The sequence below is a fragment of the Prosthecodimorpha hirschii genome (assembly GCF_001305515.1).
Lineage (GTDB): Bacteria > Pseudomonadota > Alphaproteobacteria > Rhizobiales > Ancalomicrobiaceae > Prosthecodimorpha > Prosthecodimorpha hirschii.
The window spans coordinates 2988054-3043027 of sequence record NZ_LJYW01000001.1 but is presented as its reverse complement, the minus strand read 5'-3'; the positions used below and the strand labels follow the sequence as shown (position 1 = coordinate 3043027).

General features: G+C 67.4%; 55 protein-coding genes and 1 tRNA gene (2 of these 56 cut by a window edge). 32 read left to right on the top strand and 24 right to left on the bottom strand.

The genetic code is table 11. The features are described 5' to 3' along the window. Positions 1 to 282, bottom strand: partial view of an inorganic diphosphatase gene (gene ppa / locus ABB55_RS13270; protein ID WP_054359232.1) — the 5' portion only. It extends 270 nt beyond the left edge of the window; only the first 282 of its 552 coding nucleotides appear in the window; the start codon lies at positions 280 to 282; its stop codon lies beyond the left edge, outside the window. 237 nt (positions 283 to 519) lie between these two features. Next, positions 520 to 1032 (bottom strand): GNAT family N-acetyltransferase, encoded by a 513-nt coding sequence (locus ABB55_RS13265; RefSeq protein ID WP_054359231.1) that lies wholly within the window; start codon positions 1030 to 1032, stop codon positions 520 to 522. 131 nt (positions 1033 to 1163) lie between these two features. Between ABB55_RS13265 and ABB55_RS13260 the strand changes: the two genes are divergently transcribed. The 3 genes from ABB55_RS13260 to ABB55_RS29740 all read left to right on the top strand — a co-directional run bounded on the left by ABB55_RS13260 (position 1164) and on the right by ABB55_RS29740 (position 2682). Further along, positions 1164 to 1748, top strand: a complete 585-nt coding sequence (locus ABB55_RS13260) for a hypothetical protein (RefSeq protein WP_054359230.1) — start codon at positions 1164 to 1166, stop codon at positions 1746 to 1748. Between the two features lie 270 nt (positions 1749 to 2018). Beyond that, on the top strand, positions 2019 to 2141 hold the full coding sequence (locus ABB55_RS31125) for a hypothetical protein (RefSeq protein ID WP_264411661.1): 123 nt from the start codon (positions 2019 to 2021) through the stop codon (positions 2139 to 2141). Between the two features lie 187 nt (positions 2142 to 2328). Beyond that, entirely contained in the window at positions 2329 to 2682 is a 354-nt protein-coding gene (locus ABB55_RS29740) for a hypothetical protein (protein WP_152982035.1), read from the top strand. 444 nt (positions 2683 to 3126) lie between these two features. Here ABB55_RS29740 and typA read toward each other — a convergent pair whose 3' ends face one another. Then, on the bottom strand, positions 3127 to 4950 hold the full coding sequence (gene typA / locus ABB55_RS13255) for a translational GTPase TypA (protein WP_054359229.1): 1824 nt from the start codon (positions 4948 to 4950) through the stop codon (positions 3127 to 3129). Between the two features lie 308 nt (positions 4951 to 5258). Between typA and ABB55_RS13250 the strand changes: the two genes are divergently transcribed. Then, positions 5259 to 5789 (top strand): MarR family winged helix-turn-helix transcriptional regulator, encoded by a 531-nt coding sequence (locus tag ABB55_RS13250; RefSeq protein ID WP_054359228.1) that lies wholly within the window; start codon positions 5259 to 5261, stop codon positions 5787 to 5789. Further along, on the top strand, positions 5786 to 7138 hold the full coding sequence (locus tag ABB55_RS13245) for a multidrug effflux MFS transporter (protein ID WP_244472032.1): 1353 nt from the start codon (positions 5786 to 5788) through the stop codon (positions 7136 to 7138). Before ABB55_RS13250 ends, ABB55_RS13245 begins: the two co-directional genes overlap by 4 nt. A gap of 70 nt (positions 7139 to 7208) precedes the next feature. Here the strand turns inward: ABB55_RS13245 and ABB55_RS13240 are convergent, their stop codons facing one another. Together ABB55_RS13240 and ABB55_RS13235 are read right to left on the bottom strand one after the other, a co-directional pair. Continuing rightward, positions 7209 to 8435 carry an argininosuccinate synthase gene (locus ABB55_RS13240; protein ID WP_054359227.1) on the bottom strand — a complete coding sequence of 409 codons (1227 nt, stop codon included), beginning with the start codon at positions 8433 to 8435 and terminating at the stop codon, positions 7209 to 7211. 58 nt (positions 8436 to 8493) lie between these two features. Then, complete coding sequence (locus tag ABB55_RS13235; RefSeq protein WP_054359226.1) at positions 8494 to 9342, bottom strand: phosphatase PAP2 family protein; 849 nt, start codon at positions 9340 to 9342, stop codon at positions 8494 to 8496. A 304-nt stretch (positions 9343 to 9646) separates the two neighbouring features. Here ABB55_RS13235 and ABB55_RS13230 point away from each other — a divergent pair, with 304 nt between their 5' ends. After that, a complete protein-coding gene (locus ABB55_RS13230; RefSeq protein ID WP_054359225.1) occupies positions 9647 to 10291 on the top strand; it encodes a 2-hydroxychromene-2-carboxylate isomerase in 645 nt (214 codons plus the stop codon). Positions 10292 to 10325: 34 nt separating this feature from the next. On the opposite strand, the gene ABB55_RS13225 is transcribed toward ABB55_RS13230, so the two are convergent. Next, entirely contained in the window at positions 10326 to 10991 is a 666-nt protein-coding gene (locus ABB55_RS13225) for a septation protein A (RefSeq protein WP_083463592.1), read from the bottom strand. 243 nt (positions 10992 to 11234) lie between these two features. On the opposite strand from ABB55_RS13225, the gene ABB55_RS13220 reads away from it, so the two are divergent. From ABB55_RS13220 to ABB55_RS13170, 11 genes are all read left to right on the top strand, one after another. Continuing rightward, positions 11235 to 12026, top strand: coding sequence for a hypothetical protein (locus ABB55_RS13220; RefSeq protein WP_054359224.1), 792 nt, complete (start codon positions 11235 to 11237; stop codon positions 12024 to 12026). A 54-nt stretch (positions 12027 to 12080) separates the two neighbouring features. Continuing rightward, on the top strand, positions 12081 to 12902 hold the full coding sequence (locus ABB55_RS13215) for an ABC transporter permease (protein ID WP_054359223.1): 822 nt from the start codon (positions 12081 to 12083) through the stop codon (positions 12900 to 12902). Between the two features lie 258 nt (positions 12903 to 13160). Then, a tRNA-Ala gene (locus tag ABB55_RS13210) sits at positions 13161 to 13236 on the top strand. Between the two features lie 395 nt (positions 13237 to 13631). After that, positions 13632 to 14312 (top strand): GntR family transcriptional regulator, encoded by a 681-nt coding sequence (locus tag ABB55_RS13205; protein WP_054359222.1) that lies wholly within the window; start codon positions 13632 to 13634, stop codon positions 14310 to 14312. A gap of 374 nt (positions 14313 to 14686) precedes the next feature. Next, positions 14687 to 15679 (top strand): ABC transporter substrate-binding protein, encoded by a 993-nt coding sequence (locus ABB55_RS13200; RefSeq protein ID WP_200912025.1) that lies wholly within the window; start codon positions 14687 to 14689, stop codon positions 15677 to 15679. Between the two features lie 164 nt (positions 15680 to 15843). Beyond that, the gene (locus ABB55_RS13195; RefSeq protein WP_200912024.1) at positions 15844 to 16677 is read left to right on the top strand and encodes an ABC transporter permease; all 834 of its coding nucleotides are present in this window, start codon (positions 15844 to 15846) and stop codon (positions 16675 to 16677) included. Between the two features lie 29 nt (positions 16678 to 16706). Then, the gene (locus ABB55_RS13190) at positions 16707 to 17522 is read left to right on the top strand and encodes an ABC transporter ATP-binding protein (RefSeq protein ID WP_152982256.1); all 816 of its coding nucleotides are present in this window, start codon (positions 16707 to 16709) and stop codon (positions 17520 to 17522) included. 42 nt (positions 17523 to 17564) lie between these two features. Then, positions 17565 to 18290, top strand: coding sequence for an ABC transporter permease (locus ABB55_RS13185; RefSeq protein WP_394367260.1), 726 nt, complete (start codon positions 17565 to 17567; stop codon positions 18288 to 18290). A gap of 18 nt (positions 18291 to 18308) precedes the next feature. After that, positions 18309 to 18995, top strand: a complete 687-nt coding sequence (locus ABB55_RS13180) for a fumarylacetoacetate hydrolase family protein (protein WP_054359219.1) — start codon at positions 18309 to 18311, stop codon at positions 18993 to 18995. Positions 18996 to 19253: 258 nt separating this feature from the next. Further along, on the top strand, positions 19254 to 19742 hold the full coding sequence (locus ABB55_RS13175; protein WP_054359218.1) for a peptidase associated/transthyretin-like domain-containing protein: 489 nt from the start codon (positions 19254 to 19256) through the stop codon (positions 19740 to 19742). Between the two features lie 5 nt (positions 19743 to 19747). After that, on the top strand, positions 19748 to 20371 hold the full coding sequence (locus tag ABB55_RS13170) for a ferric reductase-like transmembrane domain-containing protein (RefSeq protein ID WP_054359217.1): 624 nt from the start codon (positions 19748 to 19750) through the stop codon (positions 20369 to 20371). Positions 20372 to 20437: 66 nt separating this feature from the next. Here ABB55_RS13170 and ABB55_RS13165 read toward each other — a convergent pair whose 3' ends face one another. From ABB55_RS13165 to ABB55_RS13155, 3 genes are all read right to left on the bottom strand, one after another. Continuing rightward, the gene (locus ABB55_RS13165) at positions 20438 to 21910 is read right to left on the bottom strand and encodes a protein adenylyltransferase SelO (RefSeq protein ID WP_054359216.1); all 1473 of its coding nucleotides are present in this window, start codon (positions 21908 to 21910) and stop codon (positions 20438 to 20440) included. A 158-nt stretch (positions 21911 to 22068) separates the two neighbouring features. Further along, positions 22069 to 23523, bottom strand: a complete 1455-nt coding sequence (locus ABB55_RS13160) for a methyl-accepting chemotaxis protein (RefSeq protein WP_054359215.1) — start codon at positions 23521 to 23523, stop codon at positions 22069 to 22071. Positions 23524 to 24139: 616 nt separating this feature from the next. Further along, positions 24140 to 25258, bottom strand: coding sequence for an AI-2E family transporter (locus ABB55_RS13155; RefSeq protein WP_160321230.1), 1119 nt, complete (start codon positions 25256 to 25258; stop codon positions 24140 to 24142). A 243-nt stretch (positions 25259 to 25501) separates the two neighbouring features. On the opposite strand from ABB55_RS13155, the gene ABB55_RS13150 reads away from it, so the two are divergent. Both ABB55_RS13150 and ABB55_RS13145 read left to right on the top strand, forming a co-directional pair. Then, on the top strand, positions 25502 to 25906 hold the full coding sequence (locus ABB55_RS13150; RefSeq protein WP_054359213.1) for a DUF883 family protein: 405 nt from the start codon (positions 25502 to 25504) through the stop codon (positions 25904 to 25906). After that, positions 25903 to 26295: a hypothetical protein gene (locus ABB55_RS13145; protein ID WP_054359212.1), complete on the top strand. Its 393-nt coding sequence runs from the start codon at positions 25903 to 25905 to the stop codon at positions 26293 to 26295. Before ABB55_RS13150 ends, ABB55_RS13145 begins: the two co-directional genes overlap by 4 nt. Before the next feature lie 57 nt (positions 26296 to 26352). On the opposite strand, the gene ABB55_RS13140 is transcribed toward ABB55_RS13145, so the two are convergent. From ABB55_RS13140 to ABB55_RS13125, 4 genes are read right to left on the bottom strand one after another with little or no spacing between them, the layout of a single operon-like run. Further along, the gene (locus tag ABB55_RS13140; RefSeq protein ID WP_054359211.1) at positions 26353 to 27657 is read right to left on the bottom strand and encodes an ABC transporter substrate-binding protein; all 1305 of its coding nucleotides are present in this window, start codon (positions 27655 to 27657) and stop codon (positions 26353 to 26355) included. A 35-nt stretch (positions 27658 to 27692) separates the two neighbouring features. Then, positions 27693 to 28529 (bottom strand): carbohydrate ABC transporter permease, encoded by an 837-nt coding sequence (locus tag ABB55_RS13135; RefSeq protein ID WP_054359210.1) that lies wholly within the window; start codon positions 28527 to 28529, stop codon positions 27693 to 27695. 4 nt (positions 28530 to 28533) lie between these two features. Further along, positions 28534 to 29457 carry a carbohydrate ABC transporter permease gene (locus ABB55_RS13130; RefSeq protein WP_054359209.1) on the bottom strand — a complete coding sequence of 308 codons (924 nt, stop codon included), beginning with the start codon at positions 29455 to 29457 and terminating at the stop codon, positions 28534 to 28536. Next, on the bottom strand, positions 29450 to 30619 hold the full coding sequence (locus ABB55_RS13125) for an ABC transporter ATP-binding protein (protein ID WP_054359208.1): 1170 nt from the start codon (positions 30617 to 30619) through the stop codon (positions 29450 to 29452). Before ABB55_RS13125 ends, ABB55_RS13130 begins: the two co-directional genes overlap by 8 nt. A 160-nt stretch (positions 30620 to 30779) precedes the next feature. On the opposite strand from ABB55_RS13125, the gene ABB55_RS13120 reads away from it, so the two are divergent. After that, positions 30780 to 31622: a metallophosphoesterase family protein gene (locus ABB55_RS13120; RefSeq protein WP_054359207.1), complete on the top strand. Its 843-nt coding sequence runs from the start codon at positions 30780 to 30782 to the stop codon at positions 31620 to 31622. A gap of 64 nt (positions 31623 to 31686) precedes the next feature. Here ABB55_RS13120 and ABB55_RS13115 read toward each other — a convergent pair whose 3' ends face one another. Both ABB55_RS13115 and ABB55_RS13110 read right to left on the bottom strand, forming a co-directional pair. Then, positions 31687 to 32223, bottom strand: coding sequence for a 2'-5' RNA ligase family protein (locus ABB55_RS13115; protein WP_054359206.1), 537 nt, complete (start codon positions 32221 to 32223; stop codon positions 31687 to 31689). An 8-nt stretch (positions 32224 to 32231) separates the two neighbouring features. After that, a complete protein-coding gene (locus ABB55_RS13110; RefSeq protein ID WP_160321229.1) occupies positions 32232 to 33254 on the bottom strand; it encodes a LacI family DNA-binding transcriptional regulator in 1023 nt (340 codons plus the stop codon). Between the two features lie 154 nt (positions 33255 to 33408). On the opposite strand from ABB55_RS13110, the gene ABB55_RS13105 reads away from it, so the two are divergent. The 4 genes from ABB55_RS13105 to ABB55_RS13090 are packed head-to-tail and all read left to right on the top strand — an operon-like array spanning position 33409 to position 37404. Next, positions 33409 to 34503 (top strand): ABC transporter ATP-binding protein, encoded by a 1095-nt coding sequence (locus ABB55_RS13105; RefSeq protein WP_054359204.1) that lies wholly within the window; start codon positions 33409 to 33411, stop codon positions 34501 to 34503. Positions 34504 to 34526: 23 nt separating this feature from the next. Beyond that, on the top strand, positions 34527 to 35672 hold the full coding sequence (locus tag ABB55_RS13100; protein ID WP_054359203.1) for an ABC transporter substrate-binding protein: 1146 nt from the start codon (positions 34527 to 34529) through the stop codon (positions 35670 to 35672). Positions 35673 to 35713: 41 nt separating this feature from the next. Next, complete coding sequence (locus ABB55_RS13095) at positions 35714 to 36553, top strand: ABC transporter permease (RefSeq protein WP_054359202.1); 840 nt, start codon at positions 35714 to 35716, stop codon at positions 36551 to 36553. Then, positions 36550 to 37404, top strand: a complete 855-nt coding sequence (locus tag ABB55_RS13090) for an ABC transporter permease (RefSeq protein ID WP_083463587.1) — start codon at positions 36550 to 36552, stop codon at positions 37402 to 37404. Before ABB55_RS13095 ends, ABB55_RS13090 begins: the two co-directional genes overlap by 4 nt. On the opposite strand, the gene ABB55_RS13085 is transcribed toward ABB55_RS13090, so the two are convergent. Then, positions 37385 to 38332: a helix-turn-helix domain-containing protein gene (locus tag ABB55_RS13085; RefSeq protein WP_054359201.1), complete on the bottom strand. Its 948-nt coding sequence runs from the start codon at positions 38330 to 38332 to the stop codon at positions 37385 to 37387. The genes ABB55_RS13090 and ABB55_RS13085 overlap by 20 nt on opposite strands. Before the next feature lie 128 nt (positions 38333 to 38460). Here ABB55_RS13085 and pobA point away from each other — a divergent pair, with 128 nt between their 5' ends. Further along, a complete protein-coding gene (gene pobA / locus ABB55_RS13080) occupies positions 38461 to 39633 on the top strand; it encodes a 4-hydroxybenzoate 3-monooxygenase (protein WP_054359200.1) in 1173 nt (390 codons plus the stop codon). A gap of 305 nt (positions 39634 to 39938) precedes the next feature. On the opposite strand, the gene lepA is transcribed toward pobA, so the two are convergent. Next, positions 39939 to 41741 (bottom strand): translation elongation factor 4, encoded by a 1803-nt coding sequence (gene lepA / locus ABB55_RS13075; protein ID WP_054359199.1) that lies wholly within the window; start codon positions 41739 to 41741, stop codon positions 39939 to 39941. Between the two features lie 167 nt (positions 41742 to 41908). After that, on the bottom strand, positions 41909 to 42292 hold the full coding sequence (irrA, locus tag ABB55_RS13070) for an iron response transcriptional regulator IrrA (protein WP_054362032.1): 384 nt from the start codon (positions 42290 to 42292) through the stop codon (positions 41909 to 41911). A gap of 505 nt (positions 42293 to 42797) precedes the next feature. Here irrA and fabA point away from each other — a divergent pair. From fabA to ABB55_RS13050, 4 genes are all read left to right on the top strand, one after another. Further along, a complete protein-coding gene (gene fabA, locus ABB55_RS13065) occupies positions 42798 to 43304 on the top strand; it encodes a 3-hydroxyacyl-[acyl-carrier-protein] dehydratase FabA (RefSeq protein ID WP_054359198.1) in 507 nt (168 codons plus the stop codon). Positions 43305 to 43427: 123 nt separating this feature from the next. Then, entirely contained in the window at positions 43428 to 44645 is a 1218-nt protein-coding gene (fabB, locus tag ABB55_RS13060) for a beta-ketoacyl-ACP synthase I (protein ID WP_054359197.1), read from the top strand. Between the two features lie 176 nt (positions 44646 to 44821). Continuing rightward, the gene (fabI, locus tag ABB55_RS13055) at positions 44822 to 45673 is read left to right on the top strand and encodes an enoyl-ACP reductase FabI (protein ID WP_054359196.1); all 852 of its coding nucleotides are present in this window, start codon (positions 44822 to 44824) and stop codon (positions 45671 to 45673) included. A gap of 270 nt (positions 45674 to 45943) precedes the next feature. Further along, the gene (locus ABB55_RS13050) at positions 45944 to 46138 is read left to right on the top strand and encodes a hypothetical protein (protein WP_054359195.1); all 195 of its coding nucleotides are present in this window, start codon (positions 45944 to 45946) and stop codon (positions 46136 to 46138) included. Positions 46139 to 46231: 93 nt separating this feature from the next. Here the strand turns inward: ABB55_RS13050 and ABB55_RS13045 are convergent, their stop codons facing one another. Both ABB55_RS13045 and ABB55_RS13040 read right to left on the bottom strand, forming a co-directional pair. Beyond that, positions 46232 to 46603 carry a hypothetical protein gene (locus ABB55_RS13045; protein WP_152982033.1) on the bottom strand — a complete coding sequence of 124 codons (372 nt, stop codon included), beginning with the start codon at positions 46601 to 46603 and terminating at the stop codon, positions 46232 to 46234. Between the two features lie 145 nt (positions 46604 to 46748). After that, positions 46749 to 47189 (bottom strand): MmcB family DNA repair protein, encoded by a 441-nt coding sequence (locus tag ABB55_RS13040; RefSeq protein WP_054362031.1) that lies wholly within the window; start codon positions 47187 to 47189, stop codon positions 46749 to 46751. Positions 47190 to 47343: 154 nt separating this feature from the next. Between ABB55_RS13040 and ABB55_RS13035 the strand changes: the two genes are divergently transcribed. Next, positions 47344 to 48447: an NADH:flavin oxidoreductase/NADH oxidase gene (locus ABB55_RS13035; RefSeq protein ID WP_054359193.1), complete on the top strand. Its 1104-nt coding sequence runs from the start codon at positions 47344 to 47346 to the stop codon at positions 48445 to 48447. Between the two features lie 276 nt (positions 48448 to 48723). Then, positions 48724 to 49029 (top strand): hypothetical protein, encoded by a 306-nt coding sequence (locus ABB55_RS13030; RefSeq protein ID WP_054359192.1) that lies wholly within the window; start codon positions 48724 to 48726, stop codon positions 49027 to 49029. A 269-nt stretch (positions 49030 to 49298) separates the two neighbouring features. Here ABB55_RS13030 and ABB55_RS13025 read toward each other — a convergent pair whose 3' ends face one another. Further along, positions 49299 to 49940 carry a hypothetical protein gene (locus ABB55_RS13025; protein ID WP_054359191.1) on the bottom strand — a complete coding sequence of 214 codons (642 nt, stop codon included), beginning with the start codon at positions 49938 to 49940 and terminating at the stop codon, positions 49299 to 49301. Positions 49941 to 50468: 528 nt separating this feature from the next. Here ABB55_RS13025 and ABB55_RS13020 point away from each other — a divergent pair. Continuing rightward, the gene (locus ABB55_RS13020; protein WP_054359190.1) at positions 50469 to 52082 is read left to right on the top strand and encodes a DUF262 domain-containing protein; all 1614 of its coding nucleotides are present in this window, start codon (positions 50469 to 50471) and stop codon (positions 52080 to 52082) included. A gap of 412 nt (positions 52083 to 52494) precedes the next feature. Here the strand turns inward: ABB55_RS13020 and ABB55_RS13015 are convergent, their stop codons facing one another. The 3 genes from ABB55_RS13015 to ABB55_RS29735 form a co-directional block, all read right to left on the bottom strand. Further along, complete coding sequence (locus ABB55_RS13015) at positions 52495 to 53262, bottom strand: response regulator transcription factor (RefSeq protein WP_083463582.1); 768 nt, start codon at positions 53260 to 53262, stop codon at positions 52495 to 52497. Between the two features lie 321 nt (positions 53263 to 53583). Then, entirely contained in the window at positions 53584 to 53970 is a 387-nt protein-coding gene (locus ABB55_RS13010) for a hypothetical protein (protein ID WP_140940112.1), read from the bottom strand. A gap of 778 nt (positions 53971 to 54748) precedes the next feature. Further along, on the bottom strand, positions 54749 to 54974 hold the 3' portion of the coding sequence (locus ABB55_RS29735; RefSeq protein ID WP_152982032.1) for a helix-turn-helix domain-containing protein. It continues 224 nt past the right edge of the window; only the last 226 of its 450 coding nucleotides appear in the window; its start codon lies off the right edge, out of view — the gene reads right to left on this strand; its stop codon occupies positions 54749 to 54751.

Here is a 54974-nt window from a genome sequence, read left to right as displayed (position 1 = left end):
CAGCACGCCGATCGGGCGGCAGTTGATCACCGCGCCGGGCACGATCTCGCGCGTGTTGCAGACGATCACGTCGATCGGGTCGCCGTCGTCCGACAGGGTGTGGGGGACGAAGCCGTAGTTCCCGGGATAGCGCATCGAGGTGTAGAGGAAGCGATCGACGAACAGGGTGCCGGAGGCCTTGTCCATCTCGTACTTGATGGGCTCGCCGCCGATCGGAACCTCGATGATCACGTTGATGTCGTGCGGCGGGTTCTTGCCGACCGGGATGGCGTCGATACGCATGTCGTCGTCTCCTCGCGGGCGGTCGTCCGCCCGGTTCGCTTGGCGCCGGCCGCATCCGTCGCGGCCGCAGTCGGCCGTTCCTACTGCATTGCAGCATGAAACGAAAGGCGACCTTGGCATGATGATCGGGCCGGCGACCCGTCACGTCATGGCGACATCCGGACGGCCTTCCGCGCGCCCGGTATCATGGGGCCCGCCGCGACCTTCCTGCGCTCTGCCGGGCAGGCGCCGATCCCGTCAGGGGGCCGGCCAGCCGAACACGACGACGGGCAGCGAGCGGTCGCCGATCCGTTCCGAGGTCTCGGCCGCCTGCACGCCGCCGAGGCGCCGGTAGAAGCCCTGCGCCATCTCGTTGTCGCGCAGGACCCGCACCGCGAAGCTCTTGAAACCGTAGCGCTTCAGCTCGTCGCGCGCAGCCTCGAACAGCGGCCGGCCGAAACCGAGGCCTTGATATTCCGGCTTCATGTAGATCTCGTAGACCTCGCCGGCGAAGGGCAGCATGCGCATCCGGCTCGGCCCGATGGTCGCGTAGCCGCAGATGCGGCCGCCGACCTCGATCACCAGGATGGCGGCGCGGCGTTCCACCGCCTTCGCCCACCAGGCCGGCCCGCGGCGCGCGACCATACGTTCCAGGTTGCCGCCCGGAATGATGCCGCCATAGGCGAGGCGCCAGGCCTCGTCGTGAATGCCGGCGATGGCTTCCGCATCTTTCGCGGTCGCCCGCCGGACACCGATCTGTCCAAGTCTCATGGAACGAAGCGTATCCGTGTCCGCGCCGCGGCGGAAGAGGGAACATGTCGGGACCTGGGCCGCGCCTGCATTGTGGCTGGCCGGCCGGACCTTCGCTAGATTGATCGCCTGTCGCCGGAAGAGAGGATCCGATGCCGAAACACCTTGCCGTCGCAATCACGGCTCTCGCCCTCGTCCTGCCGGCCGGCGCGGCCATGGCGGCCGAGAATGCCTTCACGGATCTCGACCTGAAGGGCTGCGCGGTCACCGACAGCGCTCCGCCCGACGGCGACGAGAACGGCAAGCCGGAGCCCTATGCCTGGCGCTGCAAGGGCTACGGCAGCTGGAACGTGTTCATTGCCGAAGGCGACCTGCGGGCCGGCGTGGCCTTCAGCCGCGCGCGCCGGTTCGAGGACGACTACCACTACTTCCCGAAATTCTCGGTGACCGGCCCGAAGGTCGAATGGCGCGGCCCGCGCCGCGGCAACGCGATCGTGCCGGAAGCGGCGATTTTCCGCTACATCTGGAGCGTCGACGGCCGCAAGGGCTCGGTCCTGGCGATCGCCCGCCTCGGCCGCGACGCGACCGACACCTGCGTGTTCGGATATGTCGACGCGGTCGCCAACCCGGACGCCAATGCGCTGGCGGCGCGCGTCGCCGACGAGGAGGCCGTCCGCTGGGTCTGCAACGGCAATTCCCCGAAATGGTACGGAAAGGTCGGCGAGGATTTCCGGTGACCGGCCCTCTGCAGGCCTGATCGCGCGACGCCGGTCCGGCCCCCGCGTCCTGCGAAAGATGCCGATGCCCGGGAACGCTTCAATCGTTTCATTCTTCTCCGCAATGACTGAAACGATTGAAGTAAGCTCTGCGTATCGCGCAGGTCTGACGTCAAGTCGCACCGGTAACGATGCGTTTGCGAAGGCCCTATATTGAATGCGTCATCGACGTGAAGATCGAACGGAAGCGCTGCAGGACCCGAGGGCTCGCCACTCACCATGGAGGCCGTCATGCGTCCCGTCTGGAAGTCGATCCGCCGTACCCTGTCCGAAATCAACGACGTCCTGGCCGATGCCCAGCAGATGCGCCGGGAAGCCCGCCGTCGCTATGGCCATCTGGCCGACGAGACCTGATCGGGTCCGCACCAGCAATCGACAACCTGGAATCCACACGAAAAGGCCGCGGCGTCGATCCGACCCGCGGCCTTCGTGTTTTGAGAGATTGATTCAAGGCCTGATTAAATGTGCAATTTCCTATTGCAAAATATAGTAATGCTATCATAGTACAGGAGTACTCAAGCGATTGCATTTGGAGCTGTTCATGGAAAGGAACAGTCAGATATTGGTTGGTGGATTTGTCCCATCGATGGCAATTGGTTTGCAGCTCATTGGTCAATCTGCCGGCTTTGCAAATCGTTTAGCCGAACAGATTGGGCTAACCCATAATATACTGATTACAATATTTATTTTTAGTTGTTTATTTTCAATGTTGGTATTTATACTAGACAAAGTTGAAATAAAAATTAAGATAATTTTCTTTATATTCAACGTTTTTTCTCTAGCATATTTATCAAATGCCACATTAAATAACAGTGCTTATCAAATAGAAGTGAAGAATACACAAGGAACAACGAAAAGCGGTGTGACCTCTAATCAAGGGGGAACGTCACAGTGAAAAGTTGCTTAAAAAAAATAGCAATGGCCTTTGTGGTTTTTGGGACCGCCGGGTCAGTCGTTGCACAGGAACTTTCTCAAGTGCTTGAATTAACTAGTCCTGGCTGTAGCCAGTCTGAGCGATCTGAAACGCGGAATCAGCTTTGCCTTCCGGTAGGTGCCCAGGTCGGTCCAGTCAGAATACAGGAGTTGAGTCGAGCCGGATCGAGTGCAGCATCATGGAGTTACGATCCAGTCCAATCAAATTGTATTATTGTCAGCTTATCTTCAAGTGGTAGCGGTCAGGATTGCTTGAGCATTTTTGGAAACAAGGTCTGCAATTGTAGGGGGCGAGGGTGGATAAAAATCTCTGTGACTATCTCACCCCGATGACTGCAAAAAAAACCGCGGCTTGACTAAATGCCCGACCGCGGTCATCTTGATAACTTACAAACCTGATGGTTTATCAGCCGGCCTCGCGCAGGCGCTCCATGCGCTTGCGGTCGTTCGGGTCGAGATGGGTCTTGCGCAGGCGGATCGACTTCGGCGTGACCTCGACCAGCTCGTCGTCCTGGATCCAGGCGAGCGAGCGCTCCAGCGTCATCCGGATCGGCGGGGTCAGGCGCACCGCCTCGTCCTTGCCGGCGGCGCGGATGTTGGTCAGCTTCTTGCCCTTGAGCACGTTCACCTCGAGATCGTTCTCGCGGGTATGCTCGCCGACGATCATGCCCTGATAGACCTTCCAGCCGGGCTCGATCATCATCGGGCCGCGATCTTCCAGGTTCCACATCGCATAGGCGACGGCCTCGCCGGCGTCGTTGGAGATCAGCACGCCGTTGCGGCGGCCGGGCAGCTCGCCCTTGAAGGGCGCATAGGCGTGGAACAGGCGGTTCATGATCGCCGTGCCGCGCGTGTCGGTCATCAGTTCCGACTGGTAGCCGATCAGGCCGCGGGTCGGCGCGTAGAACACGAGACGCTGCCGGTTGCCGCCCGAGGGGCGCATCTCGATCATGTCGGCCTTGCGCTCGCTCATCTTCTGAACGACGACGCCGGCATGCTCCTCATCGACGTCGATCAGCACTTCCTCGATCGGCTCGAGCAGTTCGTCGGTTGCCTCGTCGCGCTTCATCACCACGCGCGGGCGGGAGACGGCGAGTTCGAAGCCCTCGCGGCGCATGGTCTCGATCAGCACGGCAAGCTGCAGTTCGCCGCGGCCGGAGACGAAGAACGAGTCCTTGTCCTCGGATTCCTCGATTTTCAGCGCGACGTTGCCCTCGGCTTCCTTGAGCAGGCGATCGCGGATGACGCGGCTGGTGACCTTGTCGCCTTCGGTGCCGGCGAGCGGGCTGTCGTTGACGATGAACGACATGGTCACGGTCGGCGGGTCGATCGGCTGGGCCGGCAGCGGGGTGTCGACCGAGAGATCGCAGAAGGTGTCGGCGACGGTGCCCTTGGTCAGGCCCGCGATGGCGATGATGTCGCCGGCCTCGCCGAGCTCGATCGGCGTGCGCTCGATGCCGCGGAAGGCCAGAATCTTCGAGATGCGGCCCTGCTCCAGCATCTGGCCGTCGCGCGTCAGAACCTTGATCGACTGGTTCGGCTTGATGGTGCCCGACGAGATGCGGCCGGTGATGATGCGGCCGAGGAAGGGATTGGCCTCCAGGATGGTGCCGATCATCCGGAACGGCCCCTCTTCGACGGTCGGCTCGGGGACATGCTGCAGCACCAGGTCGAACAGCGGCGCCATGCCGGTGCCCTGGTCGCCGTCCGGGCTCATGGCCATCCAGCCATTGCGGCCCGAGCCGTAGAGGATCGGGAAGTCGAGCTGTTCGTCGGTCGCGTCGAGCGCGGCGAACAGGTCGAACACCTCGTTGACGACCTCCTGGATGCGGGCGTCCGAGCGATCGACCTTGTTGATCGCCACGATCGGGCGCAGGCCGACCTTCAGCGCCTTGCCGACCACGAACTTGGTCTGCGGCATCGGGCCTTCGGCGGCATCGACCAGCACGATGGCGCCGTCGACCATGTTCAGGATGCGCTCCACCTCGCCACCGAAGTCGGCGTGGCCGGGGGTGTCGACGATGTTGATCCGGGTATCCTTCCAGACGACCGAGGTCGCCTTGGCCAGGATGGTGATGCCGCGCTCCTTTTCGAGCTCGTTGGAATCCATCACGCGCTCGGCCACCCGCTGGTTCTCGCGGTAGGAGCCGGACTGCTTGAGCAGTTCGTCGACCAGCGTGGTCTTGCCGTGGTCGACATGGGCGATGATGGCGATGTTGCGCAGCTTCATGAAAATCCTTCGCCGCGGCACGCCCGCCGTTCCGGGCCTGTACCGCGTTCCTTCGAGGTCGTCGGTCGTTCTGGGAATTTGGCGCTGTGCATAACCTTTTCCATGCTGCGCCGCAAGGCGAACCGCCGCGACAGTGAGGCCCGCGCCGCGTGACGCGGCGATGACGGCCGCGCCGATCGGTCCCGACGCGGCTCCCCGGCCGGGCTGCGGCGTCCTGCATCCCGCGGAGCCGAGCCATGCGGCGGTCCGAGATCGACAGGTCGTCTCCCGTCCATATATTAAGGCCACCTGATCATCTGGAAACCGTCATGATATCCGAAGCCCCGGCCGCCTCGCCGGTCGACCCCTCTCCGCACCCGGCATGCGGCCTTCCCGCGCCGGGTTCGCCCGAGGAATCCATCGCCGTCATCCTGTCCGACGTGACCCGTCTGTTCTGGCGGCGGCTCGAATGCGCCCTGAAGACGGCGGGTTACGATTTCACCGCCGCGGAGGCCCGCACGCTGGTCAGCATCGCCCGCCTGCAGGGCGCCCGCCAGGCGGCCTTGGCCGAGACCATGCGCATCGAGCCGATGACGCTGGTCGGCTTTCTCGACCGTCTGGAATCGCGCGGCCTGATCCGGCGCCTGCCGGACCCGGCCGACCGCCGCGCCAAGCTGATCCGCACGACGCCCGAGGCCGCCCCGACCGTGGCGCGGCTGATCGAAATCGGCGCGGCCGTCAAGGCCGAGGTGACTGCGGGCCTCGCCGACAGCGAGGTCGACGCGCTGCGCGATCTCCTGCGCCGCATCCGCTCCAATCTCGACGGTCTGGGAAACGACCGGGGAGCCTCCGCCGCATGAACATGTCCTTGAAGTCTGTGTCCGCCGCTCCGGCCGATGCCTCGTCGCGCGCTCACGGTCCAGACCCGCTCGCCACCGAGCCGCTCGCCGCCGCCGGCATGGCGGAGGCCGACGCCTCCCTGTCGCCCTCGCTCGACCCGATCCGACCGGATGCCGCCGTCGCGGCGCCGGCCATGTCGGCGAACCGCACCGCGATCCTCGGCGCCATCCTGGTCGCGCTCGGCCCGATCTCGATGGCGCTCTACACGCCGGCCATGCCGACGCTGGTCGTCGCCTTCGGCACCTCGATCGCCACCGTCAAGCTGACCCTGACCGCCTATTTCGCCGGTTTCGCGCTGGCGCAGCTCGTCTGCGGCCCGCTCTCCGACGCCTATGGCCGGCGGCCGGTGACGCTCGCCTTCATGCTGCTCTACCTCGTCGCCTCCGCGCTCGCGCTCTGGGCGCCGACGGTCGATATCCTGCTCGTCGCCCGCCTGCTGCAGGGGATCGGCGCGGCCGCCGGCGTCGCCATCGCGCGGGCCATCGTCCGCGACCTGTTCACCGGCCAGGATGCCGCCCGCATCATGAACACGATCGGCATCATGCTGGCGGTCGGTCCGGCCCTGTCGCCGACCATCGGCGGCATCACGCTCGAACTGTTCGGCTGGCACGCCATCTTCGGCCTGATGGTGCTCTACGGCGCCGTGGTGATCGGACTGGTCGTCTTCGCCATGACGGAGACCAACCGACGGCCCGATCCGGCGCTGGTCCATCCGGTCCGGCTCGTCGCCGCCTATGGCCGGCTGATCGTCGATCCGCGCTTCATCGTGCCGTCGACGGTGCTCGGTGCGGGCATCGGGGCGCTCTACGCGCTCGGCACCATGCTGCCCTTCGTGCTGATCGACCGCGCCGGCCTGACGCCGACCCAGTTCGGCTTCGGCATGATGGCGCAGTCGCTGTCCTTCGCGGCCGGCGGGTTGATCATGCGCAAGCTCCTGGTCCGCTTCGACGCCAACCGGCTGGTCATGCCCGGCATCCTGCTCGGCCTCGCCGCTGCGCTGGTGCTGGCCGTGCTGATGCGCACCGTGCCGCCGACCTTCTTCACCGTGATGCTGCCGATCGGCGTCTACGCCTTCTCGCTCGCCCTGATCATGCCCGGCCCGTCGACCGGCGCGCTGGCGCCTTTCCCCCACATGGCCGGCGCCGCCGCCGCCCTGCTCGGCTTCATGCAGATGGGCGGCGGCCTCCTCGGCAGCCTCGCGGCCGCCCTGTTCGGCGATCCCGTCACCGCCATCGGCACCATCCTGCCCGCCATGATGGCCATCGCACTCGCCGCAGCGTTATTGGCCCCGAAGGCGCGGAAAGCCTGAAACGGAAACGCCGGCCGGAGACCGAAGTCCCGACCGGCGCCCATTTCTGAAATCCCGCGATGCGCCGGAATTACTGCTCGAACTTCATCCGCCGCTTGCCGAGCGTCCGCAGGCGTAGGGCGTTGAGCTTGATGAAGCCGGCGGCGTCGCGGTGGTCGTAGGCGACCTTGCCTTCCTCGAAGGTGACCAGGTCCTGGTCGTAGAGCGAGTAGGGCGACTTGCGGCCGGTGACGATGACGTTGCCCTTGTAGAGCTTCACCCGCACGGTGCCGGAGACCATCTCCTGGCTCTTGTCGATCAGCGCCTGCAGCATCTCGCGCTCGGGGCTGTACCAGAAGCCGTAGTAGACCAGCTCCGCATAGCGCGGCATCAGCTCGTCCTTCAGGTGGCCGGCGCCGCGATCGAGCGTGATCGACTCGATGCCGCGATGGGCCTGCAGCAGGATGGTGCCGCCGGGGGTCTCGTAGACGCCGCGCGACTTCATGCCGACATAGCGGTTCTCGACCAGGTCGAGCCGGCCGATGCCGTTGGCCTTGCCGAGCTCGTTGAGCCGGGTCAGCAGCGCGGCCGGCGACAGGCGCTCGCCGTCGATCGCCACCGGATCGCCCTTCTCGAACTCGATCTCGATCTCGGTCGCCTTGTCGGGCGCGTCCTCGGGCGAGATGGTGCGCATGTGGACATATTCGGGCGGCGTGATCCACGGATCCTCGAGCACCTTGCCCTCCGAGGAGGAGTGCAGCAGGTTCGCGTCGACCGAGAAGGGCGCCTCGCCGCGCTTGTCCTTGGCGATCGGGATCTGGTTCTTCTCGGCGAAGTCGATCAGCGCCTCACGGCTCTTGAAGTCCCATTCGCGCCAGGGCGCGATCACGGTGATGTCGGGCTGCAGCGCATAATAGGTCAGCTCGAAGCGGACCTGGTCGTTGCCCTTGCCGGTCGCGCCGTGGCAGACCGCGTCGGCGCCGACCGCGCGGGCGATCTCGATCTGGCGCTTGGCGATCAGCGGCCGGGCGATCGAGGTGCCGAGCAGATAGAGCCCCTCATACTGCGCATTGGCGCGGAACATCGGGAAGACGAAGTCCCGCACGAATTCCTCGCGCAGGTCGTCGATGAAGATCTCCTTGATGCCGAGCATCTCGGCCTTCTTGCGCGCCGGCTCCAACTCCTCGCCCTGGCCGAGATCGGCCGTGAAGGTCACGACCTCGCAGCCATAGGTGACCTGAAGCCACTTGAGGATGATCGACGTGTCGAGGCCGCCCGAATAGGCGAGCACGACCTTCTTGACGCTACCGGCTGACATGGATCTCTCGCGGTCTAAGACTTGGATCGCAACGGGCTTACAGCCCCGGGCGCGCCTGTCAAGGCAAGGGTGGTTCCCGATCCGTGCGCGCAGGCCCGGATCGATGCTCCGTCGGTGCCGGCCGCCGTCCGCCGAGCCGCGCCAGCCCGGCCTCCAGTCGCGCGACAGTCGCCTCCGGCAGCCGGATCAGGATCAGGTCGCGCAGCAGGAAGACGAGGGTCAGCGTCAGGCACCAGGCGATCAGCACGTCGGACAGATAGTGGCCGCCGAAGGCGATCCGGTTGAGCGAGATCGCCGTCGCCCAGAGCAGGGCCGCGACGGTCGCGACCTTCCGCCAGCGCACCGGCACGACGAGCGCGACCGCCACCCACCAGATCGCGGCGGAGGCCTCCGCGGATGGAAACGAGCAGTCCGCAACGCAGCCGCCGGTCGGCATCCAGGGCAGCCCGAATGGAAAATCGCCGCCGAAGAGGTCGGTCTCGGCCGGCCGCGGCCGATGCCAGTATTGCTTCAGGGTCAGGTTGACGGCGAGCCCGGGTCCGACGGCGAGGCTGGCGGCCAGGAACAGGAGCGCGCGCAGCGGCACGCGCGCCACCCGGTCCGGCGTCAGTGCCTTGGCGATGAGCAGGACGACCAGGCCGACGATGGCGATCCGGGTGACGATCCGTCCGGCCAGCCGCAGGCCGACGAGCCACGGATCGGTCGCCGCCGCGAAGCCGTCCGGGCCATAGAACAGGCCGGTGGCGGCGCGATCGAGCTGCGGCAGGGCCAGGAACACCAGCGAGACCACCAGCGTGGCGGCGAGACAGGCCAGGACCGGCCGGTCGGCGAGCCGGCGGCGGGCGCGGCGGCCGTCCGGGCCGGGGCCGCCCCGGGGGCCGCTCGCGGCGGCGGGATCGTCGGTCATGCAGGTCCTTCCTCGATCGGGTCCAGCCCGGATGAACGCTTCACTCCGCCTTCGGCTCCGATCGGCGCGGCGGTATCGATCGCCGCAGTGCCGATCGAGCCGGCGCCGCGGCCGCTCGGGCGCTCTGCCCGCCGTCGGATTGGGGATGCCGGTCCAGGAAGTGTTCCCCTTCCTTCCTGTCTGGCTCTACAGTTCGAAGCGGGGGCATGGAAACGATTCGTGTCCGTCGGGGTTTCGGTCGCGTCGCTGCCGGGATCATGACGGATCCGGGCGTAAACCGCCGTTGTGCTGGAGAGTGTCGCGCATGGTCGCCACGCCGAAGCCCGTGTCCTCCGTCGAATTCTGGTACGAATTCGCGTCGACCTATTCCTATCTCAGCGCCATGCGGATCGAGGCCGCGGCCGCGGAGGCCGGGGTTGCGATCACCTGGCGCCCTTTCCTGCTCGGCCCGATCTTCGCCGGCCAGGGCTGGAGCACCTCGCCCTTCAATCTCTATCCGGCCAAGGGCCGCTACATGTGGCGCGACATGGAGCGCTCGGCGGCCGCGATGGGGCTGCCGTTCCGGCGCCCGGATCCCTTCCCGCAGAACACCTTGCTGGCCGCGCGTCTGGCGCTGATCGGCGCCCAGGAGGGCTGGGTGGCGCCCTTCTCGCGGGCCGTCTACACGGCGGAATTCGGCGAGGGGCGGGATGTTTCCAAGGCGGAGACCCTGGTTCCTTTGCTCGACGGCCTCGGGCTTGCCGGCCAGCAGCTGGTCGCCCGCGCGCGCGCCGACGAGGCGATCAAGAATCGGCTGAAGATCGTCACCGAGGACGCCCAGCGCCACGGCATCTTCGGCGCACCGAGCTTCGTCACCGCCGACGGGGAATTGTTCTGGGGCAACGACCGGCTCGACGATGCCCTGGCCTGGGCGGCCGGCACGCATGGCGGCGCCGCCGCGCGCCGCTGAACCGCGCCCCGATCCCGCGCCCCTGCCGCGGCCGTCAGGCCGGAGTGTCGCCCTCGTCCTCGACGGTGTGGCGCTGCATCAGCGGCATCTGCGCCATGGCGAACAGGAAGGTCAGTGCCGGCAGCCCGAAGAATTTGAAGTCGACCCAGCGCGCCTGCGACACGTTGCGCCAGACCAGTTCGTTCAGGATCGCCATCGCGAAGAAGAAGAGGCACCAGCGTACCGTCAGCTTGCGCCAGCCCTCCGCATCGAGCCGAATCGCGAATTCGAAGACATGCGAGAGCAGATACTTCCCGAACAGCAGCCCGACCGCGAGCGCGATACCGAACAGACCGTAAATGATGGTCGGCTTCATCTTGAAGAAGGTGTCGTCGTGCAGATAGATCGTCAGCCCGCCGAAGATCATCACGACGGCGCCGGTGACCAGCAGCATCACCGGCAGGTGCCGGGTCAGCGCATAGGCGACCGCCAGCGCGACCGCGGTGGCGATCATGCAGGCGGTGGTGGCGACGAAGATGTCCGAGAAGCGGTAGGCCAGGAAGAAGACCAGCAGCGGCCCGAAATCGATGGCCAGCTTGACCCCGGTCGGCAGCTTCGCCTTGCTGCGGGCTACGCCCGGATGGACCGCATCTGGGCGGGCGGTCGGGGCGGTCACCGGGCCGGCGGCGGGGGACGGATCGGCGGAGGGCGTCGTCGTCATGGCTTCCTGTCCGGTTGACTTCGAGCATCCTACGTAGGCGGCCCGGCGCTGGGCAACCACCCCCGCCGGTGCTTTTGCCGCCGAACCCCCGATCGCCGCCGGCCGCGTCAGGCGGGACGGACGCGATCGCGACCGCCGCTCCGGGGGCCCCCGGCGAACGGCCCCGCGGGACCGCCGCCGCCCGGGGCGCTAGACTGGCCCCGGATCGACCGAATCGCCCGCCGAAGCCGGGCCGGAGCCGCCGTGCTTGCCGAAGTCCTCGTCTATCTGACCACGCCCTGCCCGACCGCGCATCGCCGGCTCGGCCATCTGAAGGCCGCCGTCGATCTGTGGTCGCGGGCCGGTCGCTGCGCGGCCGCCTGGGCGCCCCATTACCGGCAATGCTGGTCCGTGGTCGAGCGCGCCATGGCCGACCTGCCGCGGCGCCGCAAGGTGGTGGTGCTCGGCTCCGGACTCGTCCGCGACGTGCCCGTGGCGAGGCTTGCCGCCGCCTTTGAAACCGTCCTGCTGGTCGATGCCGTCCATCTGAGCATCGTCCGCTTGCGCCTGGTGCGGCATCGCAACGTCGTCCTGGTCACGCGCGATCTCGCCGGCCTCGCGTCCGACGGCCGGCCGTCGGGCGATCCGCTCGCCGAATTCGCCGCCGACCCGGAGGTCGACCTGGTCGTCTCGGCCAATCTCCTGAGCCAGATCCCGCTCGCCTACGAAGACCTTGCCGCGGCGCACACGATCGCTACATTACCACAACCTGACGCGATCGGCCCGGTCCTGGTGGCCGGCCATCTCGCCGGGCTCGCCGGCTTTCGCGGCCGGGTCTGCCTGCTGACCGATACCGAGCAACGGACGGTCGATCGGGCGGGCCGGGTCCTGGAGACGGTCGATCTGATCGGCGGCCATCGCCTGCCGGTTCCGGATGCGTGCTGGACCTGGACGCTGGCGCCGTTCGGCGAAGACGGACCCGAACACGAACTTGTTCACGCGGTCGTCGGCTACGTGGATTTCAATCGCGCGCTCCGGACCTCGGACGCCGCCTGACCGCCCGCCCGGCGGAGGCGTCCCGGGGCGGGCGCTTGGCAGGAACGGCACGGCATGGCTCGAACCAAAAGCACCCGCAATCCCTACGGGTCGCCGCTTGCGATGCGCTTTCGCAACGTGGTCGCCCTGCTCGGCCGCGAAGTGCACCGGTCGAGCGAGGGCCGGCTCGGCTATGCCTCGACCTTCATCGAGCCGCTGGCGCTGATCATCGGCCTGTCCCTCATCCGCTACGAGTTCCACCCGATCCCGCCGCTCGGCAACAGCATGGCGCTGTTCTTCCTTCAGGGCGTCGTCGTCTTCTACGCCTTCAACAAGACGGAAGCCGCGATTTCGGGCGCCATGTCGAAGAACAAGATGGTGCTCAATTTCCCGATCATCACGCCCTTCGACATCTATGTGGCGCAGTTCGTGATGATCGTGACCAACATGATCATTATCTATCATATCTTTTTGTTCAGTCACAATTTCTTCATGAAGACCATCTTCCCCGAGCAGGTTCTCTGGCCGGAGGATATCCTGCGCGTCTACGAGGCGATCTTCATGGCCGGCGTCTACGGCTTCGTGATCGGCGTGCTGAATGCCTCGCTGGAGGTCTACCTGCCCTGGTGGGATCGCTTCTACAGCGTCCTCCGGCGTGCCCAGTTCATCTTCTCCGGCAAGATGTTCGTGGTCGACTACATGCCGCCGACGATGCGCGAAATCATCGCCTGGAACCCGCTGATGCACCCGATCGAATTGGCGCGATCCGGGTTCTACAATTTCTACGAAAGCAAGACGATGGATCTCTCGTATTTCTACGGGACGATGCTCGGCATGGCGGTGATCGCCCTGTCGCTCGAACGCTTCGCCCGCGCCCGCATGACCACCGAATCCTGAGCCGTCAGGCCGAGCCCGGCGCCGGATCCGGGGATAGAGCCGCGGATCCGGCGGCGGGATCGACAGGCGCCGGCGCCGTCCCGGCGCCGCCGGTGCGGCAAGCCGGGCCGGCCTCCGGCGGCGGCCGGCGCCCCCCGCCACCGCTCTGCATTCCGCCCCGGACAATCGCTTGACAGCCCCCCGCCCCACACCCTAAATGGCGCCCATCCCAGCCGGGGGCCTGTTCGCAGGTCCGAGGGGCCTGTCCGCAGGCCAGACGGGGCCGTAGCTCAGATGGGAGAGCGCTGCAATCGCACTGCAGAGGTCAGGGGTTCGATTCCCCTCGGCTCCACCAATTCCGCCGGCTTGGCCGGCACATTTCCGAAGCGCTGAAACGAATGGCATTCGACCATATGCCCGGTTTGACGATCGGGTGAGCGTCGTCGGCTGTCTGTCTGAGACGGCCATGGGGCGGTCCGCGGGCGGCACCGGGCGGCGCGGCATCGAGGCTGGGCGCTTCGTTGGCGTCGACGGCGGCGGGACCGTGTGCGGCACGCAGGACGTCCGCGATGCCGTCCCTCTGACGGCCTGCGGCGCCGGGACTCGGCGTCTGCTCGGCCGCCGCCTGGGATCCTGGCGGGCGATCACAAACTCGATGAAAATTGATTCTGGCTCGGATAATCGTTTTTCTTTCCTGCGTCGTGGTTCGTGCTATGAACCCCCGGTTACCGTCGCTTCTGTCCGGCTGCCATGAACGAACCCATCGTCCGCCTCACCACCTCGTCCACGGTCTATGACCGGATTCGAGACGACATCCTCGCCGGATCGCTCGCGCCGGGTCTGAAATTGCGGATCGAGTTCGTCTGCGAGCGCTACGGGACCGGGGCGAGCCCCGTGCGCGAGGCCTTGAACCGCCTGTCCTCGGAGGGCCTCGTCGAACGCCGCGACCAGCGCGGATTCTACGTCTCCCAGGTCAGCCTCGCCCAATTGGCCGAACTGGTGAAGACGCGATGCTGGCTCGAAGGCATCGCCGTGCGCGAATCGATCCTGCACCGCACCGTCGCCTGGGAGGAGGGCGTGGTGCTGGCGTTTCACCGCCTGTCGCGGACGCCCCGCTCGCTCGACCCGGCCAGCTACAGCTTCAATCCGGATTGGGAGGAGCGGCACCGGGAGTTCCACCACGCCCTGATCGCCAATTGCGGCTCCTCCTGGCTGCTCGGCTTCTGCCGCGACATGCGCGACCAGGCGGACCGCTATCGCCGGCTCGCGGCGGCTCGGGTCTACCCGGCCCGGCAGGGGCCTGACGAGCACCGCGAAATCATGGACGCGGCCATCGACGGCGAGGTCGAGCGCACCGTCGAGCTGCTGCAGCGGCACTATCAGAAGACCCTGACCATCATCGAGACCGACTTCGCCGTCGCCGTCGACTGATACCGACGGTCATGGAATGATCGTCGGCATTCGATACGCGAATTTCGCATGCCCCTGACGCCTATGAGAAATTCGCGTTGCTTCAACGGCCCGAGGCGTCGGCATCCCGCGCCGTTGGTATGAGGCCGCGCACCGCGCGTCTGGCGCCGCCTTCGATCGTCCGTCTGCGATATCCGGCCCGGACCGGCGCCCGTCGTCGCTTCGGTGCGGTCGCTCGCCCACGTCTTTTCGCGACGAAAATTGGCGCACTCCAAAAATATCGATAAAATAGTTTGCGCGACCATATTCAGCGATATACCTTCCGGTCCGAGGCTGCCGCAGAGCCCGGAGAACCGGCGGGGCGCCTTGAGGAAACTGCCGAGGGAGCTGTTCCCATGTCGTTCATGTCCAGATTTATGGGTGCGATCGCAGGCGCCGTCCTGACCGTGACGGTTCCGGCCGCCGTGGCGGAAGCGCAGGCCGCCAAGGTCCAGGTTGCGCTCGGCGATACCGTGTCGGTCGAAACGCTCGCCTACATCGTGGCGCTCGAACGGGCCAAGGAGCGCGGCATCGACTATACGCTGACCTCCTTCGCCAAGGAGGACCTGGCGATCCAGGCCGTCGTCAACGGCCAGGCCGATCTCGGGATCGGCACGCCCTATGCGGTCATTCAGAAATCCAAGGCCCCGCTGAAGGGCATCTTCCAGGTGACGCGTCTGGTGTTCTTCGCGGTCGCCGACAAATCGCTCTACAAGACGTGGAAGGACCTCGACGGCCAGCCCTTCGTGTTCCACGCCCGCGGGACCGGGACCGAGGCGATCGGCAACATCCTGGCCGACCGGAACGGGATCAAGTTCGGCCAACGCTCCTATGTGGCCGGCTCCGAAAACCGCGTCGTCGCCATGCTGAACGGGCAGATCAAGGCGACCATCGTCGACCTCGCCAACAAGAACCTCCTGCTCGCCAAGAGCGCGGACAAGTTCCACGTCCTGCCCGGCCTCGACGAGAAGGCCAGCGACGAGATCCTGTTCGCGCGCACCGAGTGGCTCGCCAAGAACCAGGCCGCGGCCGACACGATCGTCGAGGAATTCGCCAAGGTCTGGCGCGAGATGGCGGCCGATCCGACCATGGTCGAAAAGGAGCGCGTCAAGCGAGGCCTGCTCAAGGATCTGCCGAAGGAACTGCTCGCCGACGTGGACAAGTACTATCGGCAGGCGGTCGACAACGGGGTCTTCGACAAGGCCGGCGGGTCGCCGCAGGCGGTCAAGCTCGACTTCGACTTCTACACCCAGGCCGGGCAGATGGCCGGGCCGGCGGCGGAGCTGAAGGTCGAGGAGTTCTGGGATTTCGGACCGCTCGAGCGCGCCCGCAAGAAGATGGGCGGCTGACCCGCCGGGCGCCGGCGCCGGGCTCCGCGGCGCGGCCTTCGGACCGGCGGCGCCGGTCCGGTGTCCGGCGCCGGATGATGCCCGGGCGGCAGGATGACCCTCAGATCGGCGCCTCCGCGCCGCCCCGCGGCGGGCGGACCAGACCCAGCCAGGGACGTTTCCTCATGATCGGGACCGGCATGAACAGCCTCTCGACGCCGCCTGCGACCGTGGCCCGGGCCGCCCGCTTCCGGCCGCTCGCCGCGCTCGTCCATCCCCTCACGCTCCGGGCGGTGTCCTTCGCCATCGCGCTACTGGCCTGGGAGATCGCCGGCCGCTGGCCGGTCAGCCCGTCCTTTCCACCCTTCTCGGAGACCGCCACGGCTTTCGTGGCCCTGCTGTCCGACGGCAGTCTGCTGCGTGCCTTCGGGGTGACGCTGACGCCGCTCGCCATCGGACTGGCGGTGTCCGGCGCCGTCGGGGTCGGCATCGGCGTGGCGATGGGGCTCGACGAACGGGTCGAGTGGTTCGGCGTGCCGATCTTCATCGTCCTGCAGGCCGCGCCCCTGGCGGCGCTGGTCCCGATCCTGGTGATGGCCTACGGCATCGGCCTGCTGACCAAGGTGTCGATCGTCTGCATCATGGCCATGCCGGTGATCGTGCTGAATTCCTTCAAGGCCGTGCGCCATGCCCCGCGCAGCCTGATCGAGATGGGCACCAGCTTTCTCGGCACGCGGGCGCAGATCATCCGCAAGATCATCCTGCCGGCCGCGACGCCGGTCATCTTCGCCGGACTGCGCCTCGGCGCGGCGGCCGGTTTCGTCGGAGCGGTGCTGGCCGAACTGCTCGTCACCCCCACCGGCATCGGCGACATCATCACCTACAACCAGTCGATCGCGGACTATCCGAAGATGTACGCGGCGATCGCGGCGATCATCATGGTGTCGGTCGGCTTCATCGAAATCCTGGGCTTCGTGGAGCAGCGCTTCCTGCGACCCGAGACGCGGAGGACCGCATGATCACGACGCTCCCGGCCGGCTCCGCCGGTATGCCTCCGAGCGCGCATCCGGGCCGTTTCGGTGACGGCATCCCGGCCGCCGCGGCGCCCGACGGCATCGTCGAGGTGCGCGGCATCTCCAAGACCTATGGTGGCGGCGTCGAAGCGCTCAACAATATCAGCCTGACCTTCCCGGAAGGCGCCTTGACCTCCCTGCTCGGCCCCTCCGGCTGCGGCAAGACCACGCTCCTGAAGATCATCGCGGGTCTCGTCGCCCCGACGGCCGGCGAAATCCTCGTCAAGGGTCGGCGCGTGACGGGGCCCGGGCCGGAGCGCAGCTTCGTGTTCCAGGATTTCGCCTTGATGCCCTGGGCGACCGTGCTGCGCAACGCCGCCTTCGGGCTCGAACTGCGCGGCGTGGCGCGGTCGGAGCGCGAGGCCGTCGCCGAGCGCTATATCGAGGCGGTCGGCCTCAAGGGCTTCGAGCACAAATATCCGCACGAACTGTCGGGCGGCATGCGCCAGCGCGTCGGCCTGGCGCGGGCGCTCGCGGTCAATGCCGACGTGGTCATGATGGACGAGCCCTTCTCGGCCGTCGACGAACAGACGCGCCGCCGCTTCCAGGAGGACCTGCTCCGTCTGGTCGCCCAGGAGCGCAAGACCTTCCTGTTCGTCACCCATTCGATCGAGGAGGCGGTCTATGTCTCCAACCGGATCGTGCTGCTGTCGCGGCGCCCGAGCCGCGTGCAGCGGATCATCGAGATCGACCTGCCGCGCGACGGCGATCCGGATCGCATCCGCCGGCACCCGGACTATCTCGATACGGTCGAGGATATCTGGCAGGGGCTGCGCCACTATGTCGAGTGAGGGCGAGACGTCATGCTGATCGGCGGCTACCGGATTCCTGCCATGGCGTCGCTCGTCGTCTGGGCGATCGTCTGGGAGATCGTCGGCCGGGCCGACCTCACCCTTCTGATCCCGCCCTTGTCGGCGACGCTGGTCCGTCTCGCCGAGATCGCCGGGACGGAGAGCTTCTGGGAGGCCGTCGGCATCACGGCGCGCACCTTTGCGGCCGGCAGTGCGGTGGCGATCCTGGTCGGCGTGCCGGTCGGCATCCTGATGGGCCGCGTGCCGCTTCTCGACCGGCTTCTGCTGCCCTGGGTCAACGTGTTCATTTCGGCCCCGCTCTCCGCGCTGGTGCCGGTGATCATGGCCATCTTCGGGTTCGGCGAGACCACGATCGTGCTGACGGTGGTGCTGTTCGCGATCTGGATCGTCATCCTGGACGCACGGGCCGGGACGCAATCGATCTCGCCGTCGCTGGTCGAGATGGCGCGCGTCTACGGGGCCAGCCGCTGGCAGGCCTTCTCGAAGATCTACGTCCTGTCCGCCCTTCCCGAGATCCTGACCGGCATCCGGCTGGGACTGCTGCGCGCCGTCAAGGGCGTGATCATCGGCCAGCTCCTGGTCTCGGTGGTCGGGTTCGGCCGCCTCTTCGAGATCTACTCGTCGAATTTCCTGATGGAGCACATGTGGGCCATGCTGATTGTGCTCTTCGGGCTCGCCTTCCTGATCGATACCCTGCTCGGTGCGATCGAGCGCCGGGTCGACTACTTCGCCGGATCCCGAAACTGAAGAAAAGGAACGTCTCTCGTGGGTTACGTCATTTCGCCCCCGTCCGTGGCCGCATTGCCCGTCGTCGGCTCCTCGGATCTCTTCCCCGTCCGGCGAATCTACTGCATCGGTCGCAACTACGCCGAACACGCCATCGAGATGGGCCATGACCCGAGCAAGGAACCGCCATTCTTCTTCCAGAAGAACCCCGACAATATCCTGCTCGAAGGTATCGACTTTCCCTATCCGCCGAAGTCCAAGGACGTCCATTTCGAGATCGAGCTGGTCGTCGCGCTGAAGAGCGGGGGCGCCAACATCCCGGTCGATCAGGCCCTCGACCATGTCTTCGGCTATGGGATCGGGCTCGACATGACCCGCCGCGACCTGCAGGGCGAGGCCAAGAAGCTCGGCCGCCCCTGGGAGATCGGCAAGGCGTTCGAACAGTCCGCGCCCTGCGGCCCGCTCCATCCGGTCGCGGCCGTGGGGCATCCGGCGGCGGGCGGGATCTGGCTCGATGTCAACGGCGAGCGCCGTCAGACCGGCGATCTGAACCAGATGATCTGGAAGGTGCCGGAGATGATCTCCTACCTGTCCGACTATTTCGTGCTCGCGCCGGGCGACCTGATCATGTCCGGCACCCCGGCCGGCGTCGGCGCGGTCAAGCCGGGCGACGCCCTGCACGGCCATGTCGACGGCGTCGGCGACTTCCGCGTCAAGGTCGCCTGACCGAGACCGGAACCGCCGACCGGATCGGCCGGGAGCTCCTGAAGGCCGGCGGCGTCGACCGCCGGTCATCGGCCCGCGACCGGCCGCCGGGCACGCCGTCGGAACCTCGCCCGACGAGACCGGCCGACGGCTCCGGCCGCAATCGTCCCGGCCTTCGACGAGAAGGCCCCTTTATCAAGCCGCCGCCTGCCCTAATGTAGCGCAGGTGCGCGTCTGCAACGGAGACAGAAGGGCGCGCCTTTTCGAGGAGGACCGTTCATGACCGATGTCCGGCTCGATCGCCGCCGCCTGATGGCCGTCGGTGGCTGCGCACTGGCCAGCGGGATGGCCGGACTTGTCCTGCCCGTCCGGGCGGCGGGCCTGGCGCCGACGCCGTCGATGGCTGGCGGGTCCAACAACTACCGGCCGGGCGCGCCGATCGTGGAGCGGATCGGCGGCGGCGGTTTCTGGATGACCGGCACCGTGCGCCGGGCCGGCGACGGCGCCCCGCTTGCCGGGCAGCGCATCCAGATCTGGGCCCATACGACGGAAGGCTACGAGAGCGACCAGCGCAGCCACGGTGCCACGCTCACCGACGCGAATGGCGTGTTCCGCCTCGAGATGCCGCAGATCGTGCCGGCCTTCGGCCAGCCGCACGGCCATCTCGCTTATGACGGCGGCCCCTATCGGACCGTCTTCCTGCGCCCGGTGATGCCGAGCTCGAAGGACAAGAGCCTCGAGGCGCATTTCGTTCTCGAGCCGGTGTGAGCGCTTTGGACCGAAGCGCAGCGACGCCGGCGCGGGTCTGGCTGATCTGGGTCGCCCTGGTGGTGGCGCTCGCCGTCCCGATCGCGGCCGCGGCGGCAAGCCCGCTCCTGGCCTGGCGGGGTCCCGTCTATATCGCTGCGGGATTCGCCGGCATCGCCGCGCTGGCGCTCCAACTCGTCCAGCCCCTGCTGGCGGGCGGCCATCTGCCCGGATTGTCGGCCTATCGCGGCCGCCGTCTGCATCGCTGGGTCGGCGCCCTTCTGGTTCTGGCGGTGGTGATCCACGTTGCCGGCCTGTGGATCACCAGCCCGCCGGATGTCGTCGACGCGCTGCTCTTCCGATCGCCGACGCCCTTCTCGAATTGGGGCGTGATCGCCATGGCGGCGGTCTTCGCGGTCGCGCTGCTGGCGCTCCTGCGCCGGCGACTGCGCATCGGCCCGCGCCTGTGGCGCATCGTCCATATGACGCTCGCGCTGGTGATCGTGCTGGGCAGCATCGTCCATGCCGTTTTGATCGAGGGGACGATGGAGACGATGTCGAAGGTCGCCCTGTGCGCCCTGGTCTTCGTGGCGACCGCCAAGGTCGTCGCGGATCTCAAGGGACGGGCGAAGCGTTCGGCGTCTCCATGAGTGCCGCCGGGCCAGGACCCCGGCAGCCGGGCCGCCCGGCATCGAACCCGACGCAACGGCCGCCGCTCAGGTCCCGCAGAAGGTCTGCAGCACCCGCTCGTGCGGTTCCGGTGCGCGCGCGAAGGCGTCCAACCCGTCCCGTTCGGTGAAAGGATCGGCGAGCGTCTCGACCAGACGGTGGAACGGTGCGAAGTCGTCCCGATCGACCGCGGCTTCGATGACCGCCTCGACCAGATGGTTGCGCGGAATGTAGATCGGATTGACCGCCCGCATCGCCGCCGCGCGCGCGGAACGGTCGCCGCCCTCGGCGTCCAGCCGCTCCAGCCAGCGCGGCGCCCAGAGGTCGAAGCGCGTCGGATCGACGAACAGGGCGCGGACGGCGTCCATCCGCGCCGGATCGGCCGCCGCATCGGCGAGCCGGCGGAAGGTCAGCGTGAAGTCGGCCTGCCCCTCGGCCATGCCCATCAGGAGATCGCGCGCAAGGGCGATATCGGCCTCCTGCGTCGTGGCAAGGCCGAGCTTGGCGCGCAGTCCGGCATGGTAGCGCTGTTCGAACCGGCCCGGAAACCGACCCAGGATGCCTTCGGCCGCCGCGATGGCCGCCGCCTCATCGTCGGCCAAAAGCGGCAGCAGGGTCTCGGCGAGCCGGGTCAGGTTCCACTGCAGGATGCGCGGCTGGTTGCCGAAGGCATAGCGGCCCTGCATGTCGATCGAGCTGAACACCGTCGCCGGATGGTAGGCGTCCATGAAGGCACAGGGGCCGTAGTCGATCGTCTCGCCGCAGACGGCCGTATTGTCGGTGTTGAGGACGCCGTGGATGAAGCCGATCAGGGACCAGCGGGCGACGAGGTCGGCCTGCGCGAAGGTGACCGCCTCCAGGAAGGCGCGGTAGGGATTGGCCGCTGCGGCGGCGTCCGGATAGTGCCGGGCGATGGCGTGGTCGGCCAGCGCGCGCACCCCGTCGCCGTCGCCGCGCGCGGCGAAGAACTGGAACGTGCCGACCCGGATGTGGCTCGACGCAACCCGCGTCAGGACGCCGCCCGGCAGCCATCGCTCGCGCCGGACCCGCTCGCCCGTCGCGACCGCCGCCAGCGAACGCGTCGTCGGCACGCCGAGCGCCGCCATGGCTTCGCTGACGACATATTCCCGCAGCACCGGGCCGAGCGCCGCACGCCCGTCGCCCTGGCGGGAGAACGGCGTCGAGCCCGAACCCTTGAGCTGGATGTCGCGTCGCCGGCCGTGCCGGTCGACCACTTCGCCGAGCAGGATGGCGCGGCCGTCGCCGAGCTGCGGGACGAACTGGCCGAACTGGTGGCCCGCATAGGCCATCGAGATCGGCTCGGACTGCGGATCGATCCGGTTGCCGGCCAGCACCGCCACGCCTTCGGGCTCCGAAAGCCGGTCGGCGTCGAGGCCGAGGTCGTCGGCGAGCGCACGGTTCAGCCGGATCAGCCGGGGCTGTGCCACCGGCGTCGGGTTCACGCGCGCGAAGAAGCGATCGGGCAGACGGGCATAGCTGTTGTCGAATGCGATGGTCACGGGGCCGGCCTCGGTGTCGCCAGCCGCAACGGGATCGCCCCGCGGTTGGTCGCCCGCCTAAGATCGGGCGAAGGCCCGCCCGCGGCAAGGTCGCGGCGCGCCGAAAGCGCGCCGCGCCGCCCCGTCGGCATCGCGGCGTCGGTCGATAGGGACCGGCTTCAGATCGCGCTTTTGGAGAAGGCCGCGATCTTCTCCTTCAGCAGCACCGCCGTCTCGGTCACCCGGTCGGCGCCCTCGGAGACCGACTTGGCGGCGGTCCCGGCTTGGATCGCCTCATGGGCGACCGAGGCGATGGTGCGGGTCACCTCCGCGGCGACGCCGCGCTGCTGCTCGGAGGCGGCCGCAACCGCATTGGTGAGTTCTCCGACGCTGCGAATGCCGGCCAGCACCAGATCGACGGCATCGACGGTGTCGCCGGTTCCCTCCTGGACCTTCGTGATTCGTGCGGCGATGTCGGCGGTCGCCCGCGACGTCTGATCCGACAGGGCTTTGACTTCCGCGGCGACCACGGCGAAGCCCCGGCCGGCCTCGCCGGCGCGCGCGGCCTCGATGGTTGCGTTGAGGGCCAGCAGCTTGGTCTGCGCCGCAATGCCGTCGATCAGGTTCACGACCTCGCCGATCCCGCCGACGATCTGGGCAAGCCCGCCGATGCGGGCGCGCGCGTCGGTCGCAGCTTCCTCCATCTTCATGGCGCGGCCTGCGGTGGCGGAGGTGCGCTCGGCGACCTCCCCGATCGCGGCAGCCTGTTCCTCGGAGGCGGCCGCGACCGCCTGGGCCATGCTGCCGACCTTCTCGGCGTTGCCGGCCAGCTGGCTCGCCGCCGAGCCGAGGTCGACGGCGATCTTATTCAGGTCGTTGGTGACGCGTCCGACATCCGCAGACATCTGCGACCGGTCGGTGACGATCGACCAGACGATCAGCGGCCGGTGATTGACCAGCGAAGCCTCCAGGTCGAGCACCTCGGGTCCGACCCGGATCTCGGCCCGGTGCGGCATCCGCTTCGGATCGTTGACCATCGACCTCTGATGCTCGGGGCGCTTGTGAAAGACGTCGATCGACGTGCCGATCAGCTGGTCGGCCTTGACCGGCAGGTAGCGTTCGATGCGGCGCAGCGTCTCGATCGAGGTGGTATTCGCATAGTCGATCAGGAATGTCTTCGGATCGCAGGTGATCACGTTGACCGGCAGCTGATCGAGAATCCCGAGCAGAAGCCGCGCCCGCTCCTCGGCCAGGATCTGTTCGGTGACGTTCGCCGCGACCTTGACGACGCCCTCCACGGCGCCGTTGCGCGCCCGCTTCGGCGCATAGGTGGCCTGGAGCCAGAGCACCTTGCCGTCCTTGTTGCGGCGCTCGAACCTGCCGGTCTGCCTCTCGCCGCGCCTGAGCGCGGCCCAGAACATCTGATAGCCTTCCGAGCGGGCGTAGTTCGGATCGACCAGCAGCGAATGGTGGCGCCCCTTCAGTTCGCCGACCGCATATCCGCTGGCGGCACAGAAATTCGGGTTGGCGTCCACGATGGTGCCGTCGGCGAGGAACTCGATGACGCCTTGGGAATTTTCAACGGCCTCGGAGAGCGCCTTCAATCGCTGGGTATTGCCGCCAAACTCGAACATGATCGTTTTCCTGACATTGCAGACGTCAAGAACAACGCGTTTCATTTGAGAATCGGTTAAATCGATAATATGCGAAACGATTTGGGTACTAGAGAATTGATTTCTGACGGCAGTCTGACAATAATCGACCTCCAAGATACCTAAATGGAAATACCAGGTTCGCGTTTTCGGATTCGGGAACCAAAACAATTTGGATGCCTGAAACGGCCGATGTTGTATTCTCTCCGAATAAGCCCTTTGGATGGTATGTATTCCATTCAATGGAGGTTCATTTCGTGAAATCGGTATACGATGTCCGCCAAAATCTTGCATTGCCAACAGGGCTGAACGACAACTATTGCGTCATTTATTCATGCATAATTCTGCAAGTCATGACCGGCCTTGACCGACATGCGGCCGCGCAGGCTTCCGGGCTGCAGCCGCCCGCCAGGTCGCAATCGCCCGCGCATTCGGACCGTCGAAGGAACAGCCCGACCCCGCGGATGGGGATCGCCGGATCGGGGGTTTGGCACGGCCGGCCGTCGGCCCACCATCCGGCACTTCCGCCACAGCTGGCTGCCGGGTGAAGCGCACGGGGTCGGCCGGGTGCTGTACGGGAGAGCCCCGGCTGTCGGCGTCATTCCGGCAGGGTGTTCAACGGCGCACCGGCGAGGGCATCCCGCATGGTCTGCGCCACAAGGAGGATCGGGACCGCGAGCGCCGCTCCCATCGGACCCCACATCCAGCTCCAGAATACGATCGCAACGAAGACCATGAACGGATTGATCTCGAAGCGACGGCCCAGAATCGACGGAATGACGGCGTTCTCGCTGATGACATGGACGATCGTGAAGCCGATCGCCGGCCAGAGCGCGGTCACGATTCCCTGATGGGTCAGAAGGCCGGCCGATGCCAATGCGGCAGCGACGATCGCCGCGCCCAGGAAGGGGATGAAGCTGAGCAGGAAGGCGATGACGCCCCAGAGAACCGGGTTCGCGAGGCCCGAACTCCAGGCGATCGCGGCGGTCGCCGCGCCGACGGCGAGATAGATCAGCGAGGTGGTGCCGAAATAGGTCGCCAGGGTCGCCTCGGCGGCATTGAACACCCGGATCACCGTCAACCGGCGATCGCGATCCCCGAAGGCGAGGATCGCCTTTCGGCGCAACGCGGCCCGGCCGGCGACGAAGAAGGCGAGCGTCGCGAGGAACACCAGCACCTCCCCGAAGGCCGGCGTGAGACCGCCGAGAAAGCCGGTGACGGCGCTCATGTCGACCGCGGATGCCAGCCGGCCGAGACTGCCCTCGCCCTGGCCGCCGGGCTGGACCGAGCGCTCGGCCATCAGCGCGTGCAGTCCGTCGAAATAGCCGATGACCGGTCCGGCAAGCTTCTCGATGCGCCGGGTCAGATCGGGGATGCGATCGACGATGCTGCCGATCGCGTCGGCCACCGAGTTGCCGAGCACGAACAGCCCGACGCTCGTCGCCGCAACGAGAACCATGCCGGCGACCACCGGCGGCACGCCGATCCGCTGGGCGCGGTCGCCGATATGGGCGAGCACCGATCCGAGGATCACCGCGGCGGTCATCGGGACGGCGATCGCCGCAGCCGAGCGCAGGGCGACCAGCAACGCAAGGACGAACAGACCGACGATGGCGGGTTCGCTCCAGGAGCGCCAGGCGCTGAGCGGCAAGGGCGGCGGCTCCAAGGGGCCGGGCACCGTCGTGGCGGCCGGGACGGGACGCTCTGGTCTGTTCAAGGGGCCGTCTCCGCCAACAGGGGATCGCCGGACCGTCACCGGTCCGCTGCGGCCTCAATGCGTCAGGGCCCGATCCGTTCCATCCCGTTTTCGGGGTCGTGGCATGAGGCCTCGTCATGGCATGGCGGCCGGATCGGACGGAACCTCGGCGACGCTCGACGGTTGTCCCTCCGAACCCCGAGGCGAAACAACGACGCGCCTTCGTGGCGACCGTTCCGCCTCAATCTTCGAAAGGAAGAGAGCATGAACCAGAAAGTCAGCGACACCTTCTCCCTGGTCGACCATATCGGTTCCAGCGCGAAGGGCACCGCGGCGGATATCGGCGCGGCCAAGGACACCGTCGCGGCCAATGCCGACGCCGTGATGGCTTCGGCCAAGGACGTGCTCGCGGAGATGCGCCGTCTGGTCGAGACCTTCGCCGAAGCGACCGGCGAGAAGGCCGCGGAGGCGGCGGGTGCCGTCGCAGGTGCCGGTGCCGCCACCGCCGACAAGGTCGGCGCCCTCGCCCATGACGCAGGCGTGTTCGGCCGGAACTCCCTGGAGAGCGTCACCGATGCCGTCTCCAAGCGGCCGCTCACGGCGATCGCCGTTGCGGCCGGCGTCGGTCTGCTCCTCGGCATGATGTCGCGGCCGGGAGCCGGTCGATGACAATCGCCCGCCTGTTCGGACTGGATTTCGATCTGGTCCGACGCCGCGGGATGGTGGTCACGATCGCGGCGGCCGTGGCCGGTCTGGCCCTGGTCGTCGTGGTGATCTTCACGGCCATGGCCGTGCAGATCACACTCGCCCGCCATGTCTCGCCCGAGGCGGCGGCGCTGATCGTCGCCGCCGTCGCCGCATTGGTGGCGGTCGTCGCCGTCGTGACCCTGACCGTGATGGTCCGGCGGACCCGGCGCGAAATCGGCAGCGCGGTCGCGGCGAGCACCATCGTCTCGCTCGCCCCGACCGCCTTTTCGCTCGCCCGACGCCACACCCGGCTCGCCGCCATGGTGACGGCGGCCGGCGTCGGCTTCTGGCTGGCCCGTCGCGGCAAGTGAACCCGGGGGTCGGTGAGCCCCCGGCCGGCACCCGGCCGCGTCGGACCGTTCTCCCGCTCAGGGCGTCGGGATCAGCTTGGTGACTTCGGTCGCCATGTCGGCGAGCACGGCTTCCGGGGTCGCCTTCTGCTCGGCGATGCGGGCGAGCTGGTCGACCATCACCTGGGTGACGCGCACCGAGTTCTGACCCGGGAAGGCGTACCACGGGATCATCAGCGGCACCTGCTTGGTCGCGGCGACGAAGAGCGGGTTCTGCTTGTAGAAGTCGCCGAGATATTCCGGATTGTCGATCGCGATCTGGTTGGTCGGCACGTAGCCGGTGTTCTTGACCATCAGGCTGGTGCCCTCGGCCGAGGTCGCGAATTTGACGAACTCCCAGGCGGCGCGCTGGCGGTTCGGATCCTTGGCGGTGATCATGGCGCCGGCGCCGCCGGTCGGCAGGCGGCCCTTGACCGGGTCGATCACCGGCATGACCGTCGTGCGCAGCGTGAAGTTGGCGCCGACCGACTGCGAGATGGCGCGCACCTGCGCGGTGGTGCGGAACATCATGCCGAGCTTGCCGGCCGCGAAGGCCTGCAGGTCCTGGGTCGAGCTCGCGGAGGCCGCGAGGTTCGGCATCCGGCCTTCCTTGACCATCCGGTCGAGCAGCTTCAGCGCGGCGAGCCCTTCCGGACCGTTGAAGGCGACCGCCTTCTCGTCGGTCGTCAGCATGCGGCCGCCATAGCCGTAGAGCAGCGCGGAGAACATCCAGTCGTCGCCCGGCCAGCGGAAGAACATGCCGTTGATGCCGTCGCCGAGGCCGGCGATCTTGGCGGAGAGCGCGATGGCGTCGTCCCAAGTCTTCGGGAAGGCCTCCGGATCGGCGCCGACGCGCTTCAGGAGATCGGCATTGTAGTAGGAGATCGGGTTGGAGGTGGCGAAGGCGAGGCCGGCCTGGCTGCCGCCGTGGAAGCCGAGGCCGAGCAGCGGCGCCGAATAGCCGAGGCGGGCCGGATCGCCCTCGTCCTTGAGCAGGCCGCGCAGGTCGAGCGCGATGCCGCGTTCGGCGAACAGGCGCAGGCGGTTGAGACCCTGGAAGGACACGTCGGGCAGCTGGCCGGTGGCAGCCTGGCGCAGGATCAGCTGGGCGCCGTCCTCGTAGGTCGGGGTCGGGTTGACATAGCTGACGCGGATTGCCGACTGGCGGGCGTTGAAGGCCGCCGCGATGGCCTCCTGGGCATCCTTGAAGATCGCCGGCATCGAATAGTGCACGACGAGATCGACGCCGGCCGCGCGGACGATGCCCGGCATGGCGAGCGTCGCGGCAGCCCCGCCGGCGAGGCCGAGCGCTCCGCGCCGGCTGATCGAGAGGTCGAGTGTCATCGGTCGGTCTCCTTGAAGGCGAAGGCGCCCGCCGGTCATCCCTTGAGACCGGTCATGGTGATGCCTTCGATGAAGCGGCGCTGGGCGAACAGGAAGGCGGCGACGAGCGGGGCGGTCATCACCACGGCGGAAGCCATCAGGGCGCCGAAATCCGCACCCGCCTCCTGGTTCTTGAAGTAGAGGACGCCGAGAGCCGGCGTCGCCAGGTCGCCCTGCGAGATCACGATCAGCGGCCAGAACAGGTCGTTCCAGTGCGCCACGACCGAGAAGATCGCGAAGGCGGTGGCGGCCGGCCAGGCATTGGGCAGGACGATGCGCCAGACGATCGAAAGGTCGCTCAGGCCGTCGAGCCGCGCCGCCTGGATCATCTCGTCCGGCATGCTGCGGAAGAACTGCCGGAACAGGAAGATCGCGAAGACCGAGATGGTGAAGGGCGCAATCAGCGCCGCATAGCTGTTGAGCAGCCCCGCCTTGGCGAGCGCGATATAGATCGGGATCGCCGGAACATGGGCCGGCACCATCAGGCCGAGCATGACGAAGCCGAACAGGACGTTGCGGCCGCGGAAGTCGAGCTTGGCGAGCGCGAAGGCGGCCGGCACCGCAAAGGCGATCTGGAAGACCAGGATGCCGGCGCAGACGATGACGCCGTTGGCGAGATAGCGCCCGACCGGCACCTCGGCGAAGACGCGGCCGTAGTTTTCGAGCCCGTGGAAGCGCTGCGGCAGCAGCGCCAGCGAGGCGCGGAACACCTCGTCCGGCGGCTTCATCGACACGGCGAGCATCCAGACGAAGGGTGCGACGAAGATCGCGGCGAGCAGCGTCAGGACGACGAGGCGCGGCAGATCGGCGAGGAGCGGGCGGTCGTCGGTCATGGCGTCACCCGTAATGGACGCGACGGTCGATCAGCCGGTTCTGCACCAGCATCAGGACCGTGACGGCGACCAAGAACAGAAGCGTGATGGCGGCCGAGTAGCCCATCCGGAAGAACGAAAAGCCTTCCGTGTACATGGTGAAGAGGATCACCTCGGACGCCTTGTTGGGGCCGCCCTGGGTCAGCGTCGCGACGGTGTCGAACACCCGGATCGCCCGGACCGTGGTGATGATCACGACGAACAGCGTCGTCGGCCCGAGCATCGGCCAGGTCACCGTGACGAAGCGGTCCCAGGCGGATTTGACGCCGTCCATCTCGGCCGCCGCATAGAGATCGCGCGGGATCGCGGTCAGCCCGGCCAGGAACAGCACCAGGTTGAAGCCGGCATTCTCCCAGATGCCGATCAGGCCGAGCGACAAGAGCACCGTGCCGGAATCGCCGAGCCAGTTGGCGCCGTCGATCCCGACCGCGCGCAGCAGCGCGTTGAGCGGGCCGATGGTCGGATGCAGGATGTAGGACCATGCGGTCGCCATCGCGACGGTCAGCGAAACGACGGGGAGGAAGAACAGCGCCCGGAACAGCGCACGGCCGCGCCGGCCGCCCTCGATCAGGAGCGCGATCGCGAGCCCCAGCGCGACCGAGACGGGCGCCACGAACAGGACATACAGCGCCGTGTTGGCGACCGAGCGCAGGAAGCCGCGGTCGGCCATCAGTTCGGTGAAGTTGCCGAGCCCGACCCAGCGGAAGCCCGGAGCGCCGAGTTCGTAGTCGGTGAAGGCGAGCACGACCAGCGCCAGGCTCGGCACCAGGATCATCGCCACATAGGCGAGCGTCGCCGGCGCGGCCAGCAGCCAGGCGACGGCCGTCTCGCCGGCATGCCGGCGCGCGGGTGCGGCGCGGGTCTGCGCGATCGTCGCCGCCTCAGCCATGAACGCGGGCTCCCGCCGGCATGGGGGCTGTCGGCACGGCCGCAACGCGGGCCTCGTCGGCGCCGAACAGCAGGCCGCGCCCGGGTGCGGCGACGAAGCCGACCACGCCGTCGGCCGGCAGGCGGTTGCGGTCCTCCGGCGCGATGCGCGCCACCACGTCCTCGCCGGTCGCCGTCAGGCGCGCATGGACCAGGAGCGCCTCGCCCAGGAACTCGACATGCTCCACCCTGGCGGCGAGCCCGCGACCCTGCATCAGGGGGGCCGGCGCCAGGACGAGATGCTCCGGTCGGAGCGCATAGACATGGGCGCCGCGCGCCGACGCGGCGAGACCCATGGCCTGCCCGGCGACGCGGACCAGGCCGTCGGCCCCGATCTCGGCGGCGAGCGTGTTGATGCGCGGCGAACCGATGAAGCGGGCGACGCGCAGGTCGCGCGGATCGTCGTAGACGGCGGTCGGGTTCGCCACCTGCAGGATGCGGCCGGCCATCATCACCGCGACCCGGTCCGACATGGTCAGCGCCTCGGCCTGGTCATGCGTCACGTAGATGGTCGAGGCGCCGGCGCGCCGGTGCAGGTCGACGATCTCCTTGCGGGTCTGCACCCGCAGGGCCGCGTCCAGATTGGACAGCGGTTCGTCCATCAGGAACACGTCCGGCCGGCGCACGATGGCGCGGCCGAGGGCGACGCGCTGGCGCTGGCCACCCGACAATTGAGCCGGCTTACGATCGAGCAAGTGGCCAAGACCCAGGCTTTCGGCCGTCGCGATCACGTCGGCCTCGATCCCGGCGAGCGCCGCGCGGGTGCCGGGCCAGGCGCGGCCGACCAGAGGCAGCCGCTGGCGCGCGCCGAGCCGCCGCATGACCAGCGGCAGGGCGATGTTCTGGCGCGCGGTCATGTGCGGATAGAGCGCGTAGGACTGGAACACCATGGCGACGTTGCGGTCCGCGCCGCGCAGGCCGGTGACATCGCGGCCGGCGATCGAAACCGTGCCGCCTTCGGCCCGTTCCAGGCCGGCGACGATGCGCATCAGCGTGGTCTTGCCGCACCCCGAAGGCCCGACCAGGGAGACGAACTCGCCGGGCGACAGGTCCAGCGAGACGTCGTCGACGGCCCGGACGGCGCCGAACCGTTTGTGCAGCGATGCGATGGTGACGCCTGCCAACTTCCCGCTCCCGATCGGACAAGACCGGCCAGCCATACGGTCGGGACATGACAGGGCGGCGAAGCGGACGCGTCATTCCGGTGACAGGCGCGCCGGCGGCCGTCACGCGGCCGACATGGGGCGGCGGTAGCGGAACGCCCGATCACTCCCGGGGCGCGCCATGACCGATTTCCGCATCGTCCAGATCTCCGACACGCATCTCTCGCCGTCGAAGCCCTTCTTCAACGCCAATTTCGACCGGGTCGCCGACTGGCTGCGCCAGGAACGGCCCGATGCGGTGTTCCATACCGGCGACATCGCGCTCGACGGTGCCGACCGCGACGAGGATCTCGCCTTCGCCCGCGCCGCCCATGACGGTCTCGGTCTGGAAACGGCCTTCGTGCCGGGCAACCACGATGTCGGCAACAATGCCGAGCCCGGCGAGGTCGTCCACCAGGGCGTCGACGCGACCCGCCTCGACCGCTACCAAAGCGTCTTCGGTGCCGACCGGTGGATCCGCGACATCGGGGCTTGGCGCTTCGTCGGGCTGAACTCGGCCCTGTTCGGCTCGGGCCTGGACGAAGAGGCGGCCCAGGAGGCGTTCCTGGCCGAGGCGCTCGCCGCCGGCCCCGGTCGGCCGGTCGCCCTCGTGCTGCACAAGCCGTTGTTCCTGGACGAACCCGACGAGGCGGCCGAGACCGGCTACTGGTACGCGCCGCGCGGCGCGCGCCGTCGGCTGGTCGACCTGATCGGCTCCGCCGATGTTCGCCTCGTCATGTCAGGCCACATCCACCAGCAGCGCATCCGGCTGTGGCGCTCGACCGCCATGGTCTGGGCCCCGGCGGTCGCCTTCGTGGTGCCGGACTGGAACCACGAGCGCCTCGGCGAGAAACAGTGCGGCGTGGTCGACTACCGCTTCTCCGGCGACCGCGTCTCCGTGCGCACCGTCCGCGTGCCGGGCACGGTCGATCACGATCTCGGCGACTTCGAAGACGCCTACGGGCCCTTGCCGCGCACCAACTGAGCGCGTCGGCGCCGATGGGCTGCGCGACCCCGGCTGACGGCGCCGGCGCGGTCGGGCGGCCCCGTCAGTTCGGCGCCGAAAGGCGCCATTCCTGCAGCACGGTCCATTGCGCGATCGGAATCGTGTCGGCCGAGCGGACGACCGCGATCCGGTCGAACCGGATCGGCCGGTCGGCCCAGCCGGCCTGCATGTGCGCCTGCGCGGTGTCGCGGGCCGGACCGGGCGGCACGCCGTAGGCGAGCGACACATGCGGCAGGAACGGATGCGCCGGATCCGCTCCGGCGGCGGTCCGGACGGCGGCATGCAGCGCGGTGAGGGCATCGGTCGCGGCCAGGCGGACATAGAAGGCCCGGAAATAGGCGGCTCCGGTCTCGACGGCGACGACCGGAAGGGTCAGCGCCGGATGCCCGCCGGCAACCGCGCCGATCCGCGACGCCAGGCCCGCCGCATCGATCGGAAGGTCGCCGGCAAGCGTCGCGTGGGGCCGGTAGCGCGGCGTGCCGAAGCGCCGCGACAGCGTCTCGACCTCGGCCGACAGCCGGCTCTCCTCTTCGGGCACCGCCAATAGCCAGACGGAATGCAGGGACGTGGTTTCGGTCATGACGCCCCTCAGCTGGTCGCGCGGACGACGAGATGCGGTTCGATCCGGATCCGCTGCGCCGGCGCGGACGGATCCGCGACCCGTCGGTCGAGCAGATCGCAGATGGCCGCGATGCGCCGGTCGAGCGGGCTGGCGACGGTGGTCAGCCCGATCAGCGGCCAGGCCGCCGGTGCGGTATCGTCGAATCCGGTGACGGCGATGTCGCGCGGGACGGCGAGGGCGGTTTCGGCGCGCAGCAGGTTGAGAACCCCGAAGGCGATCGCATCGTTGCCGCAGACCACGGCATCCGGAGGCACCGGCCCTTCGAGCAGACGGCGCATGCCGTCCACGCCGCCGGGCTCGGTGAAATCGGTATGCACGATGCCGGCGGGTGCCAGTCCGTGGCCGGCGAGCGCCGTCCCGAAGGCCTCGGCGCGCTCGCGGGCGCTGGCGAGGCTTGCCGGTCCGGAAATGCAGGCGAGCCGGCGCCGTCCGCGTCCGACCAGGTGATCGACCACCAGCGCCATGCCGCGTCCGCCGTCGGAGGAGACCGCATCGGCATCGGGCAGGGCGGAGGCCGGGCCGGCCAGGATCACCGGTCCCATCGCCCGCACCGCCGCGATCGCGTCGACATCCAGGCTGCCGGCGGCGACGATCGTGCAGGCGACGGGATATTCGGAAGCCTGCGCCAGCGCCTCGACGGCATCGCCGCCCGCGCCGACATGGACATAGAGCGTGCGCCAGCCGCGCGTCTGCAGCTCGTTCAGAAGCCGGTCGAAGAAGACCGCATAATAGTAGTTGTCGATGAAGCCGGCCACGAAGGCGACGAGTTCGGAGCGGTCGCGGTTGAGCTGGCGCGCGAAGGCATTCGGCCGGTAGCCGAGCGTCCGGGCCGTGGCGATGACGCGGTCGCGGACGGCGTCCGATACGCTCGCGCCCGGCGTGAAGCTGCGCGAGACAGCGACCCGCGAGACGCCCGCCACCCGCGCCACGTCCGCGGCGGTGATCCGGCGGCCCCGCCCTCTCTGCCCATCCGTTCCGTCTTCGCTCAACCCGAGACCTCCCGACGACCGCGCCCTTGCGGCTGCCGGCTGCGGCCGGCCAACGCGCCTTCGCCGCATATGTACACGTGTTCATGTCACTGTCGTGTTGGCCTGCTAGCCCCCTGAGGGTGACCGGCAGGACCGCCGGTCGGCGGAGGAACCGATGCCGCAGCAGGGGACGGCGGTTGCCATCGAGGGGCTTGAGGTCGGCTATGGCCGCACCCCGGTGCTCGACGGCATCGATCTGGCCATCGAACCGGGCAGCTTCGTCGCGCTGCTCGGCGCGTCGGGCTGCGGCAAGACCACGCTGCTCCGGTCGATCGCCGGTTTCATCGAGCCGCGCGCCGGGCGCATCCTGATCGGCGGGCGCGACGTGACCGGCACGGGTCCGGAACGGCGCGGCACCGCGATGATGTTCCAGTCCTACGCGTTGTGGCCGCACATGTCGGTCGCGCGCAATATCGGCTACGGGTTGAAGCTGCGCGGCTGGCCGCGCGCCGACATCGCGCGGCGGGTCGACGAGATCCTGGCGCTGGTCGAAATGTCGGGTTTCGGCGGCCGGTCCGTGACGACCCTGTCGGGCGGGCAGCGCCAGCGCGTCGCGCTCGGCCGCGCCTTGGCGGTGCATCCCCCGGTCCTGCTCCTCGACGAGCCGCTGTCCAATCTCGATGCCAAGATCCGCCTGACCATGCGGCACGAAATCCGCGCGCTGCAGCGGCGCATCGGCTTCACCGCGATCCACGTCACCCACGACCAGGAGGAGGCGATGGTGATGGCCGACCGGCTCGTCATCCTCGAGGCCGGGCGCATCGTGCAGGACGGCCGGCCGGAGGACGTCTACCGGCGTCCGAACTCGCCGACCGTGGCGTCGTTCCTCGGCGCCGACAACGTGATCGAAGCGGAGGCGCGGCGCGACGGAACGGATCTCGTTCTCATCCTGGCCGGCGGCATCCGCGCCCGCATCGCCGGCACGCCGTCCGTCGAGGGGCCGTGCCTGCTGCATTTCCGCGCCAATGCGGTCACGCTCGCGGCTCGGGAGGGCAGGGGCGACTGCCTCGCCATTCCGGGTCGCATCGAACAGTCGAGCTATCCGGGCGGCCGCTACCGATACCAGGTCGGCACGCCCGTCGGCCGCTTCTTCGTCGACGACGCCTACCGGCTCGACGACGGCGCCACCGTCACCATCGCCATTCCGGCACCGTCGCTGCACGTCTTCGCCCGGCCCCTGCCGGGCGTGCCGGCGACCCGCGCCGCCTGAACCCAGCGCAAGGAGAGTTCCCCATGCTCGTTCGTCTGACTTTCGGCAGCCTTCTGTCGGCCGCGACCCTGATCCTGGCCGGCCCCGCCGGCGCCGAGACGCTGAATGTCGCCACCGCCGGCGACCAGAACATGGTCGACTACGTCAAGGACTATCTCGGACCGATGTTCGAGAAGACCCATCCGGGCGTGAAGGTCGTGGCCGTCGGCACCGGCCCCGGCGATGCCGGCTCGCAGAAGATCTACGAGAAGCTGTCCGCCCAGAAGCAGGCCGGTGCGGCCGCCTGGGACTTCGACGTGGTCGTCGCCCATCAGAAGATGGCCGGCCAGATGGTCAAGGAAGGCCTGCTCGACAAGTATCGCGCCGGCATCCCGACCGGCGCCCTGGTCACCCGCGATACCGCCGAGAACGCGCTCGGCGCCGATGTCGGCGGCTTCGTCATGCCGATGTTCCATTCCCAAACGGCGATCGCCTACAATGCCGACATGGTCAAGACGCCGCCGGCCAGCTACTCCGAGCTGGTCGAATGGGTGAAGAAGAACCCGAAGCAGTTCGGCTACAACGGCATCAAGGGCGGCATGTCGGGCGTCGCCTTCGTGACCGGCTGGATCTATGCCTTCGGCGGCAATACCGACCGGCTCCTGAAGGGTCCGTATGACGAGACCACCAAGGCCGCCTGGGACAAGGCGCTGGCGGACCTCAAGGACTTCAACCGCAACGCGGTCATCACGCCCGGCAATGCCGGCACGCTCGACATGCTCAACCGCGGCGAGATCGCCATGGGGCCGGTCTGGGTCGACATGTTCTACAGCTGGCAGGCCGAGGGCAAGCTGCCGCCGTCGATGAAGCTGAAGCTGGTCGCCCCGGGCATGCCCGGACAGCCGATGTACTATGCCATCCCGGCCAAGGCGCCGCAGACCAAGCTCGCCGCCGAGTTCATCGCGCTCGCGACCAGCCCGGCAGTCCAGGCCGAAGGCATCGTCAAGCGCTTCAACTGGTATCCGGGCATCGACGCCCAGCATCTGCAGGGCAAGCTCGAGCCGGCGACCTGGCAGAAGCTGTTCGCCGACATCACGCCCGAGGATCTGTCGAGCAAGGGCAAGCCGTTCCCGATCGCGCCCTACTTCAACGACATCCTCGAGAGCTATGAGAAGAAGGTGGCCAACTGACGAGAGGATCCGGTGGACGCAACCCGTCCACCGGGCTCCCCATGGATCGAGAGCGCCCCTCCCTCGCCGGATTCCTCCTCGTCGCGCCGGCCCTCGCCATGGTCGGCGCCCTGTTCCTCTATCCGCTCGGCTATTCCCTGTCGGCCGCCTTCACCGGACCGGACGGACGGCCGACGCTCGCCCATTTCGGCAAGGCCTTCGAGCTCTATTCCGGCGATATCCTGTTCACGATCTTCATCGTCGTCGTCTCGACCGCGGCGACCGCCGCGGTGGCGATCGCCATCGCCGGCATCCTGGTCCTCGGCCGGCCCGGCCGCGCCGTCGCGCTGCTCGGCTGGCTCTACCGCTTCCCGCTCTTCATTCCCTTCATCGTCGCCGGCCAGTGCATGCGCACCTTCCTCGCCAAGAACGGCCTGATGAACAACAGCCTCGTCGCGCTGGGGCTGATCGATCCCGGCCAGGGCGCGAGCCTGCTCGACTGGCGCGGCATCGTCATCACCTTCGTCTGGAAGCAGGTGCCCTTCGTCACGCTGCTCCTGGCCGGCGCCATGGCGGCGCTCGACCGGGCCACGATCGATGCCGCCCGCAATCTCGGCGCCGGCCGGGTCCGCACGCTGTTCGATGTCGTGCTGCCCCAGGTGATGCCGAACCTGACCGTGGCCTTGACCTTGTCCTTCGTGACGATGCTGTCCGTCCTGTCGGTACCGATGATGGTCGCCGGCTCGCAGCCGACCATGCTGACCGTCGACATGGCCTTCCGCATCAACGCCTATGGCGACTACGCCACCGCCAACGCCCTCGGGGTGCTGTCCTATGCGATGACGGCCGCGGCCGCCTTCCTCTATCTGCGCCACGGCCTCCGGACCGGTGTTCTGCGATGACGACGGGTGCCAACGCGATCGCCGGTCCGCGCGTCCGGTCCCTGGCGGCGTCGACCGCAGGCGCTGCGCTGCGCGGCCTCGCGCTCGGCGTCTTCGCCTTCGCGATCCTCGGGCCGCTCGCCAATCTGGTCCTGTGGTCGGTCGCCGAGCGCTGGTACACGCCCTTCAAGCTGCCGGTCGTCTACGGATTTCGGTACTGGGAGGCGGTCTTCCGTCCGACCGGCGACGCCATGGCGTCGCTCGGCACCTCGATCGAGATCGCCCTCCTGACGGTGGTCTTCGCTTTCGCGCTGTCGATCCCGGCCGGCTACGCGCTCGGCCGGCTGCGCCTGCCCGGCCGCGTCCTTCTCCTGATCCTGTTCATGCTGCCGCAGGCCTTCCCGTCCGTGGCGATCTACATGAACGTGGCGCGCATCTTCTACACCTTCGGCTGGACCGGAACGGTGGCCGGCGTGGTCGCGGTGCATACGGTGCACGGTCTGGTCTATTCGGTCTGGATCGCGGCGGCGGCCTTCGCGGCGATCGACCGCGATCTCGAACTGGCCGCCCGCAATCTCGGCGCGTCGGCCTGGAGGACCTTCCTGACCGTCACGCTGCCGCTGGCCACGCCCGGCCTGATGGCCAGCGCCGTGTTCATCTTCCTGGAATCGCTCGACGAATTCACCGGAACCTTCTTCGTCGGCGTGCCGCAGGTCAGCACGCTGCCCCTGCTGCTCTACAATGCGAGCATGGGCGGCAACTACCAGATCGCCTCGATCACCGCCCTGATCCTGCTCGTGCCCTCGATCCTGTTCATGCTGGTCATCGAGCGCTTCCTGAACCCGCAGGTGCTCAGCCGGATCGGCCGTTGAGCGCCCCGGCTTCGCCCGCGGGCGGTTCGGCGGCGCGTTCTGCCGGCGGGCGGCCCGGACCCTCCACGGCTTGCCGGTAGGCGCTGGGGCTGACCCCGGTGCGCTGGCCGAAGAAGCGCGTGAAATAGGCCGGATCGGAGAAGCCGAGCAGGAAGGCGACCTCCGCGACGGTCATCGAGGTGTAGAGCAGGTGCCGGCGGGCCTCGAGCACGATCCGGTCATGGGCGATTTCCAGGGCCGATCGCCCGGACAGGGCCCGGCAGGTCCGCGTGAGATGCTGCGGGCTGGTGCCGAGCCGGCGGGCGAAGTCGGCGATCGGCAGATGGGCGCGATAGTGCGCCTCGACCTCGGCCTTGAACCGTTCGAAGAGACGCTGGCCGGGCGCGGCCCGTGCGCCGGCGGCGTCCGGCAGCGCGGCGGCGATCGCCCGCCGGAAGGCGACCAGGATCAACCCGGAGACCGCCGTCAGCGCCTCCCGGCGCCCGGCGCGGCCCTCGGCAAATTCCTGCAGGGCGAGCCCGAAGACCTGGGCGAGATGGGCGACCTCCGCCGGACGCGGCTCGATCCGTACCGGCCGCGCCAGGTCGCGCCGCCAGGCGCCGTCGCCGAAGGTCGCGCGATCGAGCACCGCCGGCGGCACGCTGGCCACGAAACCGTCGGTGTCGGGCTCGAAGGCGAAGCCATGGACGACCAGCGGCGGCATCGCGATGGCCGTCCCGGCCTGCAGCGGATGCCGCGCTCCGTCGATCGTGGCCATGCCGCCGCCATGCGTCAGCAGGAAGAACTGATAGAGCTCGCCGTGCCGGTGCAGACGGATGTTCCAGTCGTGGACCCGGCTGCGGACCCTGATCGTCTCGATATGCAATTCGTCCGGAAACCCGGCGGCATCCTCGCCGTAGAGCGCATAGGCGGGCGGCAGGCTGCGCATCCTCGGGCTTCCTTGCAGGTTCGATTTGTCCAAGAGACTGTGCGACGGCTCCATTCCCCGCAAGCCCCCGCCGGCGCAGGTTTGCGCCAAGATCGCCGGAACCGGCGTGGCTGAGGGAGGCCCAGGGCATGCGGCATCAGGTTTGTATCGTCGGAGCGGGTCCGTCCGGCCTGCTGCTCGGCCAGATCCTGGCCCGGGCCGGTATCGACGCGGTCATCCTGGAGGCGCGCAGCGCCGAGCATGTCCTGTCGCGCATTCGCGCCGGCGTGCTGGAGACCGGCCTGGTCGACCAGATGCGCGCCTGCGGCTGCGGCGACCGGCTCGATCGCGAGGGGCTCGTCCATCACGGCTTCTCGATGGCTTTCGACGGTCGCACGCATCGAATCGATCTGGCCGGATTGACCGGCGGCCGGTCGGTGGTGGTCTACGGCCAGACCGAGGTGACCCGCGACCTGATGGAGGCCCGTGCCGAGAGCGGCGCCGCGACGGTCTACGAGGCGGCCTCGGTCGAGATCCACGATTTCGACGGCGCCAAACCCTGGGTCACCTACTGGAAGAACGGCGCCACCCAGGTGATCGACTGCGACTTCGTGGTCGGCTGCGACGGCTTCCACGGCGTCTCGCGCGCCTCGGTGCCCGAGACCGCGCTGACACTCTACGAGCGGATCTACGGCACCGCCTGGCTCGGTCTTCTCGCCGACGTGCCGCCGGCCGACGAGGAACTGGTCTATGCCCGCCACGACCGCGGCTTCGCGCTTGCCTCGATGCGGTCGCCGAGCCGCAGCCGCTTTTACGTCCAGGTCCCGCCGACCGAGCGCGTCGAGGACTGGTCCGACCAGCGCTTCTACGACGAGTTCCGCCGGCGCCTGCCCGAGGCGGTCGCCGACCGGGTCGTGCCGGGCCCGTCGATCGAGAAGAGCATCGCGGCGTTGCGCTCCTTCGTGGCCGAGCCGCTGCGCTTCGGCCGGCTGTTCCTGGTCGGCGATGCCGGCCATATCGTCCCGCCGACCGGCGCCAAGGGCCTGAATCTGGCCGCCAGCGACGTGTACTATCTCGCCGCCGGGCTGCGCGAATACTACGAGGACCGATCGAGCGCCGGGATCGACGCCTATTCGGCGCGCGCGCTCGCGCGCATCTGGAAGGCAGAGCGCTTCTCCTGGTCGATGACCGCGATGATGCACCTGCTGCCCGAGACCGGCGCCTTCGGGGCCCGCATGCAGCTGGCGGAACTCGACTATATCGCAAGCTCCGAGGCGGCCTCGACGGCGATCGCGGAGAACTATGTCGGGCTGCCGTATTGAGGCGCGAAGGAAGTCGGACGGGGGGCGGGGTGCGATCTCGCGGGGCTCGCTCCGGGGCAAGGTATGGGAAGGCCGTCGATCCGGTGCACCGGATCCGCGTCAAATCCGGCAATCAAAACATGGCATTGAAGTAAGCCGGCGGCAGAGTGGGCCCCGGCTCTCCGCTTGCGCTCCGGCCGGGGATGCGCCGCGAGAGGGTGCCCTTCGACAGGCATCCGGCCCTTCGCTTGGGCTCAGGGCGTTCGTTGCTCGAAAAGCTCCACTGGAGCTTTTCGTCCACGGCCCCGGGGGGCGTGGATCGCAACTCACCCCTCCACCTTCAGGACTTGGATGAAGGCTTCCTGGGGGATTTCGACCTTGCCGAACTGGCGCATCCGCTTCTTGCCCTCCTTCTGCTTGTCGAGCAGCTTGCGCTTGCGGGTCGCGTCGCCGCCGTAGCATTTGGCGGTCACGTCCTTGCGCAGGGCACGGATCGTTTCGCGGGCGATGATCTTGCCGCCGATCGCCGCCTGCACGGGGATCTGGAACATGTGCGGCGGGATCACGTCCTTCAGCTTCTCGCAGATCGCCCGTCCGCGGCTCTCCGCGCGGGTCCGGTGGACCAGCATGGCGAGCGCGTCGACCGGCTCGCTGTTGACCAGGATCTGCATGCGCACCAGATCCGCCGGCCGGTAGTCGGTGATCTGGTAGTCGAACGAGGCATAGCCCTTCGAAACCGACTTCAGCCGGTCGTAGAAGTCGAACACCACCTCGTTGAGCGGCAGATCGTAGACCACCATGGCCCGGGCGCCGGCATAGGACAGGTCGATCTGGACGCCGCGCTTGTCCTGGCAGAGCTTCAGCACCGAGCCGAGATACTCGTCCGGCGTCAGGATGGTGGCGCGAATCCAGGGCTCGCGGATCTCCTCGATCTTGGTCACCTCCGGCATGTCGGCCGGATTGTGCAGTTCGATGGTGGAGTCGTCGGTCAGCGTCATCTGATAGACCACCGACGGAGCGGTGGCGATCAGGTCGAGATTGAACTCGCGCTCCAGCCGCTCCTGGATGATCTCCAGATGCAGCAGACCGAGGAAGCCGCAGCGGAAGCCGAAGCCGAGCGCCGCCGAGGTCTCCATCTCGTAGGTGAAGCTGGCGTCGTTCAGGCGCAGCTTGCCGACGGCCGTGCGCAGATCCTCGAATTCGGCCGCATCGACCGGGAACAGGCCGCAGAACACCACCGGCTGTGCCGGGCGGAAGCCCGGCAGGGCCTCGGCGGTCGGCTTGCGGTCGTCCGTGATCGTGTCGCCGACGCGGGTGTCGGCGACCTCCTTGATCGAGGCGGTGATGAAGCCGATCTCGCCCGGGCTGAGCTGGGTCAGGTCGCGCATCTTCGGGGTGAAGACGCCGACCCGCTCGATCTCGTAGGTGGCGCCGGTCCCCATCATGCGGACCTTCTGGCCCTTGCGCAGCACGCCGTCGACCACGCGCACCAGCACCACGACGCCCAGATAGGTATCGTACCAGCTGTCGACCAGCATCGCCTTGAGCGGCGCATCGACCTCGCCGCGCGGCGGCGGCAGGCGCTTGACGATCGCCTCGAGCACGTCCGGGATGCCGAGACCGGTCTTGGCCGAAATCGGCACGGCCTCGGACGCGTCGATGCCGATCACCTCCTCGATCTGCGCCTTGACGCGGTCGGCATCGGCGGCCGGCAGGTCGATCTTGTTCAGGATCGGCACGATCTCGTGATGGTTGTCGATCGCCTGGTAGACGTTGGCGAGCGTCTGCGCCTCGACGCCCTGCGAGGCGTCGACGACCAGGAGCGAGCCCTCGCAGGCGGCCAGCGACCGGGAGACTTCGTAGGCGAAGTCGACATGGCCGGGCGTGTCCATCAGGTTCAGCGTGTAGACCTGCCCGTCGGCGGCCTTGTACTCGAGCCGGACGGTCTGCGCCTTGATGGTGATGCCGCGCTCGCGCTCGATATCCATGTTGTCGAGCACCTGATCGACCATCTCGCGGCTTTCGAGGCCGCCGCAGGCCTGGATCAGCCGATCGGCGAGCGTCGACTTGCCATGGTCGATATGGGCGATGATCGAGAAATTGCGGATTTGCGCAAGCGGCGTGGTCATCGGGTTCCGGACAGGTCAGAGGGCGCGCGCTTGATAACACCCGCGGCCCGGCAGGCAAAGGCCTGCAAGACGCCGAAATCGCGGCAATCCGGCGCCGCCGCCCGCACGGTGCCGCCTACGGGCGGTGTCGGCACCGGTTTGCGATCCTTGCCGACGGCGCCCGTCGGTCAATCCTTGCGGCGCAGGCGGACCACCACATCGACCCGGACGATCTCCATGCCGTCCGGAACCGTCGGCAGCTTGCCGATCTCGACCGAACTGGCCGGGATGTCGAGCATGGCATTGTCGCCCTCGACGAAGAAGTGGTGATGGTCGCCGACATTGGTGTCGAAATAGGACTTCGATCCGTCGACGGCCAGTTCGCGCAGCAGGCCGACTTCGGTGAACTGGTGCAGCGTGTTGTAGATGGTCGCCAGCGAGACCGGCACCCGCGCCAGGATGGCTTCCTCATGCAGCGCTTCCGCGGAGACGTGGCGGTGGCCGCGGCCGAACAGAAGCGAGGCGAGGGCGAGACGCTGGCGGGTCGGCCTGAGGCCGGCGCGACGCATCATCGCGGTGACGCAGGTCGGGCGCGCCTCGCCGTCGCGGGCGGACCCGGCCGGGTCCGGCTCGCGCTGGGCATAAAGGGTCACTGACCTCGCTTCCATCGCCGTCCTCGATCTTGGATGCCTTCGGAGAATGCCGGACGTCACTCCTACGGTCAAAAGGTTCATGGTTCGGTTACGGCAGCGGAACGGGATCCGCTCGCCTCGATCGAACCACCAGCGCGTCTCCGGTGTCGCAAGCCGTCGAGGCTCGTCCGGACAATAATAGGAACCATTCGCAAGCAGGGCAACCCGCCGCATGCCCGGAATAGTCCTCATATGCCTTCCGTTACGACGCCGGTTCGGCTGCCTCTGATCTTTCGGAGCCCCGATCCCTATGTTAGAAGGCGCCGCGGTCATAGTCCCGGCCTCTTCGGGGGCTGGAGCCGCATGGGCGGTCGAAGGGTGCCAAGCCCGACGGTCCGGAGTTCCGGGCTGTGCCGCAGAACACGAAAGGGCGATACGGAACCCCATGGACGAGCGCCGCTCCAGCTTTGCTTATGAAGATCTGCTCGCCTGCGGGCGCGGAGAGTTGTTCGGCCCGGGCAATGCCCAGCTGCCGCTGCCTCCGATGTTGATGTTCGACCGCATCACGCAGATTTCCGAGACGGGCGGCGAGAACGGCAAGGGATTTATCCGCGCCGAATTCGACATCCGGCCCGATCTCTGGTTCTTCTCGTGCCACTTCCAGGGCGACCCCGTCATGCCGGGCTGCCTCGGCCTCGATGCGCTGTGGCAGTTGGTCGGCTTCTATCTCGGCTGGCTCGGGTCGCCGGGACGCGGGCGGGCCCTGGGTGTCGGCGAGGTGAAATTCACCGGGCAGATCCAGCCGGGCGTGAAGCTGGTCGAATACGGCATCGAGTTCAAGCGCGTGATGCGCGGCAGGCTGGTGCTGGGCATCGCCGACGGCTGGGTCAAGGCCGACGGCCAGGAGATCTATGCGGCGAAGGATCTGAAGGTGGGGCTGTTCCAGGCCTGATTGCCCGGGACCTCAAGACCGGCGGCCCGATCCGGACAGGCTGCCGGCACCGGCGTTGAGGCGCCGGTCCATCCGATAGCGATTGCGCCCGGCAATGAGAACGAGACGAGAATCGAGGCCCAGATGAGGCGAGTGGTCGTGACCGGGATGGGGATCGTATCCTCCATCGGCAACAACACCCAGGAAGTCATTGCCTCGCTGCGCGAGGCCCGATCGGGCATCACGCGCGCCGAGAAACACGCCGAGATCGGCTTCCGGTCGCAGGTGCAGGGCGCCCCGACGCTCGATCCCGAGGGCCTGATCGATCGCCGCGCCATGCGTTTCCACGGTGGCGGCACCGCCTGGAACCATGTCGCCATGGATCAGGCGATCCGCGATTCCGGGCTCGAGGAGAGCGACATCTCCAACGAGCGCACCGGCATCATCATGGGATCCGGCGGCCCGTCGACCCGCACCCTGCTGGAGGCCTGCGACATCGCCCGGACCAAGGGTCCGAAGCGCGTCGGGCCCTTCGCGGTGCCGAAGGCGATGTCGTCGACCGCGTCGGCGACCCTTGCCACCTGGTTCAAGATCAAGGGCGTCAACTATTCGATCTCGTCGGCCTGCGCCACGTCGAGCCACTGCATCGGCAACTCGGCCGAGCAGATCATCCTCGGCAAGCAGGACGTGATGTTCGCCGGCGGCTGCGAGGAACTCGACTGGTCGCTGTCGGTCCTGTTCGACGCCATGGGGGCGATGTCGTCGAAGTACAACGACACGCCGGCGACGGCCTCCCGGGCCTACGACAAGAACCGCGACGGCTTCGTCATCGCCGGCGGCGCGGGCGTGCTGGTGCTCGAGGAGCTCGAGCATGCCAAGGCGCGCGGCGCCCGCATCTATGCCGAATTGACCGGTTACGGCGCGACCTCGGACGGCTACGACATGGTCGCCCCGTCCGGCGAGGGCGCGATGCGCTGCATGCGCCAGGCGCTGGCGACCGTGAAGGGCAAGGTCGACTACATCAACCCGCACGCCACGGCGACGCCGGTCGGCGATGCCAAGGAGATCGAGGCGATCCGGGCCGTGTTCGGCAAGGACGTGCCGCCGATCTCGGCGACCAAGTCGCTGACCGGCCATTCGCTCGGCGCGGCCGGCGTGCAGGAGGCGATCTATTCGCTGCTGATGATGCAGAACGGCTTCATGGCCGAATCGGCGAACATCGAGGAACTCGATCCCGATTTCGCCGACATGCCGATCCTGCGCCAGCGGGTCGACGACGTGGAACTGGAGACCGTGCTGTCCAATTCCTTCGGCTTCGGCGGCACGAATGCCACGCTGGTGTTCCAGCGGCACGACCGCTGAACGCGACGGCTGGCGCGCCCTGTGCCGGCCGTGTCATAAGGTTTTCAAGAGACTGTGCGATCCGGTTCGAACCCTCGAACGTACCGGATCGCATGTGGACCGATCGCTACGGCTACCCCCACCTGCGCCTCGTCCCAGCGACGAGCGGCAGACGGGCCGATGAAGCAGGGACCCGCATGAGCGGACTGATGCATGGCAAGCGCGGGCTGGTGATGGGCGTCGCGAACGACCACTCCATTGCCTGGGGGATCGCCAAGAAGCTGGCCGATTCCGGCGCGGAACTCGGCTTCACCTACCAGGGTGAGGCCTTCGGCCGGCGGGTCAAGCCGCTCGCGGCCTCGCTCGGCTCCGATTTCCTGATCCCCTGCGATGTCGAGGATGTCGCCTCGGTGGATCGGGTCTTCGAGACCATCAAGGAGCGCTGGGGCCGGCTGGATTTCCTGGTCCATGCCATCGCGTTCTCGGACAAGAGCGAGCTCAAGGGCCGCTACGCCGATACCACGCGCGAGAATTTCGTGCGCACCATGGTGATCTCCTGCTTCTCCTTCACGGAGATCGCCAAGCGCGCGGCCGCGATCATGAATCCCGGCGGCTCCATGGTCACCTTGACCTATGGCGGCTCGACCCGGGTCATGCCCAACTACAACGTGATGGGCGTCGCCAAGGCGGCGCTGGAATCCTCGGTGCGCTATCTGGCCATGGATTTCGGCCTCGACGACATCCGCGTCAACGCCATCTCGGCCGGTCCGGTCCGGACGCTGGCGGGGGCCGGCATCGCCGACGCCAGGCTGATGTTCAATTTCCAGAAGCGCAACTCGCCGCTCGGACGCACCGTCTCGATCGACGAGGTCGGCGGCACGGCCCTGTACCTGCTGTCGAGCCTCTCCTCCGGCGTGACCGGCGAGGTGCATTTCGTGGATTCCGGCTACAATATCGTCTCCATGCCGCGGCTCGAGGAGCTCAAGGACATCGACGATGTCGAGGAGACCAAGGCGGCGTCCGGATCGGTCTCCAGCGCGGCGGAGTGACCCGGCGCGCGCACCGCGCACGGGACGGCGGCGAAGTCCGGCATCGATGGTTTCATGGGAGCGGCCCTGCCCGGGCGGCTCCCATATGCGTTCCTGGGCCTGGCGCAACGGGGGTTTGCGTCCCTCGCGCCTGCGCCGGGGCGGGGACATCGGTCATGCAATTGCGGCATGGCCGCTCGGCGGTATCTGGCATGCCAGATACCTTGATGTCAGGTTGGGTCTTCTCTATATTGCGTTGCAACAGAGTTCGCTGCTGCACGGAGACCCGCCATGATCGGTCCGCACTTCCTCGAATATCTCGCCCTCGCCGTTGCCTTCGGTGGCCTCGTGGCCGTCGCGACCGAGATTTTCGTTCGTGATCCCAAGATCTTCTTTGAAGGTCTCGCCGAGCGCACCAGCTCCGCCCGGGCGCTCGCCAACCGCGCCGCCAAGCTGCCGAGCCCGTCGCGCACGCGCATCGCCTGACATCAGGCCTTCTGCGCTGCAACACCGGCGCAATGCCGCCGGTCCGGTCGGGTGCCGAACCGCAAGCACGGGCGGCAGAATGGCAGTCGGAGATCAACGTCGGCGGCAGCCCATCAGGTTGCCGCCGTTGTTGTTGATATTGATCCCATTCGTGGCAACCGCGCCGGTCACGTTCCAGCGGGCCATCGGACCCGTGACCGGAACGAAATAATTTCCGTCGAAACGCACGGTGCCCGAACCGTTTTCGTTGGCCTGCTGCGGGCGGAAGCCGGTGTCCGTCTTCGTCCACGTATAGCTGCTGCCCGAAATGGACAGAAGACCGAGCGCGATCCCGGTCACGTCGGCGCAGCCATAGGTACCGTCGGCGCCCGCCGCCGAAGCCGGTTGCGCCGCGATGCAGGCTGTCGACGCGATGCCGAATGCCGCAAGCATCGCGATCCAACGCACCCGAGAAACACCGGCCATCTGCGTTCCTTTCCAAAGGATTCAGTTGACGGGAGAGTATTGAACGGCGTGCCGGGCTGTCAATTCTCGCTGCAACGCAATAATTCTGTCCTGCCGTGATGTGAAGCAACATTTGAGAGCGGCAATATAGTGCCGCTATAGACTGTCAAATCTCGAAGGTCTCCGGATCGACCGCACCGTGAAGGCGCAAGGCCGCGGCGCGGGCGAAGCGGATGGTCATGGCCTTGCGGGTCGCGGCGGCGAGCCGGTGTTCGGGCGCCTCGCGCAGGATCTCCGCCCCGAAGGCGTCGGCGACGATCAGGCCGCAATCCTCCGGGAAGATGTCGAGCGGCACCCGCGGACTGGTCGCGAAATAGAGCCGGTCGGAATGCAGCCGGTAGAAGGGCCATTTCTGGTCGACCCGGAAATCCTCGACGGAGGATTTGACCTCGACGATCCGGATGCTGCCGTCGTCGCCGAGCGCGACCACATCGGCCCGGCGGCCGGAGGCCAGCGGCAACTCCTCCACGCAGGCCAGCCCGAGCCGGCGCAGGTGGCGCTTGACGCCGCGCAGCACCAGACGCGTCTCTTCCGGACGGGACGGCATCGTCAAAAGTGTCGGGAGATCGTCGGCGGGCATTCTGCCATCATGCCCCGTCCATGGTCCGGCAGACAAGAAACACGCCGCGCGGCTGGGTTGACTTGACGCGGGCATCCGGAGCGGGTCCGCTGCGGCGGACTTGCCCTTTCCCGGAGCCGCCATGTCGATCCTGTTCTCGCCGCTTGCCGTCGGTCCCGTGACCGTGCCGAACCGTATCGTCGTCTCGCCGATGTGCCAGTATTCGGCCGAGGACGGCTGCGCCGGCGACTGGCACCGCACCTATCTGCCGATGCTCGGCATGTCCGGCGCCGGCCTGGTGATCCTGGAGGCGACCGCGGTCGAACGGCGCGGCCGGATCACCCATGGCTGCCTCGGGCTCTATTCCGACGCCGCCGAGCGGGCCCTGGCGCCGGTGATGGCGGCCGCGCGGGCCTATGCGGTGCCCGGAACAAAATGGGGCGTGCAGCTCGGCCATTCGGGCCGCAAGGGCTCGTCGCAGCGGCCCTGGGAGGGCGGTCGCGCGCTGCCGCCGGCCGAGGACGCCTGGCCGACCTTCGGCCCCTCGGCCCTGCCCTTCGACGACGGCTGGCCGGTGCCCGGCCTTCTCGAAGCGGCCGATTTCGAACGCATCGAGCGCGCCTTCGTGGCCGCCGCCCTGCGCGCGCGCCGGATCGGCTTCGACCTGATCGAATTGCACATGGCGCATGGCTACCTGATGCATTCGGTGTTGTCGCCGCTCGCCAACCGGCGCGACGACGCCTTCGGCGGCGATTTCGACCGGCGCGCGGCCTTTCCGCTTGCGGTGGCCCGGGCGGTGCGCGCGGCCGTCCCGGATCTCGCCGTGGGCGCCCGGATCACCGGAACGGACTGGGCGGAGGGCGGACTGACCCCCGAAGACGCCGTCCGCCTGGCGGCTCGGCTCAAAGCCGAGGGGCTCGACTATGTTTGCGTCTCCTCCGGCGGCATCACGCCGAAAATCCGCATCCCGGTCGGCCCGAACTACCAGGTGCCCTTCGCGGCCCGCGTGAAGCAGGAGACCGGGATCGTCACCCAGGCGGTCGGCATGATCGTCGATCCGGTCGAGGCCGAAGCCATCCTGCAGCGCGTTGAGGCCGACCAGATCGCGCTCGCCCGGGCCATCCTCGACGATCCGCGCTGGGGCTGGCACGCCGCCGAACGGCTCGGCAGCGAAATCGAGCGCCCGGCACAGTTCGCCCGCGTCGCACCGCCGGTCTGGCCGGGCTCCCGCATGCGCCGACCCTGACGCCCCACCCGTCCCTGGTCGATCCGGCCACTTTGCGTCATCGACCTGTCGCGGCGGGTCCGGCGCCGCGCCGGATGCCGCAAAAGGCCCGACATACGAACGGCTTCGGCGTGCCGGCTCTTGAACCGCGCCGCCGGACAACCGATCTCAGCCGGACGCCGGCATCGCCCCGGCCCCGCCGCAGCGGGGAGGCCGTGCCGACATCGGCCTGGCGTCGGAGGCGGGACCGGACCCGGCACTCGCCGGAGGAGACTGGCACGAACTGGAGACGACGCCATGCGCCCGCTCGCCTGGACTGCCGCCTGGATCGGCGTAGCCTTCTGGTCCTTCCTGGTCTTCGGGGCCTGGGCGATGACGCGCATCGTCTTCGGCGTCGCGCGCTGGAGCTTCGGCGACGAGGTGCCGGGCTTCCCGGTCGAGCCGACATCGCCGACCTGGCTCATCGACCTGCTGCAGGGCTTTGGCGGCGTCGCCCTCTTCACGGTCTGGGCGGTTGTCTCAGCCGGCATCCTCGGCACGACCTGGCTGGTTACGTCCCTGTTCGGCCGGTCCGGCAAGGAACCGGGCGGACGGCCTCGGTGATCCGGCCGGCACTGGCGGGGAACGAAATCCCGCATCCGCGTCCGACGCCGCATGCCGGGGCGTTTCCCGTTGCAGCCTCATGGCGACCGTGCCTTGCGGACCGGCAACGGATCGATGCGTCGGCGCCGCGGGACCTTCGCACCCGGCGCGGTTAGGCGCTGCAGGTCGCGAAGGTGCCGGCCGGTCGCGACGGCGGCCGACGATACCTTCCAACCATGCCTGCCGACGATGCCTGCCGATGGGGGCCGGTCCTGCGGCCGGCGATCGGATCAGTGCAGCCAGCGCCGCAGCCAGGAACTGCTGTCCGGCAGAGCCTCGATCAGACGCTCGGCAAGATCGCGCCAATGATTGCGTTCGGCGATCGCCTCTTCGGCGCGCTGGCGTTCCAGCAGCGCGAGCTTCAGCAGGGTCTCGATCTGGCTCTCCAGGCTGGAGACCCGAACCTGCAGCGAGAATGCGTCCTGCCGACCCGCCTCCTTGGACGGCGGCGGCACCGCCTCGGTCGCCTCGCGCGCGCCGGCACCGGCGCCGGATTCGGCGCGGCGTTGCGGGGGACGCGAATCGGTCTCGGCCTTTGGAGCCGTTGCCGCGGCCGGCGGGCTGCGATGGTTTGAAGGCCGGGCCTTCGCGGCCGGGCGTGCCGCCGTCGCCTCCGCTGCCGCCACGGGAGCCGACGCTGCCTTCCGTTTCGGCGACGCCGGCATTTCGGAGGGCGCCGCGCGCCGCCCCTGCGGCCGCGGGGCGGCCGCCTGCGCCTTCAGGAACTGGTCCGGAACGGAAATCCGCAACCGGCCCCTCCGATCGCGCTCGAAACGCCACTCGTTCCGAATCGCCACCGCACGGGCGGCCTCGAGCGGTACCCTGAGGATCTCGGCTAGTTCTTCGGCCGTCAATTTGCGCTCGACGATCATTGCGAAAGACTTCTCCTATCGGCAGTCCCGACGGCTCCAAGAGTTCCGATGACCATCGCGCGCCCGAAGGCGGACACGTTCGAACCTGCGGCCTCATCGTCCGGCAAGGCCATCGTAGGCGATTCGGACCGATGCCGGTCCCGAATCCCACGACGACGGCCTGCGAGCATCCCGGCAGCGCCCGCAGCCGAGACAGTCGGAGGCCGTCCCCGACGACGACCCGCCACCTGACGATGGCGTGTGCGGTCGGCACCGAACGAAGGCAGACCTTCCCTCTGCCGCCCCGCCCGGGCGGGGCACGCGCGGGGTATCCTGACGACACAGTTGCGTTACCTTAACGGGACTTTGCCAGCGGAAGCGGCACCGCAGTCAGCCTCGGTGCCCGTTTTAGGTTAAGTCGCCCGTGATGTCCTTCCGGTCGGAAACCTATGTGGTATCTGCCAAGTGATTATCCGAAGAATTTCACAAGAAGATCAGAACCACATGATGCCATCCCTGCACGCCCGCGAGCTTCCGCTGCGGAAAATGATGTCTGAAGAATATGTCTTCTGCATCCCCAATTTTCAAAGAGCCTATTCGTGGTCGACCGAGCAGGCGGGCGACTTGCTGGACGATCTTTTTACCGAAATCGACGAATACGATCCGGAATGTCCAGTCGACGCGATGCGTCCATACTTCTTCGGCAGCGTCATCCTGGTCAGGATGCCCAACGCGCCCGAGGCCGACGTGATCGACGGGCAACAGCGATTGACCACGCTGACGATGCTCATTTCGTTACTGCGAGACATCGAAACCGATCAGGCCACGGCCGCTGCCCTGCACGATCTCGTCCATGCGCGCGGCAACCCGCTGGTCGGCACGTCCGACCGGTTCCGCCTGACGCTGAGGCCGCGCGACAACGATTTCTTCGCCGCATTCGTCCAGGCCCCCGGGGCCACCCGCACGGTCCCGGACGACCATGCGGAACCCGCCGGCGACGACAACATCCTGCGCAATCTCGTCTTCATGCGCAAAGCCCTTCAGGCACTGTCGCCGAAGCGGCGGCAACGCCTGACGATGTTCGTCGTCGAGCGATGCTATTTCGTGGTCATCACCGCGGCCGATCGCTCGACGGCCTATCGGATATTCTCGGTCATCAACAGCCGCGGCCTCAACCTGTCGACGTCGGATCTGATCAAAGCGGAGATCGTGTCCAGCCTGCCGGACGAGCAGGCCGAGGCGATGGCATGCGAATGGGAACGGATCGAAGGCGCCCTCGGACGCTCCGGTTTCGAATCCCTGCTCCACCACACCCTGTTCGCCCATACCGGCCGCCGGGTGAAATCCATCCTGACCGATTTCCAATCGATCGTGCCCAACGGCATCGGGCGCGAGGCTTTCGTCGCCGACATCCTGATCCCGTATGCATCCATCTACGACTATCTGATCAACCCGAAGGTGTCCTCGGAGTGGGACTCGGGAAGTCTGTTCGTCCTTCGATCGTTCGATTTCAACGAATGGGTCGGTCCGGCCCTTCGCATCCTGAACAATTGTACAGAACAGGCGCTGCACATCGAGTTTCTGGAAAAGCTCGAGCGGCTCTGCTTCTACCTGCTTCTGCGAAGAGACTATACGGGATCGCGGCTCGCCCGATTCGGCAAGATCGTCGATGCGCTGGCGGCCGGTGAGAATATCCTGCAGGACGGGTCGCCGCTGGATCTGAACGATGCCGAGCGCCAGGAACTGCGCGGGCTGCTCTATTCGCCCGCCATCTCTGCAACGCGCGCGCAGCTGCCGATCATGCTGCGGCTTGAGCTCCTGCTGTCCGGTGCGACCAGTCTTCCGGCCCCCGAGGATCTGCATGTCGACAAGTTCGCCACCCGGCGAACTCCGGCGACCGGGCGCGCTTTGACCGTCGGCGCGCGCTCCGACAAGGACATTCTGAACGGCTTGGGCAACCTGGTTCTGGTCCGCCGGCGTCGCAGCCTGGCGACCATCCGGGAGACCGCCGTCGAGCGCCGGGAGCGGCTGATGGGCCACGATGCCAACGAGCCCTTCGCGACATCGGTCAGCCTTCTCGATGCCGAGGGCGATGTCACGGAGCGGCTCGATCAACGCGAGGCTGCCTTCCTCGAGCGGCTCTGCAGCCATTGGCGGCTCTAGGACGGCCGTGGTCGTCGGGCTGCGCGGCGCGGCGCCGGCGTGCGTCAATGGCGGCCTTGGCGTCAGCCTTCGTGCGGCGGCCAGGCGGTGGCCGGAGGCGCGGTCAAACGAAGGGCCTTCGATGGTCGCAGCGGGCCGCCGCCTGGGACCCCCGGGGCCCGCAGTGTCCGTTCGGCAGGATGATGGCCGGACCTCCGCCTGACGGGCCGAGGAATGGCGTTGCCGCCCTGGCCGCAGCCGGCAGAGCGCCGGCCCCGGCGGCCGCCGATCCCAGACCACCATGGTGATTTTGGTCGACGAAGCCGAGCCGATGGCGCGGCGCCCTCCTGGCTGCGCCTGAGCCGCGAGGCCGGCCTCGTACCAGGATGGGACGGCACCGGCTCGAAGCACAAAAAGGATTTGGATGCCTGATCTAATGAGCATCCGCCTCGAAGAGCGGCTTGCGGCCCTTGGCCGGCGGCTCGATATCCAGGCCCACATTGACCGCGTCCATCGGGTCCGCGACGAACACATAGCCGATGCCGCGAATGCTCCGGATGAATCGATCGCCGCCGCGCTGTTGTCCGAGGACCGTCCTGAGGCGGCTGATCAGCACGTCGACGGATCGCACATTAACGTTTTGGATATTACCATACAGTGCTTTTGCGATCTGATCGCGCGACAGGTGGACGCCGCGCCTGGACAGAAAGTATTCGAGAAGGACCGTTTGCATATTCGTCAGATAGACGGAACGGTCCTCCGAGACGAGTTTTCGCGTTGCGTGATGGAATGCATAACGCCCGAACCGGACGATACCGCTTTTGCTCAGGGACGCGCGATACTCGGACTGATCGCTCCGGATCGTCTGAACGGCGGCGACGAGGTCCTCGACCCGCACCGGCTTCCCGATGGTTGCCTTGGCCGGAGGGTCGCCGATCCGCGCGGGGCTCCGCAGCGGCCGCGATCCTTTCAGAAGCAGTACGTTGCAGAGACCGCAGACGTGCCAGACCAGCTCGGAATCGACCGTGTCAACGCTGTCCAAATCGAGAACCAGGATGTCAGGAGAGCAGGCCAGGCATTTCGCCCATGCATCCAGCGCAGTAGCCGCCCAATCCACGGTATAATTGTTCTCGCGACAGAATGTCGAAAACAACATGCGTGTCCGCGGGTCGGCTACCACAACCAGGATTCTGATCGCCATGACCAGCTCCTCTCATATCTGATGCCTCAGGCGGACCGACACGCCGGATAGAAGATCCGCCCCGTCAATCCGAAACACGGATTGCTTGATCCAAGGATCCGAGTGTTCGGACGACCGTTCGGCGCCAATTCGCAACACCGTTCCGCGATCCGGGACGCCTGGCGGGCAAGAAAGCAATTGCCGCGCCACCGTCGGGCAGTCATCGACCGCCCCCGATATCCTCGCTGTGCGGGCCACGGCTCGTCGCCCCGACGCAGCCCTTGTCCGCTCGTCGTGGGGCCCCCGAATGGACGGGAGCCCGGGGACGCGATGCCGACCGCGTCAGGAATTACCCGTCAGACACGACCAAGCAGCAAGGTCGCTGACGATATATCCATGCGCGACCCGCGCCATCAGTCGCTTCGTGTCGAGGATCTGCAACCGGCGCCGGACGGTCTCGCGCGGCATCGCGATATAGTCGGCGATCGAAGAAACATTCGCAGCCTGTACGTAGGAGAATTGGTACTTCCTGGAACCGAAATTGATCCGGCCGCAGGCGAGCAAAATAGCGACATCGTCGAAGTCGAGATCATACTGCTGGCGGATCTTCCCGAAGTTCTTGATCATCTCCCCGGCCTTTTCCGCACGTACGGAATACCGGTTGATCTCAGAGGAAACCGGGTGTCCCGGCCTTGGTATCAAGGATTCTTCTGGAAGTTCGCGTTGCATCTGCACCCCCGCCTGGAATTTCTACCCACGACCCGGCACTTGAAATGCCTTCGGCATTTCAAGTTAAGCTCGACTATTGAGCGAGAACAAAAGTGGAGTCAGATTCACCATATGGATATCATCTACCCGGTTCCAATGCCCTTTGCCCATATGGAGCGTTATCGCATTGTTTTAGGCAAAGGATCAATATTTCAAGTGCCCATTATTGAGCCTAAATATCACCAATTAACGGAGCGGAAACAAACTGGCAATACGGTATTCATGGTAGTATGCGCTTTCTTATAACTTTAATTGTCGATAATCTTATTATATGCCTGGATTTGAATCCAATAAGTAGCGGGGCCGAGGGACTTGCTCGCATACGTCGCAGATGTCGCACACACGACGATCGCTCGAATCCCGCCGACTACCTGCCCGTCTTCGATCCAATGTGCGCATCAGCCCCTGTCCGATCCGCACTGGTTGCCGTGGATCGGGGTGTAGCTGATATTTTTCATACCAAATCGTTGTGATCGACAATTTCCAGGGATTCAAGCCCCCCGGGCGGCTCGCCGACGGAGACCGTCCTGGCAATGCAACTGAATGCAAAAAATGCAGCAGTAGGAATACTGATGGAGAAGAGAGCCGACCGACGAAAACCCGTGATCCACATCGCATCCCGTTCCTCGGAGCGCCCCAAAGAATGCGTGCCGCAAACCGGAAGGCAAAGGCGTCGAGCTTCCGATCTGCTGCAGCCGCGCCGCGCTTTCGGGGCATGCTGGTCTGGGCAACGGCAGAGTTACGACTCGCCGGTGAGGCTAGACCAGGCGGCCAGTTCGCTCACGATGTAGCCATGGGCGACACGAGCCACCAGCTGCTTGGACGCAAGGATCCGGAGCCGGCGCCGCACGGTTTCCCGTGGAATTCCAACGTAATCGGCCAGGGAAGAGACATTGGCGGCCTGGGCATAGGATATCGGATGCCTGCGAGAACCGAAATTAATGCGACCGCATGCAAGCAGGATT

What these genes read in the sequence shown, in the direction of transcription:
- ABB55_RS13265 (WP_054359231.1), bottom strand. Translation starts at nt 1,032, where the DNA reads ATGAGACTTGGACAGATCGGTGTCCGGCGGGCGACCGCGAAAGATGCG.
- ABB55_RS13260 (WP_054359230.1), top strand. Translation starts at nt 1,164, where the DNA reads ATGCCGAAACACCTTGCCGTCGCAATCACGGCTCTCGCCCTCGTCCTG.
- ABB55_RS31125 (WP_264411661.1), top strand. Translation starts at nt 2,019, where the DNA reads ATGCGTCCCGTCTGGAAGTCGATCCGCCGTACCCTGTCCGAAATCAAC.
- ABB55_RS29740 (WP_152982035.1), top strand. Translation starts at nt 2,329, where the DNA reads ATGGAAAGGAACAGTCAGATATTGGTTGGTGGATTTGTCCCATCGATG.
- typA (WP_054359229.1), bottom strand. Translation starts at nt 4,950, where the DNA reads ATGAAGCTGCGCAACATCGCCATCATCGCCCATGTCGACCACGGCAAG.
- ABB55_RS13250 (WP_054359228.1), top strand. Translation starts at nt 5,259, where the DNA reads ATGATATCCGAAGCCCCGGCCGCCTCGCCGGTCGACCCCTCTCCGCAC.
- ABB55_RS13245 (WP_244472032.1), top strand. Translation starts at nt 5,786, where the DNA reads ATGAACATGTCCTTGAAGTCTGTGTCCGCCGCTCCGGCCGATGCCTCG.
- ABB55_RS13240 (WP_054359227.1), bottom strand. Translation starts at nt 8,435, where the DNA reads ATGTCAGCCGGTAGCGTCAAGAAGGTCGTGCTCGCCTATTCGGGCGGC.
- ABB55_RS13235 (WP_054359226.1), bottom strand. Translation starts at nt 9,342, where the DNA reads ATGACCGACGATCCCGCCGCCGCGAGCGGCCCCCGGGGCGGCCCCGGC.
- ABB55_RS13230 (WP_054359225.1), top strand. Translation starts at nt 9,647, where the DNA reads ATGGTCGCCACGCCGAAGCCCGTGTCCTCCGTCGAATTCTGGTACGAA.
- ABB55_RS13225 (WP_083463592.1), bottom strand. Translation starts at nt 10,991, where the DNA reads ATGACGACGACGCCCTCCGCCGATCCGTCCCCCGCCGCCGGCCCGGTG.
- ABB55_RS13215 (WP_054359223.1), top strand. Translation starts at nt 12,081, where the DNA reads ATGGCTCGAACCAAAAGCACCCGCAATCCCTACGGGTCGCCGCTTGCG.
- ABB55_RS13205 (WP_054359222.1), top strand. Translation starts at nt 13,632, where the DNA reads ATGAACGAACCCATCGTCCGCCTCACCACCTCGTCCACGGTCTATGAC.
- ABB55_RS13200 (WP_200912025.1), top strand. Translation starts at nt 14,687, where the DNA reads ATGTCGTTCATGTCCAGATTTATGGGTGCGATCGCAGGCGCCGTCCTG.
- ABB55_RS13195 (WP_200912024.1), top strand. Translation starts at nt 15,844, where the DNA reads ATGATCGGGACCGGCATGAACAGCCTCTCGACGCCGCCTGCGACCGTG.
- ABB55_RS13190 (WP_152982256.1), top strand. Translation starts at nt 16,707, where the DNA reads ATGCCTCCGAGCGCGCATCCGGGCCGTTTCGGTGACGGCATCCCGGCC.
- ABB55_RS13185 (WP_394367260.1), top strand. Translation starts at nt 17,565, where the DNA reads ATGGCGTCGCTCGTCGTCTGGGCGATCGTCTGGGAGATCGTCGGCCGG.
- ABB55_RS13175 (WP_054359218.1), top strand. Translation starts at nt 19,254, where the DNA reads ATGACCGATGTCCGGCTCGATCGCCGCCGCCTGATGGCCGTCGGTGGC.
- ABB55_RS13160 (WP_054359215.1), bottom strand. Translation starts at nt 23,523, where the DNA reads ATGTTCGAGTTTGGCGGCAATACCCAGCGATTGAAGGCGCTCTCCGAG.
- ABB55_RS13150 (WP_054359213.1), top strand. Translation starts at nt 25,502, where the DNA reads ATGAACCAGAAAGTCAGCGACACCTTCTCCCTGGTCGACCATATCGGT.
- ABB55_RS13145 (WP_054359212.1), top strand. Translation starts at nt 25,903, where the DNA reads ATGACAATCGCCCGCCTGTTCGGACTGGATTTCGATCTGGTCCGACGC.
- ABB55_RS13140 (WP_054359211.1), bottom strand. Translation starts at nt 27,657, where the DNA reads ATGACACTCGACCTCTCGATCAGCCGGCGCGGAGCGCTCGGCCTCGCC.
- ABB55_RS13135 (WP_054359210.1), bottom strand. Translation starts at nt 28,529, where the DNA reads ATGACCGACGACCGCCCGCTCCTCGCCGATCTGCCGCGCCTCGTCGTC.
- ABB55_RS13130 (WP_054359209.1), bottom strand. Translation starts at nt 29,457, where the DNA reads ATGGCTGAGGCGGCGACGATCGCGCAGACCCGCGCCGCACCCGCGCGC.
- ABB55_RS13120 (WP_054359207.1), top strand. Translation starts at nt 30,780, where the DNA reads ATGACCGATTTCCGCATCGTCCAGATCTCCGACACGCATCTCTCGCCG.
- ABB55_RS13115 (WP_054359206.1), bottom strand. Translation starts at nt 32,223, where the DNA reads ATGACCGAAACCACGTCCCTGCATTCCGTCTGGCTATTGGCGGTGCCC.
- ABB55_RS13105 (WP_054359204.1), top strand. Translation starts at nt 33,409, where the DNA reads ATGCCGCAGCAGGGGACGGCGGTTGCCATCGAGGGGCTTGAGGTCGGC.
- ABB55_RS13100 (WP_054359203.1), top strand. Translation starts at nt 34,527, where the DNA reads ATGCTCGTTCGTCTGACTTTCGGCAGCCTTCTGTCGGCCGCGACCCTG.
- ABB55_RS13095 (WP_054359202.1), top strand. Translation starts at nt 35,714, where the DNA reads ATGGATCGAGAGCGCCCCTCCCTCGCCGGATTCCTCCTCGTCGCGCCG.
- ABB55_RS13090 (WP_083463587.1), top strand. Translation starts at nt 36,550, where the DNA reads ATGACGACGGGTGCCAACGCGATCGCCGGTCCGCGCGTCCGGTCCCTG.
- ABB55_RS13085 (WP_054359201.1), bottom strand. Translation starts at nt 38,332, where the DNA reads ATGCGCAGCCTGCCGCCCGCCTATGCGCTCTACGGCGAGGATGCCGCC.
- pobA (WP_054359200.1), top strand. Translation starts at nt 38,461, where the DNA reads ATGCGGCATCAGGTTTGTATCGTCGGAGCGGGTCCGTCCGGCCTGCTG.
- lepA (WP_054359199.1), bottom strand. Translation starts at nt 41,741, where the DNA reads ATGACCACGCCGCTTGCGCAAATCCGCAATTTCTCGATCATCGCCCAT.
- irrA (WP_054362032.1), bottom strand. Translation starts at nt 42,292, where the DNA reads ATGATGCGTCGCGCCGGCCTCAGGCCGACCCGCCAGCGTCTCGCCCTC.
- fabA (WP_054359198.1), top strand. Translation starts at nt 42,798, where the DNA reads ATGGACGAGCGCCGCTCCAGCTTTGCTTATGAAGATCTGCTCGCCTGC.
- fabB (WP_054359197.1), top strand. Translation starts at nt 43,428, where the DNA reads ATGAGGCGAGTGGTCGTGACCGGGATGGGGATCGTATCCTCCATCGGC.
- fabI (WP_054359196.1), top strand. Translation starts at nt 44,822, where the DNA reads ATGAGCGGACTGATGCATGGCAAGCGCGGGCTGGTGATGGGCGTCGCG.
- ABB55_RS13050 (WP_054359195.1), top strand. Translation starts at nt 45,944, where the DNA reads ATGATCGGTCCGCACTTCCTCGAATATCTCGCCCTCGCCGTTGCCTTC.
- ABB55_RS13045 (WP_152982033.1), bottom strand. Translation starts at nt 46,603, where the DNA reads ATGGCCGGTGTTTCTCGGGTGCGTTGGATCGCGATGCTTGCGGCATTC.
- ABB55_RS13040 (WP_054362031.1), bottom strand. Translation starts at nt 47,189, where the DNA reads ATGCCGTCCCGTCCGGAAGAGACGCGTCTGGTGCTGCGCGGCGTCAAG.
- ABB55_RS13035 (WP_054359193.1), top strand. Translation starts at nt 47,344, where the DNA reads ATGTCGATCCTGTTCTCGCCGCTTGCCGTCGGTCCCGTGACCGTGCCG.
- ABB55_RS13030 (WP_054359192.1), top strand. Translation starts at nt 48,724, where the DNA reads ATGCGCCCGCTCGCCTGGACTGCCGCCTGGATCGGCGTAGCCTTCTGG.
- ABB55_RS13025 (WP_054359191.1), bottom strand. Translation starts at nt 49,940, where the DNA reads ATGATCGTCGAGCGCAAATTGACGGCCGAAGAACTAGCCGAGATCCTC.
- ABB55_RS13020 (WP_054359190.1), top strand. Translation starts at nt 50,469, where the DNA reads ATGTCTGAAGAATATGTCTTCTGCATCCCCAATTTTCAAAGAGCCTAT.
- ABB55_RS13015 (WP_083463582.1), bottom strand. Translation starts at nt 53,262, where the DNA reads ATGGCGATCAGAATCCTGGTTGTGGTAGCCGACCCGCGGACACGCATG.
- ABB55_RS13010 (WP_140940112.1), bottom strand. Translation starts at nt 53,970, where the DNA reads ATGCAACGCGAACTTCCAGAAGAATCCTTGATACCAAGGCCGGGACAC.